54 protein-coding genes and 1 tRNA gene (2 of these 55 cut by a window edge) are annotated in these 55809 nt (G+C 62.5%); 19 read left to right on the top strand and 36 right to left on the bottom strand.

Features of this window, described 5'->3' with window-relative positions; genetic code table 11:
* On the top strand, positions 1-1255 hold the 3' portion of the coding sequence (locus tag CRD15_RS09465) for a glyceraldehyde-3-phosphate dehydrogenase (RefSeq protein ID WP_034976615.1). It extends 212 nt beyond the left edge of the window; only the last 1255 of its 1467 coding nucleotides appear in the window; its start codon lies off the left edge, out of view; it ends in the stop codon at positions 1253-1255.
* 10 nt (positions 1256-1265) lie between these two features.
* On the opposite strand, the gene CRD15_RS09460 is transcribed toward CRD15_RS09465, so the two are convergent.
* Positions 1266-2894 (bottom strand): aspartate:alanine exchanger family transporter, encoded by a 1629-nt coding sequence (locus CRD15_RS09460; protein WP_187402401.1) that lies wholly within the window; start codon positions 2892-2894, stop codon positions 1266-1268.
* A gap of 372 nt (positions 2895-3266) precedes the next feature.
* Here CRD15_RS09460 and CRD15_RS09455 point away from each other — a divergent pair, with 372 nt between their 5' ends.
* Complete coding sequence (locus CRD15_RS09455) at positions 3267-4973, top strand: ABC-ATPase domain-containing protein (RefSeq protein WP_187402400.1); 1707 nt, start codon at positions 3267-3269, stop codon at positions 4971-4973.
* On the opposite strand, the gene CRD15_RS09450 is transcribed toward CRD15_RS09455, so the two are convergent.
* From CRD15_RS09450 to CRD15_RS09430, 5 genes are all read right to left on the bottom strand, one after another.
* Positions 4970-6034, bottom strand: coding sequence for a glycerophosphodiester phosphodiesterase family protein (locus CRD15_RS09450; protein WP_187402399.1), 1065 nt, complete (start codon positions 6032-6034; stop codon positions 4970-4972). The genes CRD15_RS09455 and CRD15_RS09450 overlap by 4 nt on opposite strands.
* Positions 6035-6125: 91 nt before the next feature.
* Positions 6126-6728 carry a response regulator transcription factor gene (locus tag CRD15_RS09445; RefSeq protein ID WP_187402398.1) on the bottom strand — a complete coding sequence of 201 codons (603 nt, stop codon included), beginning with the start codon at positions 6726-6728 and terminating at the stop codon, positions 6126-6128.
* Positions 6725-7852 (bottom strand): sensor histidine kinase, encoded by a 1128-nt coding sequence (locus tag CRD15_RS09440; RefSeq protein WP_187402397.1) that lies wholly within the window; start codon positions 7850-7852, stop codon positions 6725-6727. Before CRD15_RS09440 ends, CRD15_RS09445 begins: the two co-directional genes overlap by 4 nt.
* Positions 7852-8616 carry an ABC transporter permease gene (locus tag CRD15_RS09435; RefSeq protein ID WP_187402396.1) on the bottom strand — a complete coding sequence of 255 codons (765 nt, stop codon included), beginning with the start codon at positions 8614-8616 and terminating at the stop codon, positions 7852-7854. The genes CRD15_RS09440 and CRD15_RS09435 overlap by 1 nt, the downstream gene beginning before the upstream one ends.
* Before the next feature lie 2 nt (positions 8617-8618).
* A complete protein-coding gene (locus CRD15_RS09430; RefSeq protein ID WP_187402395.1) occupies positions 8619-9536 on the bottom strand; it encodes an ABC transporter ATP-binding protein in 918 nt (305 codons plus the stop codon).
* 139 nt (positions 9537-9675) lie between these two features.
* On the opposite strand from CRD15_RS09430, the gene CRD15_RS09425 reads away from it, so the two are divergent.
* Positions 9676-10971 (top strand): glycosyltransferase family 87 protein, encoded by a 1296-nt coding sequence (locus tag CRD15_RS09425; protein WP_051879606.1) that lies wholly within the window; start codon positions 9676-9678, stop codon positions 10969-10971.
* On the opposite strand, the gene CRD15_RS09420 is transcribed toward CRD15_RS09425, so the two are convergent.
* Positions 10934-12532 (bottom strand): cation:proton antiporter family protein, encoded by a 1599-nt coding sequence (locus tag CRD15_RS09420; RefSeq protein WP_034967707.1) that lies wholly within the window; start codon positions 12530-12532, stop codon positions 10934-10936. The two genes, CRD15_RS09425 and CRD15_RS09420, sit on opposite strands and share 38 nt — an antisense overlap.
* Positions 12533-12652: 120 nt before the next feature.
* Here CRD15_RS09420 and CRD15_RS10060 point away from each other — a divergent pair, with 120 nt between their 5' ends.
* Positions 12653-12799 (top strand): hypothetical protein, encoded by a 147-nt coding sequence (locus tag CRD15_RS10060; RefSeq protein WP_202805474.1) that lies wholly within the window; start codon positions 12653-12655, stop codon positions 12797-12799.
* Between the two features lie 85 nt (positions 12800-12884).
* Here CRD15_RS10060 and CRD15_RS09410 read toward each other — a convergent pair whose 3' ends face one another.
* Positions 12885-13280 carry a hypothetical protein gene (locus CRD15_RS09410; RefSeq protein ID WP_034967709.1) on the bottom strand — a complete coding sequence of 132 codons (396 nt, stop codon included), beginning with the start codon at positions 13278-13280 and terminating at the stop codon, positions 12885-12887.
* A 519-nt stretch (positions 13281-13799) separates the two neighbouring features.
* Between CRD15_RS09410 and CRD15_RS09405 the strand changes: the two genes are divergently transcribed.
* Both CRD15_RS09405 and CRD15_RS09400 read left to right on the top strand, forming a co-directional pair.
* Positions 13800-14492 carry a type I restriction-modification system subunit M N-terminal domain-containing protein gene (locus tag CRD15_RS09405; RefSeq protein ID WP_034967712.1) on the top strand — a complete coding sequence of 231 codons (693 nt, stop codon included), beginning with the start codon at positions 13800-13802 and terminating at the stop codon, positions 14490-14492.
* Between the two features lie 218 nt (positions 14493-14710).
* Complete coding sequence (locus CRD15_RS09400; protein WP_034981901.1) at positions 14711-16342, top strand: ABC-F family ATP-binding cassette domain-containing protein; 1632 nt, start codon at positions 14711-14713, stop codon at positions 16340-16342.
* Positions 16343-16747: 405 nt separating this feature from the next.
* Here the strand turns inward: CRD15_RS09400 and CRD15_RS09395 are convergent.
* From CRD15_RS09395 to CRD15_RS09385, 3 genes are all read right to left on the bottom strand, one after another.
* Positions 16748-16824 (bottom strand) — tRNA-Pro (locus tag CRD15_RS09395).
* A gap of 69 nt (positions 16825-16893) precedes the next feature.
* Positions 16894-17397 carry a ribonuclease E activity regulator RraA gene (gene rraA, locus CRD15_RS09390; RefSeq protein ID WP_034967717.1) on the bottom strand — a complete coding sequence of 168 codons (504 nt, stop codon included), beginning with the start codon at positions 17395-17397 and terminating at the stop codon, positions 16894-16896.
* Positions 17398-17401: 4 nt separating this feature from the next.
* The gene (locus CRD15_RS09385) at positions 17402-18151 is read right to left on the bottom strand and encodes a S9 family peptidase (protein WP_034993907.1); all 750 of its coding nucleotides are present in this window, start codon (positions 18149-18151) and stop codon (positions 17402-17404) included.
* Between the two features lie 72 nt (positions 18152-18223).
* On the opposite strand from CRD15_RS09385, the gene secA2 reads away from it, so the two are divergent.
* The 5 genes from secA2 (at position 18224) to CRD15_RS09360 (ending at position 23014) form a co-directional block, all read left to right on the top strand.
* Positions 18224-20539, top strand: a complete 2316-nt coding sequence (secA2, locus tag CRD15_RS09380; protein ID WP_034976595.1) for an accessory Sec system translocase SecA2 — start codon at positions 18224-18226, stop codon at positions 20537-20539.
* A 71-nt stretch (positions 20540-20610) separates the two neighbouring features.
* The gene (gene odhI, locus CRD15_RS09375) at positions 20611-21045 is read left to right on the top strand and encodes an oxoglutarate dehydrogenase inhibitor Odhl (protein ID WP_005294594.1); all 435 of its coding nucleotides are present in this window, start codon (positions 20611-20613) and stop codon (positions 21043-21045) included.
* A gap of 6 nt (positions 21046-21051) precedes the next feature.
* Positions 21052-21789, top strand: a complete 738-nt coding sequence (locus CRD15_RS09370) for a MerR family transcriptional regulator (protein WP_034967726.1) — start codon at positions 21052-21054, stop codon at positions 21787-21789.
* Positions 21782-22375, top strand: a complete 594-nt coding sequence (locus CRD15_RS09365) for a hypothetical protein (protein WP_034967728.1) — start codon at positions 21782-21784, stop codon at positions 22373-22375. Before CRD15_RS09370 ends, CRD15_RS09365 begins: the two co-directional genes overlap by 8 nt.
* A 126-nt stretch (positions 22376-22501) precedes the next feature.
* Positions 22502-23014, top strand: a complete 513-nt coding sequence (locus tag CRD15_RS09360) for a MerR family transcriptional regulator (protein ID WP_034967731.1) — start codon at positions 22502-22504, stop codon at positions 23012-23014.
* Positions 23015-23016: 2 nt separating this feature from the next.
* On the opposite strand, the gene CRD15_RS09355 is transcribed toward CRD15_RS09360, so the two are convergent.
* Genes CRD15_RS09355 through gndA form a run of 6 tightly spaced genes read right to left on the bottom strand, consistent with a single transcriptional unit; the run spans position 23017 to position 29355 of the window.
* Positions 23017-23520, bottom strand: a complete 504-nt coding sequence (locus CRD15_RS09355) for a hypothetical protein (RefSeq protein ID WP_187402394.1) — start codon at positions 23518-23520, stop codon at positions 23017-23019.
* Positions 23521-23543: 23 nt separating this feature from the next.
* Complete coding sequence (locus CRD15_RS09350) at positions 23544-24383, bottom strand: 3-methyladenine DNA glycosylase (protein WP_187402393.1); 840 nt, start codon at positions 24381-24383, stop codon at positions 23544-23546.
* On the bottom strand, positions 24376-25419 hold the full coding sequence (locus CRD15_RS09345) for a hemolysin family protein (protein ID WP_187402392.1): 1044 nt from the start codon (positions 25417-25419) through the stop codon (positions 24376-24378). The genes CRD15_RS09350 and CRD15_RS09345 overlap by 8 nt, the downstream gene beginning before the upstream one ends.
* Positions 25419-26744 (bottom strand): hemolysin family protein, encoded by a 1326-nt coding sequence (locus CRD15_RS09340; protein ID WP_034993919.1) that lies wholly within the window; start codon positions 26742-26744, stop codon positions 25419-25421. The genes CRD15_RS09345 and CRD15_RS09340 overlap by 1 nt, the downstream gene beginning before the upstream one ends.
* A gap of 16 nt (positions 26745-26760) precedes the next feature.
* Positions 26761-27909, bottom strand: a complete 1149-nt coding sequence (locus tag CRD15_RS09335; RefSeq protein ID WP_187402391.1) for a DEAD/DEAH box helicase — start codon at positions 27907-27909, stop codon at positions 26761-26763.
* On the bottom strand, positions 27910-29355 hold the full coding sequence (gene gndA / locus CRD15_RS09330) for an NADP-dependent phosphogluconate dehydrogenase (RefSeq protein ID WP_034981915.1): 1446 nt from the start codon (positions 29353-29355) through the stop codon (positions 27910-27912).
* A gap of 44 nt (positions 29356-29399) precedes the next feature.
* Here gndA and CRD15_RS09325 point away from each other — a divergent pair, with 44 nt between their 5' ends.
* The gene (locus CRD15_RS09325; RefSeq protein WP_187402390.1) at positions 29400-29882 is read left to right on the top strand and encodes a PaaI family thioesterase; all 483 of its coding nucleotides are present in this window, start codon (positions 29400-29402) and stop codon (positions 29880-29882) included.
* A 3-nt stretch (positions 29883-29885) separates the two neighbouring features.
* Here the strand turns inward: CRD15_RS09325 and CRD15_RS09320 are convergent, their stop codons facing one another.
* On the bottom strand, positions 29886-31301 hold the full coding sequence (locus tag CRD15_RS09320) for an NAD(P)/FAD-dependent oxidoreductase (RefSeq protein ID WP_034967751.1): 1416 nt from the start codon (positions 31299-31301) through the stop codon (positions 29886-29888).
* Between the two features lie 181 nt (positions 31302-31482).
* On the opposite strand from CRD15_RS09320, the gene CRD15_RS09315 reads away from it, so the two are divergent.
* The 3 genes from CRD15_RS09315 (at position 31483) to CRD15_RS09305 (ending at position 35739) form a co-directional block, all read left to right on the top strand.
* A complete protein-coding gene (locus tag CRD15_RS09315) occupies positions 31483-32715 on the top strand; it encodes a class I SAM-dependent methyltransferase (RefSeq protein WP_187402389.1) in 1233 nt (410 codons plus the stop codon).
* A gap of 80 nt (positions 32716-32795) precedes the next feature.
* Positions 32796-34475 (top strand): FAD-binding dehydrogenase, encoded by a 1680-nt coding sequence (locus CRD15_RS09310; protein WP_187402388.1) that lies wholly within the window; start codon positions 32796-32798, stop codon positions 34473-34475.
* Positions 34462-35739 (top strand): amidase family protein, encoded by a 1278-nt coding sequence (locus tag CRD15_RS09305; protein ID WP_187402387.1) that lies wholly within the window; start codon positions 34462-34464, stop codon positions 35737-35739. The genes CRD15_RS09310 and CRD15_RS09305 overlap by 14 nt, the downstream gene beginning before the upstream one ends.
* Here CRD15_RS09305 and CRD15_RS09300 read toward each other — a convergent pair.
* Positions 35714-36508: an SDR family oxidoreductase gene (locus tag CRD15_RS09300; protein ID WP_034967761.1), complete on the bottom strand. Its 795-nt coding sequence runs from the start codon at positions 36506-36508 to the stop codon at positions 35714-35716. The genes CRD15_RS09305 and CRD15_RS09300 overlap by 26 nt on opposite strands.
* 157 nt (positions 36509-36665) lie before the next feature.
* On the opposite strand from CRD15_RS09300, the gene CRD15_RS09295 reads away from it, so the two are divergent.
* Positions 36666-37886 carry an HNH endonuclease signature motif containing protein gene (locus tag CRD15_RS09295; RefSeq protein ID WP_187402386.1) on the top strand — a complete coding sequence of 407 codons (1221 nt, stop codon included), beginning with the start codon at positions 36666-36668 and terminating at the stop codon, positions 37884-37886.
* Between the two features lie 3 nt (positions 37887-37889).
* On the opposite strand, the gene CRD15_RS09290 is transcribed toward CRD15_RS09295, so the two are convergent.
* Positions 37890-39101 carry an MFS transporter gene (locus CRD15_RS09290; protein ID WP_034974330.1) on the bottom strand — a complete coding sequence of 404 codons (1212 nt, stop codon included), beginning with the start codon at positions 39099-39101 and terminating at the stop codon, positions 37890-37892.
* Positions 39101-40327 (bottom strand): glycoside hydrolase family 1 protein, encoded by a 1227-nt coding sequence (locus CRD15_RS09285; RefSeq protein ID WP_187402385.1) that lies wholly within the window; start codon positions 40325-40327, stop codon positions 39101-39103. Before CRD15_RS09285 ends, CRD15_RS09290 begins: the two co-directional genes overlap by 1 nt.
* 89 nt (positions 40328-40416) lie before the next feature.
* Here CRD15_RS09285 and CRD15_RS09280 point away from each other — a divergent pair, with 89 nt between their 5' ends.
* Positions 40417-41676, top strand: coding sequence for an alpha/beta fold hydrolase (locus CRD15_RS09280; RefSeq protein ID WP_034981920.1), 1260 nt, complete (start codon positions 40417-40419; stop codon positions 41674-41676).
* A gap of 23 nt (positions 41677-41699) precedes the next feature.
* On the opposite strand, the gene CRD15_RS09275 is transcribed toward CRD15_RS09280, so the two are convergent.
* Genes CRD15_RS09275 through CRD15_RS09265 form a run of 3 tightly spaced genes read right to left on the bottom strand, consistent with a single transcriptional unit; the run spans position 41700 to position 42923 of the window.
* Positions 41700-41867 (bottom strand): hypothetical protein, encoded by a 168-nt coding sequence (locus CRD15_RS09275; protein ID WP_187402384.1) that lies wholly within the window; start codon positions 41865-41867, stop codon positions 41700-41702.
* A gap of 10 nt (positions 41868-41877) precedes the next feature.
* On the bottom strand, positions 41878-42561 hold the full coding sequence (locus tag CRD15_RS09270; RefSeq protein WP_187402383.1) for a YceI family protein: 684 nt from the start codon (positions 42559-42561) through the stop codon (positions 41878-41880).
* A 20-nt stretch (positions 42562-42581) separates the two neighbouring features.
* Positions 42582-42923 (bottom strand): hypothetical protein, encoded by a 342-nt coding sequence (locus tag CRD15_RS09265; RefSeq protein ID WP_187402382.1) that lies wholly within the window; start codon positions 42921-42923, stop codon positions 42582-42584.
* A 71-nt stretch (positions 42924-42994) separates the two neighbouring features.
* On the opposite strand from CRD15_RS09265, the gene CRD15_RS09260 reads away from it, so the two are divergent.
* Positions 42995-43369 carry an RNA polymerase-binding protein RbpA gene (locus CRD15_RS09260; protein WP_034967776.1) on the top strand — a complete coding sequence of 125 codons (375 nt, stop codon included), beginning with the start codon at positions 42995-42997 and terminating at the stop codon, positions 43367-43369.
* Here the strand turns inward: CRD15_RS09260 and CRD15_RS09255 are convergent.
* Genes CRD15_RS09255 through CRD15_RS09245 form a run of 3 tightly spaced genes read right to left on the bottom strand, consistent with a single transcriptional unit; the run spans position 43360 to position 46005 of the window.
* Positions 43360-44151, bottom strand: a complete 792-nt coding sequence (locus CRD15_RS09255) for a polyprenol monophosphomannose synthase (protein WP_034967779.1) — start codon at positions 44149-44151, stop codon at positions 43360-43362. The genes CRD15_RS09260 and CRD15_RS09255 overlap by 10 nt on opposite strands.
* A complete protein-coding gene (gene lnt, locus CRD15_RS09250) occupies positions 44144-45571 on the bottom strand; it encodes an apolipoprotein N-acyltransferase (protein ID WP_187402381.1) in 1428 nt (475 codons plus the stop codon). The genes CRD15_RS09255 and lnt overlap by 8 nt, the downstream gene beginning before the upstream one ends.
* Positions 45568-46005, bottom strand: coding sequence for an FxsA family protein (locus CRD15_RS09245; protein WP_034967784.1), 438 nt, complete (start codon positions 46003-46005; stop codon positions 45568-45570). Before CRD15_RS09245 ends, lnt begins: the two co-directional genes overlap by 4 nt.
* A gap of 150 nt (positions 46006-46155) precedes the next feature.
* Between CRD15_RS09245 and CRD15_RS09240 the strand changes: the two genes are divergently transcribed.
* Complete coding sequence (locus CRD15_RS09240; protein ID WP_187402380.1) at positions 46156-46428, top strand: hypothetical protein; 273 nt, start codon at positions 46156-46158, stop codon at positions 46426-46428.
* Here the strand turns inward: CRD15_RS09240 and CRD15_RS09235 are convergent.
* The 9 genes in view from CRD15_RS09235 to dop are tightly spaced (at most 38 nt apart) and all read right to left on the bottom strand, a layout consistent with a single transcriptional unit that may run on beyond the window.
* Complete coding sequence (locus CRD15_RS09235; protein WP_187402379.1) at positions 46425-47153, bottom strand: SDR family NAD(P)-dependent oxidoreductase; 729 nt, start codon at positions 47151-47153, stop codon at positions 46425-46427. The genes CRD15_RS09240 and CRD15_RS09235 overlap by 4 nt on opposite strands.
* Positions 47146-49815, bottom strand: coding sequence for an RNA helicase (locus tag CRD15_RS09230; RefSeq protein ID WP_187402378.1), 2670 nt, complete (start codon positions 49813-49815; stop codon positions 47146-47148). Before CRD15_RS09230 ends, CRD15_RS09235 begins: the two co-directional genes overlap by 8 nt.
* Positions 49802-50779 (bottom strand): twin-arginine translocase subunit TatC, encoded by a 978-nt coding sequence (tatC, locus tag CRD15_RS09225; RefSeq protein WP_034967798.1) that lies wholly within the window; start codon positions 50777-50779, stop codon positions 49802-49804. The genes CRD15_RS09230 and tatC overlap by 14 nt, the downstream gene beginning before the upstream one ends.
* The gene (gene tatA, locus CRD15_RS09220; protein ID WP_034967801.1) at positions 50780-51040 is read right to left on the bottom strand and encodes a Sec-independent protein translocase subunit TatA; all 261 of its coding nucleotides are present in this window, start codon (positions 51038-51040) and stop codon (positions 50780-50782) included.
* Between the two features lie 38 nt (positions 51041-51078).
* Complete coding sequence (locus tag CRD15_RS09215; protein ID WP_034967805.1) at positions 51079-52047, bottom strand: WYL domain-containing protein; 969 nt, start codon at positions 52045-52047, stop codon at positions 51079-51081.
* On the bottom strand, positions 52044-52979 hold the full coding sequence (locus CRD15_RS09210) for a YafY family protein (RefSeq protein ID WP_034967809.1): 936 nt from the start codon (positions 52977-52979) through the stop codon (positions 52044-52046). The genes CRD15_RS09215 and CRD15_RS09210 overlap by 4 nt, the downstream gene beginning before the upstream one ends.
* Positions 52976-54355: a Pup--protein ligase gene (pafA, locus tag CRD15_RS09205; RefSeq protein WP_034976654.1), complete on the bottom strand. Its 1380-nt coding sequence runs from the start codon at positions 54353-54355 to the stop codon at positions 52976-52978. The genes CRD15_RS09210 and pafA overlap by 4 nt, the downstream gene beginning before the upstream one ends.
* A gap of 26 nt (positions 54356-54381) precedes the next feature.
* Positions 54382-54576, bottom strand: coding sequence for a ubiquitin-like protein Pup (locus CRD15_RS09200; protein WP_034981926.1), 195 nt, complete (start codon positions 54574-54576; stop codon positions 54382-54384).
* A 3-nt stretch (positions 54577-54579) separates the two neighbouring features.
* A protein-coding gene (dop, locus tag CRD15_RS09195) for a depupylase/deamidase Dop (RefSeq protein ID WP_187402377.1) crosses the window boundary here: on the bottom strand, positions 54580-55809 show its 3' portion. 294 nt of this gene lie beyond the right edge of the window; only the last 1230 of its 1524 coding nucleotides appear in the window; the start codon falls outside the window, past its right edge; its stop codon occupies positions 54580-54582.

The raw sequence follows: 55809 nt of genomic DNA, 5'->3' as shown, positions 1-55809 counted from the left end.
GCTGGAGCAGACCCTGCCGGTTCTGCGCGAGCTGGTGGAAATGAACCTGGGCACCGCCTCCATCGACATCGGATCCCTGGCTAGCCGCTACAACAAGGACTCCGAGGGGCTGACCCTGCGCGAGTACCTGGAGCGCGAGCTGGCCGAGGTCATCGGTGGCCCGGAGCAGGTAGAGCTCCGCGACATCGTCCTCTACGGTTTTGGTCGCATCGGCCGTCTGCTGGCCCGCATCCTGGTTTCCCGCGAGGCTACTTACGGTGGTGCCCGCCTGCGCGCCGTCGTCGTCCGTTCCAAGGGCGAGGGCGACCTGGTTAAGCGTGCCTCCCTGCTGCGCCGCGACTCCGTCCACGGCGCCTTCGACGGCACCATCACCACGGATCACGAGAACAACACGATCTGGGCCAACGGCACCCCAATCAAGATCATCTACGCTAACAACCCGGCGGAGATCGACTACACCAGCTACGGCATCAACGACGCGATCGTGGTGGACAACACCGGCGTGTGGCGCGACCGCGACGGCCTGTCCCAGCACCTGCAGTCCAAGGGTGTGTCCAAGGTTCTGCTGACCGCACCGGGCAAGGGTGACATCAAGAACATCGTCTACGGCATCAACCACGGCGACATCACTGAGGATGACCGGATTCTGTCTGCGGCGTCCTGCACCACCAACGGCATCACCCCGGTGCTGAAGGTGATCAACGACCGTTACGGCGTGCAGCACGGCCACGTCGAGACCGTGCACTCCTTCACTAACGACCAGAACCTGATCGATAACTTCCACAAGGGCGACCGTCGTGGCCGCGCTGCTGGCCTGAACATGGTGCTGACTGCAACGGGCGCGGCGAAGGCAGTGGCCAAGGCTCTGCCGGAGTTCGCGGGCAAGCTGACCGGTAACGCTATCCGCGTTCCCACCCCGGATGTATCCATGGCAGTGCTGAACCTGACCCTGGATAAGGAAGTTGAAGCCGACGAGGTCAACAACTTCCTGCGCCGCGTTTCCCTGCACTCCACGCTGCGCCAGCAGATCGACTTCATTAAGTCCCCGGAGGTCGTGTCCACCGACTTTGTTGGCACCACTCACGCGGGCATCGTCGACGGCCTGGCCACCATCGCCAACGGTAACCATCTGGTGCTGTACGTCTGGTACGACAACGAGTTCGGCTACTCCAACCAGGTCGTGCGCATCGTCGAGGAAATTGCCGGTGTGCGCCCGCGCGTGCTGCCTCAGCGCGCCGGTGCACAGGATCTGTAAAGCTGCTGCTTTACAGCAGCATCAGTAGCAGTACCTGGCAGCCGACGATCTTGCCGATCATCGCTGCCGGGTACACCGTGGCATACCCACGCATGGGCAATTCAGTGCCCGACTGGTCGTTGAGGTAGCTGATCACCGCGGGGTTGGTAGATACACCCGCGGCCATGCCCATTGCCTCGTCCCATTTGAGGCGCAGTACCCACATTCCGGCCAGACCACAGACCAGGGCGGATACGACGGTAACGATCAGCCCCAGCGCGATGTATTTCAGGGACGAGATATCCGTCAAAGCGTCGCGGAATCCCGTGCCCGCGATAGTGCCCACGCCCGCCAGGAAGATCGCCAATCCAAGACTGCTTAGGGCCTTGTTGGCGTGGTAGGGGATTTGCCAGCCGATGGGGCCGGTGCGGGCGAGCGCGCCAAACACCAGACCCATGACAATCGGTCCGCCACCGAAGCCCAGGTTCAGTGTGGCGCCGCCCGGCAGGGGGATGGGGATGGCGCCGATCAGTAGACCGATGGCCAGTCCCAGCGTGAATGGCAGGAGGTTGACGTCCGCCAGGGAGCGCTCGGAATCACCCAGGAACTGGGAGACCTCGTCGATCCGGTGCTTCGGGGTGACCACACGCACGCGGTCGGAGTAGTGCAACACATCGTCGGGGCCGGGGACTAGGTCTTCGTCGCCGCGGCGCACGCGGGCGACAATGAAGCCGTGGCTGATCGGATCAATGTCCTTGATACTGCGCCCGGCGATGTTGGGGTTAGAAACTGTGATGCGGCGGTAGCCGATGTAGGACTTATCGATATCGATGTCCACCTCTTCGCCCAACGCGGCGGTGGCCCTATCTAGGGAATCTGGCGTGCCGGTAATAACCACGATCATCCCGGGGTAGACCTCCGCATCCGGGTAGGCCAGCTTGTGGTCTTTTTCCTGGACATCCTGTGTGGCGTGGTGCGGTCGGACCAATCGGGTGACGATGATCTTCGTGTCCGCGATCGTCCGCAGGTCGCGTACGCATCCATGAATGCCTTCGCGGAGACGGATTCCGCGGTGTTCCAGTGGGGCATGCAATACGCCCTCGTCGATCGCATCTTGGCGGTGGTTGACCTTGACGACCTTCGCGCCGATGGCGGCCACGGCGATTGCGCCGAGCACACCGCCGGGGTAGGCCAGGGAGTAACCGACCACTGGGTTGGCGGCGAGTTCCGGGTTGCTGCCTTCCAACATGTCAACGACGGCGGCCATGCCGGGCGTGGAGGTCAGTGCTGCGGCGAAGGAGCCAGTAGCAGTGGCTGCCTCCACTCCCAGCAGAGGCACGAGCAGCCATGTCATTCCCATCAGGCCGGCAAGTAGTACGACGACGAAGAGGATCATGCGCCACCCGCGCTCGCGGAAATCGGCGAAGAAGGCATGGCCTGCCGTCAGCCCAATGGCGTATACGAAGATGGCCAGGCCGAATTGGAACAGCAGCGGGGGAAGCTGGATGGCGGGTTCGAGGGTGGAGAAGATGATGGCGACGAAAAGAATTGCCGCCGTGCCCAGCGACATGCCACCAATTCGAAGTTTTCCAAATGCAAACCCGAGAGCAAGAATGAGGACGAGGGCGATCAGCGGATTTTCAGCGAGGAAGGCCAGCATGTCACCGATCCTATAAAGAAATCCCCGCCCACACGAGGTGGACGGGGATCAGTGAGAAACCTCAGAAGAAGGGGGATTCTTACTTGCCGGTGATCAGGCCAACCAGGCCAGCGATAGCGCCGCCGATTACCTGGACGAGGTTCTGGAAAAAGGTTGCAACGAGTTCAATCATGGGAGTGATCCTTTCGGTGTGTAGTGAGGCGCCTGTTGAGTGAGTGTGTGTTTTGTTAGCGCCTTCACCCATACAAACGTTCACTCATGAAAACTGTTACATCTCGTAAACAAATTTTCCTAAAAAATTCTTGAAGCTTACGTACCCGCAGGTCAGGTGCACACTAGAGCAGAACAAATTCTGTCCTTACTCTGGAAGCCATGGCACGCAACGAAACAGCAGCACGCAGCTTCAAAGATCTTTTCGACCATGCCCGCAAGTTAGACGGCGCGGGCTACGGGGCTTACAAGAAGCTCGCGGGGGCTTTCGGCGAGCCCGGGCTCACGCTGTCGATCGACCGCGTGCAGGCCGACCCTTACGCCAGCCCCTCGAAGATGCGCCTTATCCTTCCCATGCACGCCGCAGGGATTCCGCAGCATTTGATCGATGACCCTATCGGCAGGGTAGCGGTCGCGGACTTCCTAGCCCGCCGCATTCAAGCCGATGCCAACCGCCCGAAGAACGTTCACATCGGTGATATCGGCCAGCAGGTGTTGGAACGCACTCACGTCCTGGTCACTCCCGACCGCATCGAAGCCCGCCTGCTTGTTGGTCTGCCTGCCAAGGGCCGCCGCATCCTGGGCCGCCAGGCCGCCCACCTTCTGGCCGATGACCTGCCGCAACTCGCCGACGACTGCCTGTTTCACGACCGTTTTGACCCTGCTGACGCCCGTGCCCTCGAGGATCACGTGGCTCTGCTGCGCGATCAAGAGTTCTTGCGCGCCCAGCTAGCACCCCGCAAGCTCGTCGCTTTCGTCGGCAACGGCGCGATCCTCCCGCGCGCTGCAGGCGATAGCGACCGCCCGCTTGCCGCCTCGCAAGCCATGCCTTTCGAATCTCCAGAGTCTCTCACATACACCTTTAATCTCCCCAGCGGCCGCACCGTCACGGGCATGGGTATCCCGGAGGGGCTCACCGTCATCGTCGGCGGCGGATACCACGGCAAGTCCACGCTGCTGCGTGCCCTGGAACGCGGCATTTATCCCCACATCGCCGGCGATGGCCGCGAGTGGGTTATCTCCCGCGCCGACGTCGCCAGCGTCCGCGCCGAGGACTGCCGTCCCATCACCGGCGCCGACATCTCGCCGTTCATCACCAACCTGCCCACCGGCGCCGATACGCGCCGCTTCAGCACCACCAACGCCTCGGGTTCCACATCGCAGGCAGCCAATGTCGTCGAAGCACACGCCGCAGGCACGTCCGCGCTGCTCATCGACGAGGACACCTCGGCCACCAACTTCATGATCAGAGACCGCCTGATGCAGCGCCTCGTGCCGAACGACAAGGAGCCCATCACCCCGTTCGTGCAGCGCGTTCGCTCTTTGTATGACGCCACCTCGGTCTCCACCGTCCTTATCGCCGGCGGCTCGGGTGCCTATCTGCGACTGGCCGACACGGTCATTGCGATGGACGCCTACCGCCCCAGCGAGGTGACCGCACGTGCCCACGAAATTGCAGGGGACACAGGGGACACAGCGAGTACAGGGGAACCAGCTCAGAACCAGTTTCAGCACGGGGCCGCCGAGCGTGTCCTGGCTCGTGGAACCTTGAACTCACGCAAACCGCCGAAGCCCCGCGGGTTGTCCACGATCAGTGTGGACCGTTCCGACATTGACTTAAGCGCCGTCGGCCAGTTGGTTGCGCCCTCGCAGACGGCGGCCATCGCCGCGGCACTGGCGTGGCTGTCTAAAAACGCCGACGGCCAGACCCCGCTAGTGGATCTGGTCGCTCGCTTGGAACGCCACATCACCGAGAAGGGTCTGGCCGTGTTGGCGCCGGGGCGCGATCACCCCGGTCGCTTGAGTCGCCCGCGCGGGGCGGAAATCCTGGCGGCGGCGAACCGCTACCGGGAACTCAAGCTGGTTTAGAGAACCTGGAGCTTATTCTTCTTCACAACTTCCAGGCCTCGGGTCGGATAGTCGGTGATCAGGCCGTCGACCTTCGCGTCGACCATGGCCTGCATGTCGGATTTCTCGTTTACGGTCCACGGCAGAACCTGCAGCCCTGCGGCGTGGGCGGAAGCCACGTTCTCCGGGGTGACCAGCTTGTAGTCCGGGGACAGAATCTCCGCACCCATCTGGGTAGCGGCCTTGTTCACATCGCCACCCAGCTTGTCGTAGTCAACGTCACCGATCCACTGGGAGCCGGACTTCCACGTGGTGGCGTCATAAAGAAGAGCCAGAGAGATGTCCGGCTGGGCCTTGCGCACCAGCGGCAACGAGCGCCAATCGAAGGACTGGATGGTGGTGCGGGAGGTTGCCTTGTTGGCGCGCACGACTGGCAGGATCGCGTCGACGAATTCCTGCGGGGTGGCGGACTTCTGGCGGTCCTCGGCTTCGATCTTGGTTTCGATGTTGAAGCGCATCTGCGGATCGGTGGCCGCGATGTCGAAGACGTCTTGCAGCTGCAGGAGCTTGTTGGTCTTTTCCGCCTTGGCGTCTGGGTAGTCCTTGAGCACCTTGTTGCAGTTCAGGGTCTGCAGCTGCTTCCAATTCAGCTCGTGGACGAGCTTGCCGACGTAGGGGAACTCGGGGTCGTTCTCGGTGGCGGGCTTGGTGTCCGTGCACTTGTCGGCCTGGATCTCCGGGTCGTGCCAAACAACCGGAGTGCTGTCTTCAGCCAGGACGATGTCCAGTTCCAGGGTGGACACGTCCATTTTCACGGACTCTTCGAATGCCTTGCGGGATTCCTCGGTGTACTCGCCACGGCCACCGCGGTGCGACTGCAGGTCGAAGCCCTGCGGCTCCTTTGGCTGGGGCTTGGAGGAACCGGCAATGGAGGAGCCGATATTGAAGTTGAAAGAAGAGCCGGCAATGGAAGAACCGACAGTGGAGTTGGTTGCGGCAACTGCGGTGCCTGCGGAGCCGAGGGAAACGATGGCGGCCACTGCTGCGGCAGCGGTCTTGCGCCAGGTGAGGGGTGTTTTCATGATTTCCTAACTGCGATGTTTGAGTGCTGCGATTGAGCCGTGAAGTAACTCACACAAACCTAACAGTCGTTCAGCTAATCGGCAGCGCGAGCTAGATCCACCCATTCGTTTTCGCCAGGTGCGCCGCCTCGTAGCGATTTCCCGCACCCGTCTTCGACATAATGCTGGAAATGTGGTTGCGCACCGTGCCCGGCGACAGGTGCAGCGCCTTGGCGATGGAGGGGGAGCTCTTACCCTCGAAAAGCTGCTGACACACCTCGGTCTCACGTTCACTAAGGGGATTATCGGGCGTCAATAAGCTTTCCTGGGCAAGCGTCGGGTCGATAACGCGCAGGCCGGCATGGATCCGTCGGATAGCATCGGCGAGCTCCTCGGGAGGCGTGTCCTTAACGATGAATCCGTCCACGCCAACCTCCATGGCACGTTTCACGTACCCGGCCTTGCCGAATGTCGTCACGATCAGGCAGCGGCACCGATTCCCGGCCAGCTCCTTTGCGGCATCGATGCCGTTCAGCCCGGGCATTTCGATGTCCAGCAGAGCCACGTCGATGGGCTGCTCCTGCGCGAGAGCCACGGCCTCAGTCCCGGTCGCACATTCGGCAACGACTTCGATGTCCGGCTCCGCGTTGAGCAGCGCGATCAATGCTCCGCGCACCAGTGATTGGTCCTCGGCAAGTAATACACGAATGCTCATCGGGCGGCCTCCTCTGGCACTGCGCCGTCGTCGATTAGTTTGTCGTCGCCTTCCATAGCGATCAACACCGTACTCAGACCCCGTTCGCGGCGTACGATCAGCTGCCCGCCGGCTACCTCGACCCTCTCGCGCAGGCCGGCCAAACCGCCAGTACCCTGCGTGGCTTCACCGTTAAACCCGCAGCCGTCGTCGGTAACCTGCAGCTTGTGGGCATTGACGCTCACCCAGCACGCGCTCGCCCCGGAGTGCCGCACCACGTTCGTCGTAAGCTCACGCAGGCCCCAGGAAAACACTGTGTCGTGTGTGCCCGGTGCCTTTAGGAGTTCGGGGAGATGCGCGGTGACGCCCTTTGTTTCCAAAGCCCGGCGCGCCGCCTGCAGCTCTCCGGCGAAGGTTGGTGTGCGCATTCGGGTCACTGTCGAGCGCACTTCCGCTAAAGCTAAACGGGATAACTCGCTGATCTCTTTAAGCTCTTGCTTGGCCTGTTCGGGATTGTTCTCTATCGTCCGCCGAGCTACTTCGGATTTCAGGTTGATCACTGTCAGCGAGTGGCCCAAGAGGTCGTGCACGTCCGTGGCAATGTCCTCACGCTGCTGTGCAAGCTCCAGTTCGTGCCGCAGCTTGTGGCGGGATTCGTCGTATTGGCTGAAGATACCAAGTGCGACGAGTAGCAACGGCATGACGAAAAGCGTGAAAGCGGCCCAGTTGAGGTCCTCTGGTTCCCAGTACCACACTGCAGCCGTTCCGACTACTCCTGTGGCGATCACGATCGGAAGCGCCTTCTTCAACGTCATTGTAAAGCCCAGCATTGCTGCCAAGTAGGGAGCAAAGGTTGCTGCGCCAGCCTTGATTGCAGGTACGCTGACCAGCGCAATAGCAAGTAATATGCCCCATCGCAGCAGTGCCCGCGGTAGCTGCCCCCAGCCGCGCGGAAAGTATCCCAGCGAGCCGAACGCGTAGAAATAGGATGCGCCGAAAGCCAGCATGCATACCGTCATCCAGGCTTCGGCCCCGGTCCCGTATTCTTCCCCTGTGTAGACCTGTATTGCGACGGGAGCCAGGAATACCAACCATATCGAGGCGAAGATGGCGGCATTTAGCTGGAAGCCGTTGAAGGGGCGCATTAGCTTCGTCCTTTGTCCCGCTTTCCCATCAGCAGGCAGATTCCTACGAAGATCGCCGTCCATACCGCGATGCTAACCCAGGCGTACCACATAGGGTCGTAGAGCATGCCTCCACTATCCAGGGGCTGCGCGCCTTCGGCCAGCGGCCAGCGTACCAGCGTCATTGCACCGTACATCGGGGTAAATCGGCCAATGTCCAGCAGCGTTCCGCTCAGGGGCATAAACACGTTGCCGGCGAAAGCCAGGATCACAATGGATGCAGTGGCGATGGCCACCGTGTTCTCCTTCGGAATAGTCAGCGTCCAAGCTAGGCCGTAGAAGCCGAAGGGGATAGAGCACAGCACGCATGCGACAAAACTCAAAGCCCACTGATCGGCCTGCATGTGAGCCTTGGTTAGCCCGCCAACGACGAACACCGCCACGATCGGCAGCACCGCGCGCACGGCGATGCTTAGGGCGTTGGCGAAGACCAGCTGCCACGGACGTAGGGGAGTAAGGGCCAGCTGCCGCCCCCAGCCACTGCGGTTATCTGTAACGGAAGAACCCGCCGCACCCACCGCACCAACCACGCCGGCGTAGAAAGCCATGCCTAGCATGACGAATGCGGAGACGTTACCGCCGTTCATTTCCTGATCGCCGTATTCCTGCATTGCGCCGAAAAGCAGGTAGAAGAAGATCGGCATGCCGATGCTGAAGAACAGGGTGGTCATGTCCCGGCGCAGGCGTAGTAGCTCGTGGCCGGCGAATTTTAGGGTGGTGCTCATTGTTAGGCCTCCTGGTGTTCGTTCGTCAGCGCGAGGAACGTGTCCTCTAGGCTGTGACTGGTGATGTCGAGGTTGCGGGCGTCAGTTTCCGTCAACAGGTACCGGGCAAGCGCGTCAGAGTCGTTGGTCGTCATCCGCAGGCGGCGGCCGTTTACTTCGCTTTTTATGACGCCCCTAAGTCCCGACAACTCGGGGAATCCGCCCGGGAACTCGGCGCTGACCACACGGTTGGCGCTCAGGTTTCGCAGCTCGTCGGTGGTGCCATCGGCGATGATCTCGCCTTTATTCATCAGCACGATGCGTTGAGCGAAGTTGTCCGCTTCCTCTAGGTAGTGGGTGGCAAAGATGATCGTGCGGCCCAGCTGGGCCTGGTGCTTCATGGAGTCCCAGAAGCGGTGGCGTGCGCCGGCGTCCATACCAGCGGTGGGTTCATCGAGGATGAGGATGTCCGGGTTGCCGAGGATGGCCAGGGCGAAGCGAAGACGCTGCTGTTCGCCGCCGGAGCACTTGCCTACGCGGCGCTTGTAGATGGGTTCCAGGTTTGCCTGCTCGATGACCTCGTCGAGGGGCAGGTGCTCCGGGAACGCGGCGGCAATCATCTCCACCGTGTCTTTCACAGTCATGTCGTGGAGCAGGCCACCGGTCTGCATCAGTGCGCTGATGTTCTGGTTGTACACCGCCTGCTTGGGGGAGAGGCCCATGACCTCGACGGTGCCGGCGGTCGGGGAGGTAAGCCCCAGGATCAGGTCCACCAGGGTGGTCTTGCCCGCGCCGTTGGTGCCGAGCAGTGCGATGATCTCGCCCGGGCGAACGCTGAGGCTTACGTCCTTCAGCGCGTGCACTGGTTTGTTGGATCGTGGGTTGAAGGTCTTGCTGATTCCGCTTACTTCTATGGCGTGTGCCAGTTGTGTTGTGCTCATGGTTTTCACGTTATTTCGCCGACGAAGGGGGCGCGCATACCGTTCATCACGAATTGCACCATGACTTTTGTCATGCCTTTTTTGCAGACTCCCGCACCGCCTAAGCGGGTTTTTGCATCCTGCGTTTTAAGGTGGGGCTGTGAAAACCGAGTCCACCACCAAGAGGCTGCCGGGCGCTTTCGGCGCGTTCGTGGCTTTCGCCCTGCTCGCCGCGTATGCGGTCTACCGGCTCACTCTGCCGGAAACTCGCGCTTCCTGGTTCACAAATCTCTTTAAGTGGCCGACGGACTTTAAGGTCTATTACAACGCGGCGGTGGCTCTGAACAGCGGGCAGGAGCTGTACTCCCAGCCTTTCGTAGGGGGCCTTCCTTTTACGTATCCGCCCTTTTCCGGCGCGATCTTCAGGGTGCTGCCCTTGGCCCCGTTCGAGGTTGCGGCGAGTATCTGGTTGGCGCTCACCGCGTTGGTGCTTTTCGCGGTGATTGTCGGTGTTTTCCGCGAGCGTGGTTATGCCTGGTCCCCGGGGCTAATCCTCGTTTCCCTGGCGGCGCTAGTCGCTTCCATCCACCTGGCCCCGGTTTTCGGCACCTTCTTCTGGGGCCAGATCAACATCTTCCTCATGGGCTTGGTTGCCCTGGATTTCCTGCGCAGGCGCACCGGCAACAAGGGCGGCGGCGTATTCAGTGGTGTGGCCGCCGGCATTAAGCTCACCCCGGTCTTCTTCTACCTGCCGTTGTTGCTGGGCAGGCGCTGGCGCGCGATGGTCTACATGACCCTCACGATCCTCGCGACCGTCGTCATTGGCTTCCTGTTCGTCCCGGACGCCAAGTCTTTCTGGCAGACCAAGATCTTCGAAACCCAGCGCATCGGCGGCGAGGACAATCCCGGCGCGCAGTCCCTCGGCGCAGTCTTGCACCGCCTCGGTTACGACAACACGGTGCTGTGGCTCGTCGGCGTTGTCGCCATCGTGGTGCTGTACAGCATCGTGGTCCTGGGCTGCTACCGTCGCGGTAACTACTCGATGATTATGGCCCTCGGCGGCGTTGTCGCCTGCATCATCTCGCCGTTTAGCTGGTATCACCACTGGGTGTTCTTGGTACCGCTCTTTGTCGTTTTTCTGGACGCCGGGTTCCGGCTGGTACAGGCGGTCTCAGACAAGGTGAAGGGAGTGCTGGGCTGGGTTGTTGAGCAGCTCCTGAGCTTCGCAGTGGTGGCGGTATTGACGGTGGTGTTCCTGCCTTTCGTCAGCAACGCCACGTCCCGCAGGTTCGGCTTCTTCGGCCAGGGCGTGGCTCACGATAACCCGCTGTGGCAGGGCGCCTTCACCTTCCTGGGCGTGGCCTTCGTCGTGGTGGCTGCGGCGTACTATGCGGTGCGGTATTTCACGGACCGCCGTGCTACTGGGACCGAGCGCGACGCTGCTGATTCTCTGTAAAGGTGCGTTCGGCGAGGGATTCGCCGGCACCGTCCTGAAGGTGGACAACAACGTTGATCCCAAGTTCTTCGAGTTCCTCGACATCCTCGCGGTACATGGCCACTGAACTGATGGTGCATTCCTCCGGATTGATGTTGGAGGCAAAAATCTCCTTTACTGCGTCTACGTTGGCGTGCTGGGCGGGCATGGCAAGCATGATCATGTCGATCTGGTGGCTGTCCTTCACACGCTCCCAGAAGTCGATATCTGTGGCGTCGCCCTCCACAACGTTGTAACCGCGCTCCTGCAGGTGGCGCACTCGGGCGGGGTCGTGCTCCACGCCCAAGACCTTCGTGCCGTAGACCTCGGTGAGTTCGTTGTAGCAAGACACCCCCAGGCGGCCCACGCCGAGAACCAGGGCGTGGGCATCGCCGAGTTTGATGGGGCGATCCTCTGGGTGGATCTTGTGCGGCGGGCGCGTCGGGAGGCGCTTTGCCAGGCGTGTTGCCCGCGAGACACTCTGCGGGTTCAGAATTGCGGAAATGACGAAGCTGAGGGATACCGCGAGTACTAGGGAAAGCAGCCAGCGCTGGTTGAGCCAACCGTCACTTACTCCGAGAGCAGCGATAATGAGCGCGAACTCCGAGTAGTTCGCCAACAATAGTGAAGCGAGAACGGAGGTGCGATTGCGCAGTCCGAGGCCCCACAGGATCGCCCAGTAGGCGATGCCTTGGACGGGCAGCAGAATGAGCAACAGGGCAGCGTCGGCGAGGTTTTGCAGGTTTGGTAGACCCAGGAAGCCGATGTTGACGAAGAAGCCAACCAGCAGTAGCTCCTTGAGGGTAAACAGGGAGTGGCTGAGTTGTTCTGCGCCGGGGGAGCGGGAGAGAACCACGCCCATGATGAGGGCTCCGAGGCTACCGGAGAGCCCCACCCATTCGAAGAGTGCGTAACCCGGCAGCAATGCCATAACGATGCCGAACAGGGAGCCAAGCTCGCCGTGGCCGAGCTTGTACCAACGGCGGGTGGTCAATGCCAGCAGCGGGACAATGGCGACTAGCAGCAGGGAGGCCAGGCGTGGCGGTTCGCCCCGAAGGATGCTCATGAACGCGACGGCCAGAATGTCCTGCATGATCAGCACGCCGACGCAGATGTTGCCGTAGAGGGCTTGCTCGTCGCCTCGGTCCTGCAGGATCTTGATGACGACGATGGTGCTGGAGAAACTCAAGACCAGAGCGATATTTACGGCCACGGAGAAATCGGTGGGGCCGAAGGCACCGAGGGCGCCGAGGCCGGTGATGAAGCCAGCACCAATAAGCGTCATCACGAGAACATGAGCGCTCGCGGTGAGCCAGACTGCCTTATCCGTCAGCGCGCGAAGATCCAGGCGTAGGCCGATGGCGAAGAGCATGAGGGTCACACCGATATCGGCGAAAAGGTCCAGGGAATCAACGTGTTCCACACCGGCCGCGTGGAGCGCGAAACCGGCTGCGAGGAAGCCAATAAGGGGTGGGAGCCGCACGGCCCAAGCAATGAGGCCACAAACGAAGACCACACCGAGGTAAATCAGCAAGAGCTCCATGGATGTAGTCTACCTCACAGGGGCTGGTAACTCGCCAATGGAGGCGATTTCTACCCCGAGTGGGGCAGATAGTATTGAAGGCACACGACCTGCGGCGGTTTTCAGGACAGGAGGTGCGCTGTGAAGCCGATTAGCTATACCGAGTATGAATCACTGTGGGAAACTGCCTACCTTTTGCGCTCTCCCGAGAACGCTCGCCGCCTCCTCGGTTCCATCGAGAACCTGGAGCGGGGGCGCGGCGCCCACCACGCCCTCATTGAGGACTAATGATTCTCGTTTGAGATGAGTCTGCCTTGGGGGGACTATTTGTGGTGGCAGACGGCGGATCGCCGCTACCACTACGGGAGCTGACTTAGAACGGGTAGTCCGTGGCATCGGGCGTCAAGAAAAGAACGCCAACGACCGTGCCCTCTCTGCTGACGGCGATCCGAGACATCAGTTCGCCGGCTTCGTGGTTGAGCGTCGAGACGACGACAGAGGTGCCCGTGCTTTTTGCGGAGAGTGCTTCTGACTCCGGTGCCGCGTTGCGGTCTCCCTTGATGGGGACGATCGTCTGGTCGGTGATCTCCTGGAGCTCGCCGAAGTCGGTCAGGATTGATGTCCAAACGTCCACGATGACGGACCAGGGGAGGTCCTCGCGGACGTGCGGATCGAGCATTTCAATGGTTTCTGCTTCTTCGCCCTTGGCAATGTGGCGAATGAGCTTGTCGGAAATCTCTGGGAGCTTGTCGGTTGATACTGGGGCCATGGTTTCTCCTGTAAAGGGGTTTCGCACCGCACCGAATCGTTTAAAGGCTGCCTGGCGGGAAACATTGAGCGCTTGCCCAATGTCCGCCCATGAATGTCCTGCATCTCTTGCTTGCGAGACGGCATCCTCCAATTCGTGTTCGGCGAGGCTGACTGCTTGCAGTGTGTGTCGGATATTCGTCAATGGATCCATGACAGTTAGTCAACCATAGGTTGACAGGTGTGTCAACCAGTAGTTGACGTTGGGGAGGAAGGTCGTTCTTAAGTCTTGAAGCAGTGAAGTGGGGTAGGTGTAGCGCGTTAGAGAGTGGGAGGGGTGGCTAAGGGTGGTTTATAAGGCAAGACAGCAAAGCTTGAAGGATTGAAGCTGTTCGATACTTCGTTCGAACATAGCAGCACGGTGTCTATCGGGGGTGATGCACTAGAAGGCGAGACAGCACGTGCGTGTCTCGAGAACGATTTTGGACAGTGCGTTTACCGTAGGGGCACTGAGACTTTCGGCCCAAGGAGGCATGCCCGGATGAGTACAGCGGAACTCAATCAGTCCGCCGTTTGGAACACAGCGGACAAGTTTCTGCGCTCCATCGTCGAGCCTGAAGATTACGGAGACTATATTCTGCCGATGACGGTGCTGCGACGTCTTGAGTGCATTCTCGCCCCGACCAAAGATGAAGTTCTCGACCTGGTATGGAGTCTTCAGGAGGAGGGCTTCAGCGACGAGATGATCGACTGGGAGGTGCAGGCTCGCTTTGGTCTTTCCTTCTATAACTCTTCTCGCCTGGACTTGCCGCGGATCGCGCAGCTCGACGACCATGTATATGAGGCGCTGATGGATTATGTCGGTGCGTTCTCGGCCTCTGTCCGCGACGTGTGGGATGCTTTCGATTTCGCGGTGAAGATGAAGACTCTCGACAGTGCCTCACGCCTGTGGCCGGTGGTCAAACACTTCGCCACCATCGACATGAGTATGGAGGCGCTGCCGGATGCCCAGATGGGTGACCTCTTCGAGCACGTCATGTACAAGGCATTCGACACCAAGGGCAAAGCCGCGGGTGCGTTCTACACTCCGCGTGACGCGATCCGGCTCATGGTGGATATTCTTTTCGCTTCCGACGACATCGGACTGGCCTCGGACGGTGCTTCACGCACCGTGTACGAAACTTTCTTGCCACGACGGATACAAATGCGTGCGAACTGCGTTTTGGTCGTCTGATTGGTTCAAAACGGAGGCAGCTGGTCAATTCAGCGTTTCGCCCCTATTACGGAGCCGCTTGAGTCTCAGCGAATCGCGTATAATCGCGTATAATTAGACTGGATTCGTCGACTGACGACCTACCCGAACCGAGGAGCGTGTAATTCCGGTGAACATGTGATCTCCACTCAGCTCTGCTGAGACGTGACTGAAGTTACTTCTTCCTATTGGAGATTACTATGCCCGAAATTTTGCTCGATTCTATTTCTTTTTCATTCGGCTCCCGCCTCATTCTCGACCGTGTGAGTTTGCATGTGCCAAACGGTGAACGCGCCTTTTTGATTGGCCCGAACGGGGTCGGCAAATCCACCCTGTTAAGGGTCCTCACTGGTGAGTTGACGCCTGATTCGGGCCGAATTGTTTCTGGGCCTGTTCCTCAGCACGTTCCCGATCCAGAGTCTTTCGACGGCAGCGTTGCGCAATTCCTTGACTCGGCGCTTAAACCGTTTAATGAGCTACTCACGCGCTTCGACCAAGCCACAGAAGCCATGGCAGCGGGAGACACTCATCTAGCAATGGAGTTTGACCAACTTCTTGCCCGGTTGAACGCCCTTGATGTGTGGTCGTTGGATGCACGAGTGAATGAAACACTCGCAGGACTGGGACTCGTAGATTTCATGGGGTCGGGAAGCAATCGAATGATGCAGACCCTTTCGCCAGGTCAGCGTGCACGCCTGAAACTGGCTACCCTGCTGATGATGCGACCTGAGGTGTTGATCCTAGACGAGCCGACCAATCATCTCGATCATGAAGCAGCCGATTTCCTCACTGGTGTTGTCAAGAACTGGAACGGCCCTGTGCTCGCTACGAGCCACGACAGATCTTTCATCAACGACACCGCCACTGCCATCTACGACATGGACATCACCGTTTGGCAAGAACTCGCCAAAGCGGACGGACAGAAGGTCGTGGGCTTGTACCGCAACGCAGGGGACTACACGCACTACCTGCTGGCGAAGAAGACTGCCCGTGCAAAACACCGACAGATCCACGCCGCACAGCAAGCTGAGAAACGCGAGCTACACGAGCATCGGCGCGAAAGCATGAAGATCGCCCGTGGTGGGGTTCGGGTTGAAACCGCAACTCGCAAAGAGAAGAAGTTCTTCACCGATCGCGCAGCAGCCACATCGGCAAAAAGAACCCGAAGTGACGACGTCCGCCTGGAACGCATTTCAGAGCGAGAGATACGGAAACCCCGCCACTACAACCTGGCGTTCCCCTCCCTCAAGATTGACCCCGGAACTGGTTTGGCCGTCTCGCTCAGAGATGCGACAGTGGCAGGTCGGCTTTTGCCGGTTACGTTCGATTTAGGGCGAGGCGAGCACCTCCTCGTGACAGGAGAAAACGGGGCGGGTAAATCAACCCTGCTTAACTGGATCGCCACAGGAAACGCACCCGAGGGGACTATGAACAGTGGCACCCTCACCCGTGATGATCCCGTCGGCGTGGTGCCGCAGACGCTTCCTGATGGTTCAATTGCAGGATTTGACTCGGAGAGGTGGCAAGATGGCGTCGGCGAGGCTGGAAAAGGAATTCTGCATCCTTCAATGTGGAGCACTCCCATCGTGAACTTGTCTGCAGGGAATCAACGCCGGGCTCAATTTGCAGTCGCCCTAGCGAAACAACCAGCTTTGTTGATCATTGATGAGCCAACTAACTACCTTGATTTGGAATCGATGGATGCACTCGAGAACGCGCTACGGGACTGGCGAGGAACTCTCATCATCGCCAGTCATGACCGTTGGCTGATTGAACATTGGCACGGACGTCATCTCCACCTCACTTCTGTTCACCAGTCAGCATCGACATGAGACTTGGGAGTCCTCCCTAAATGTGAAGGTCAGAGTTCCTTTCTTGTCGACCTTGGCGTACTCGCCTCGGATTACCGCGTCGGCGAGGGCGTCGATATAGACGGAGGGCTTGGGTGAGGGCGGTGTGGGCTTTGCCGGTGGCGTCGGGGGAGCACCCTTGGAAGTGCCGAGGAGCTGCTTGCCGGAATCAAAGTCAACAACCTCGTGGACCGAGCGTCACAACGGGTTGCCTTAGATGCGGTCGCTCAGTCATTTTTGATAACGACGAAGTGATCGAAGGCCTGCCATATGTAAAGAAGCCTTAGTTATTCTTTGTAGGTCAGTGCCAGCCCAATACCTGCACCAAGGAGAGTTATTCTTTTTCTGTGGTGATGGTGAGGTCATGCCCCCCCAGAATAATGAAATTGGTCGGACTGACAGGATTTGAACCTGCGACCCCTACACCCCCAGTGTAGTGCGCTACCAAGCTGCGCCACAGTCCGCCGAAGCCCTGTAAAAAAGGCAACGGCGATAGGTTACCCCACTCCCATCGCCGTTATGAAATCCCCTGCTTATACCGGCTGCACAGCCTTGTCGGTAACGATAATGCCGTCCGAATCGCAGTAAATGTATTCGCCTGGGACAAAGTCCACGCTGCCGAAGCTCACCGTCACGTCGCGCTCGCCCTCACCGGTCTTGGTGGACTTACGCGGGTTGGTGCCCAGCGCCTTGCAGCCGAACTCCATCTGGCCGATCACCTTGGAATCGCGGATCGGCCCATTAACCACCACTCCGGCCCAGCCGTGATCCTTGCCCATGCCTGCAATGATGTCGCCCACCAGTGCGGTGTGCATCGACGCATCGCCGTCGATCACTAGCACGCCACCCGGGTTATCCTCCTGCAGCACCTTCTTCAGCAGCGCGTTGTCCTGGAAGCACTTCACCGTGGTGATCTTGCCGCAGAACTCCACCACACCGCCCAGGTCGCGGAACTGCGTATCGCAGCTGCGCACGTCGCTACCAATGATGTCCACCAGGTCGGCGGTCGGAATAAAAGTCAGTTTTTCTTCAGCCATGCCCCTACTGTAGGCGCAAGCTCTCCCATGCTGCGATGAATTCGCCCACTCGCTGCCCGGATCCTCTTTGCAAAAGCAGGTGATCCATGCCCTCCAACGCCACCCAATCCGGTTTCGGCAAAGCCTCCCGCATCGCATGCGCCTCTGCCACTGGAACTACCAGATCATCGGGGGAGTGCAGCACCAGAGACGTGGCGTCACTAGAAGAAACAGCGGCAACGGTATCGGCAAAATCGGCCGTGGCGAGCTCATCCAGCAGCGCCTGCCCCAAAGAAAGCTCCCGTTGGCGCTCGAACATGTGCATGATCTCCGGCGCGCGCTTCGCGGTATCCCGCAGCTCAAAAGGGGTGCCGATGGTTACGATGCTTTCAGCCGAAGGAATCGCCGCCGCCGCCCGTTGCACCGCGGTGCCTCCCAGCGAATGTCCCACCAACAACTCCGCCCCGCCGAACCACTCGGCGGCAGCCTGCACGTCGGACACATTCGTCGCCAGCGTCGTCTCCTCGAACCGCCCCTCCGAATCACCCAACCCCGCAAAATCGAATCGCAGGCTCGCATACCCCGCCCGCGCCAGCGCCTTGGAAATGCGCGCCACCCCAATCGCGCTGCGCGTGCACGTAAAGCAGTGCGCGACGACCGCCCGCCGGGGTGCCTCCTCCATCGTCACATCTCGCGGCATATCCACCGTTCCTGCCAACTGCCAGCCATTTTCGGTGGGAATTGTCACGTGAACGGAGCGAATCGTGCGGGTCATGGATCGCCTCTTGCCATTAGTCGGTTAACGTGGTCAGTACATTTTTACATCTCTCACTCGAAGGGCACATTCATGGCATTTGACTGGTTCTGGAAGGCAATGGGATCTTCCCCGAAGAAGAATCAGAAGAAAAGCCGGGCCGTGGTCGCTCAGGCCGACTCGTCGCGCTACTCGGGGCTAAGCGATGAGGAGCTTCGCGACGCCGCCTCGGACGTCGTCACCAAACAATCCACTAGCGAGGATGGCCACCATTTCGGCGGGCAGGTAGACGACGCTCCAGCGTTGCTCGGCATTCTCCGCGAGGTAGCCAGCCGCACCCTGAACATGGAGCCCTTCGACGTGCAGATGCAGGGCACCTACCGCCTGCTGCACGGCGACGTGGTGGAGATGGCCACCGGTGAGGGCAAGACCCTGGCCGGCGCGATGGCCGCCGTGGGCTTCGCACTGCAGGGCAAGCGCGTACACGTCATCACGGTGAACAGCTACCTGGCCGGTCGCGATAACGACTGGATGGGCCCGATGTTCGACTTCTTCGGCCTGTCCCACGGCGCGATCAACGAGGACCTGACCGCGGACCAGCGGCGCGAGGTCTACTCCCGCGACGTAATCTTCGGCGCCATCAACGAGCTTGGCTTTGATGTGCTGCGCGACCAGCTGATTACCCGCCGCTCCGACCAGGTGCGCACCCCGGCAGACGTGGCCGTGATCGACGAGGCAGACTCGGTGATGGTCGACGAGGCCCTGGTGCCGCTGGTCTTGGCCGGTTCCGAACCAGGCCCCGCGCCCGCAGGCCGCATTACCGACCTGGTCAAGCGGATGGAGGAAGACAAGCACTTCCACATCTCCGAGGATCACCGCAACGTCTTCCTGACCGACGAAGGCTCGGCCTTCGTGGAAAAGCAGTTGGGCGTGGATTCCCTCTACGAGGACGAAGGCGATCTGCTGGTGCAGGTCAACGTTGCCCTGCACGCCGAGCACCTACTGATCCGCGACGTGCACTACATCGTGCGTGAGGGCAAGGTTGCTCTTATTGACGGCTCCCGTGGACGCGTCGCCGAACTGCAGCGCTGGCCCGACGGCCTGCAGGCCGCAGTGGAGGCCAAGGAGGGCCTGGACGTCACCGACGGCGGTCGCATCCTCGACCAGGTCACGATCCAGGCACTGGTCGGCATGTACCCCGAGGTGTGCGGCATGACCGGCACCGCGCTGGCCGCGGGCGACCAGCTGCGCCAGTTCTACAACTTGCAGGTCTCCGTGATCGAGCCGAACGTGCCGAACGTCCGCTTCGACGAGGCCGACCGGGTGTACGTCTCCGCCGCCGAGCGCAACGACGCAGTGGTCAAGCACATCATCGAAATCCAGAAGACCGGCCAGCCGCAGCTGGTGGGAACTCAGGATGTCGCGGAATCCGAAGAACTGGCCGAGGCTTTGCAATCCGCTGGCGTGGAATGCTCCGTGCTGAACGCGAAGAACCACGAGGCCGAAGCGGCCGTCGTCGCCGAAGCCGGTCGTCCGGGGCGCGTAACCGTCTCCACGCAGATGGCCGGACGCGGCACGGACATCAAGCTGGGTGGCACCGACGAAGCAGAGCGCGACGAGGTCGTGGAGACCGGCGGCCTGCATGTCGTCGGCGTGGGGCGCTTCCGTTCCCAGCGCCTGGATAACCAGCTCCGCGGCCGCGCAGGCCGCCAGGGCGATCCGGGCAGCTCTGTGTTCTTTGTCTCCTTGGAAGACGACGTGGTCGCTATCGGCGGAGCAGGGGAGGAGCTGCAGGCTCAGCCTGAGGACGACGGCCTGCTGCCGCAGAAGAAGGTTCTGCAGTTCGTGGACCATTGCCAGCGCGTGACCGAGGGCCAGATGCTGGACATCCATGCCACCACGTGGAAGTACAACAAGCTCATCAAGGATCAGCGCGACATCGTAAACGACCGTCGCGACACCTTGCTGGATACCGCCGCAGCCTGGGATGACTTGAGCTACCACAATGTCGACCGCGCTGCGGAGCTCAAGAAGCAGGGCATCAGCGAGGAAGTACTAGAGCAGGCCGCCCGCGAGATCATGCTTTTCCACCTGGATAACGAGTGGTCGGAGCACCTGGCCTACCTGGACGATGTGCGCGAGTCGATCCACCTGCGCGCCATCGCCCGCGAATCGCCGATCGACGAGTTCCACCGCATGTCTATCGCCGCTTTCGGCGAGTTGGCCGAGCGCGCGGTGGAAAAGGCCCGCCAGACTTTTGACGAGGTCGAGATTACCGCCGAGGGTGCCCAACTGGGCGACCTGGGTCTGCATAAGCCCAGCGCAACGTGGACTTACATGGTGAACGACAACCCGCTGTCCTCCTCCGGGGGGTCTGTGATGGGATCTATCGTTCAGATGTTCCGCTAACTGCTTTAGGGTATTGTTAGACGTATTGTTAAAGCCGAACCGATTAGTTCGAATGAGAGGACTTTAAAGCCATGAGCGATAACACCGGAGTGCCGGAGGCATCTGTCGAGACCACGTCGGTCTTCCGCGCAGACCTTCTAAAGGAGATGGAGTCTGGTTCTCAGCACGATGCCTCTCCCGCCGGTGTGGAGGGTCTTCCCGAGGGCTCCGCGCTGCTGGTCGTGAAGCGTGGCCCGAACGCTGGCTCCCGCTTCCTGCTGGATCAGGAGACCACCGCGGCTGGCCGCCACCCCGATAGCGACATCTTCCTGGATGATGTCACCGTTTCCCGCCGTCACGCAGAGTTCCGCCGCAATGGCGACCAGTACGAGGTCGTCGACGTCGGATCCCTGAACGGCACCTACGTTAACCGGGAGCCGAAGAACTCCTCCGTTCTGTCTAACGGCGACGAGATCCAGATCGGTAAGTTCCGCCTGGTGTTCCTGAACGGTTCGAAGGAAGCCTAAAGAAAAGTGAGCGCACAGAGAAGCCACGCTAGCGCTCCCGCCCCTTCCTCCGCCCCAGCCGGTGCGGTTCTTCCCACCTCGTCCATCGGCGATGTGCTGAAGCAGTTGAAGCCGGACTTCCCGGACGTCACCGTCTCGAAGATCCGCTTCCTGGAATCCGAAGGGCTGGTTAGCCCACGCCGTTCGCAGAGCGGCTACCGGCGCTTTTCGCCAGAGGATATTTCGCGGCTGCGTTACATCCTTACCCTGCAGCGGGACGAGTACCTGCCGCTGAAGGTTATCCGCCAGCGCCTGGAGGCAATGGATTCCGGCAAGGTCACCCCGGTGACCGCCGCCCGCAAGTCCGCCCCCGGCGCCATTTCCGCCGAACAGATGCGCGCTGCCCAGTCCCGCCGACTGACCCGCGCGGACGTCACGGCGCGTGCCAACGTGCAGGATTCCTTCACCGGCGCACTCATCCGCATGGGGCTGATCACTGCTGACCCGGCCGGTTTCTACTCGGTCGACGACGTGGAGATCGTACAGATCGCGCAGAACCTGACCGACCACGGGCTGGATAATCGCCACCTGAAGTCGCTGCTGACCATCGCGAACCGCCAGCTGGACATGGTGTCCCGCATCGCCGACCCGCTGGCCCACGGTCGCGACGAGAACGCAAAGCAGCGCTCCGCCGAAACCGCCCGCGAGATGTCCGCGCTGATCATTTCCCTCAACACCGCTCTGGTGAAGGGCAACCTTGGATAACGGCAAAGGCACCGAGGTCGTCTTTCTCGGCCGCGCGGTCGCCAGCGCCCTTGGTTGCGGCAGTCCGGTGGCTGACTGCCTTATCTTTATGACGCCCCAACGCACCCACATCCTGCCGATCTGGGTAGAACCCACGGTGGATTTGGGCGGGCGCCCCACGGATGCCGAGGTACTGGCGAATATCCTCAAAAACGACGAGGCGCGCGACCCCTGGTTTGCCCGCATCGCCACCAACTCCCGCGGTCAGATGACCGCCGGCCTGGTGCTGGAGGAGGGGGAGTCCGAACGCTACATCGACCTCCGTCCTTCCACCCTGGAACCTCTGTGGCACGCGGGTGTGCTTTTCGACGTGCGGGTGGCTCCAGGAGTGGAAAGCGCACTGATCCGCGTGAACCCCGCCTGGGTGGAAGAGCTGGAAGCGAAGCTCAAGCAGGTGGACGAGGATGGCGACCAGGTGGACTTCCTCCTCGACTGGGATCCGGCGGAGATGGGCTTCAGCGCCAGCGACAACGCAGACTCCGATTTCCAACAGATGTGGGAGGGCCTGGGTCTATCTAGCGACCTCGACGACTGGTTGAAAGAATGACACGCGTGTTGTTACACGTGTGATTTTTGTGACTCGTGTTAAAGTAATTCTCGGCTAGCGGTTGACTATGTCGCGAACCGGTCTAATCTTTAGAAGAGAATTGAAATTACACCAGGAGTCTTTCCCATGCAGGATGCCCTTTTCGACGTCCATGGCCCCGATGACGAGGTCGGCTACCGAGTGCCGATCGCCTGCCAGGTAGCTGGCATCACTTACCGCCAGCTGGATTACTGGGCACGCACCAAGCTGGTGCAGCCGAGCATCCGCAACGCCGCGGGCTCCGGCTCCCAGCGCCTGTACTCCTTCCGCGACATTCTGGTGCTGAAGATCGTCAAGGGCCTGCTGGATACGGGCATCTCCCTGCAGAACATCCGCAAGGCGGTAGAAAAGCTGGAGAACCTGGGCGTCGACGACCTCGCCGGCATCACCCTTGTCTCCGACGGCCACACCGTCTACGAGTGCCGCTCCTCGGAGGAAGTCATCGACCTCCTCAACGGTGGCCAGGGCGTATTCGGCATCGCTGTCCCGGGGCTGATGAAGGAACTCACCGGCACGATTACTTCCTTCCCCTCTGAGAAGGTCGTCCAGGACGCGGCTATCGACGAGCTCGCCGAGCGCCGCCGTCGCCGCATGGCTTAGACCTAGAACTGCCTTAAGAAAGCTCCCCGCGCCCGCTGATCCAACTCGGGCAGTGCCTTGTCCCGCAACTGTGGGGCCAACACACCATTTTTCTCTTCTCCGATCTCCACCTTGGAGACCGCCAAGGCCTCGTCGGCCTTCTGCCGATCCGCCGGCTGCCACAGCGCGGCGCCCGGATGACCGCCCTCACCCCATGCCTTGTACGCGGCAATGGCCTCCGCATCCGGCTTCTCTACCGCCTCCGCCTTCAGACAGTGGTCCAACTGGACCTCGTTGGCCTCGTTAAACTCGTCGACCTTCGGCTGCAATCCAGCGGTATCCGCAGCCCACACCTGCACCACGAAATCCCCCTGCGGGCATTCCGGCGCCGCCAGCTGATCCTGGTTGTTGCGCGCCAGCACGATCCACCCGACCACCATCACTGCGATCACAATCACTGCCGCCAACGCAGCCCAGATCCATCCGGCGATCCGATAGTTCTGCTTCCCGCTTGCGTGACGTGCCACGATTGAATCCTCCCGGTAGTTTTCTATCCAGTGTAGGCCAGCAGTTGCTTGCGCAGGCGCTGCCCGCGATCCATCAGCCCCTTTTGTCGCTGCACGTACTCCGCCCGTCCCGCGGCCGTTTCGATCCGCACGGGCTCGAACCCCCATTCGCGCAGGTCATACGGCGATGCCTCCATGTCTAGCCGCCGTACGTCGCATGCCAGCTCGAAGCTATCCAGCCATACCTCGCCGGGCACCAGCGGCCCCAGCTTTGTCGCCCATTTGTACAGATCCATGGTGGCGTGCAGGCAGCCCGGCTGTTCCAACTGGGGCTGCGCGTCGCGCGTTGGGGTGTGGGCGTTGCGGGGCGCGGCGGCGTCCGTAAAAAAGCGATAAGCGTCGAAGTGCGTGCACTTCAACTGCGAAGCCTCAACAACCTCGTCGGTACCGGCCGCACCCAGCCGCAAAGGCTCGGGGTGGCGTGGCGTGTCCTTGTAGACCATCGCCCACTCGTGCAGCCCGAAACAGCCGAGCACGGGCGGGTGCCGGTACGTTGCCTCCAGCAGACGCGCGATATAGCGCACCGTCTTGCCCCGCGCTGCCAGGTGCCGCTCCACGTCGAGGGTCCACACATCGCCGCGGCGCACGTAGTGGTCCTTGTAGTGCGGCAGGTCGTCGTTGCCGTCCCACACCACACCCTTATTGACGCCCGGATGCCAGCGGCTCAACTTCCCAGGAGTAATGGGGTAGTAGGTGAACATGAAATCCCATACCGGGTGCCGTTCACCCTCCGCGCGGCGCTGGCGGTGACCCTCAGTTAGGCGCTGTACGCGTTCCCGGTGGGCGGCCTGTCTATCGCGCCAGTCGTGCAGTACCTCAGTCATGGGTCCAGTCGCGGACGGTGCCGACGAGCTCCTCGATGATGTCCTCCAGCGTGATCATGCCAATGATCTGGCCATTGGTACCTTCCACCGCGGCGATGTGGCTAGAGGTGCGCCGCATGTTTCGCATGGCAACGTCGAAGCTGGAGCCGGACTTTACCCGCAGCAGCGGGCGAATGTCTGTGGTGTCCAGCTGCCCGTTGGGTTCCACCAGATTGTCCAGCACGTCCTTGACGTGGACATAGCCGATCCACTTGCCCCTCTTGTCGGTGACGGGGAAGCGGGAGTACCCGGTTTCCTGCACCGCCTTCTCCACGGCCGCGACCTGCATGCGCGGGCCTTCCTGCAGGATGCAATGCACGTCGGCGAGGGGAATCAGCACCTCGTCCAGCGTGCGGCGGGAAGATCCCAGCGCCTTGTTCAACCGGGTGGCTTCCTCGGGGGCGATGAGCCCCTCGGAGCGGGAATCCTGGATCATGCTGGCCAGCTCGGACGGGGAGACGGTGGAGTCCAGCTCGTCCTTCTGTTCCACGCCCATCAGCTTCAGCGTCTGGCGAGCGATCCAGTTCAGCAGCTGCATGATCGGGTTCGTGACCTTCACGAACAGCAGGTGCAGGGGCACCACGAACGTCGCCACGGTCTCCGGCCCGGCCAGAGCAATGTTCTTCGGCACCATCTCGCCCAGGATGATGTGCAGCATGGTCACCAGCAGCAGGGAGATCGTGAAGCCGACCGGGTGCAACAACTCCGGCGGCATTCCCAGTGCCTCGAAGGGCGCCTCAATCAGGTGCGCGATCGCGGGTTCGCCGACCTTACCCAGCAGCAGGGAAGCGATGGTGATGCCGAACTGCGCGCCCGCCAGCATGATCGACAGGTGCTCCGCGGCGTACTGCACCCGCTCGGCGCGCTTGTTGCCCGCGGCGATCATGGAATCCAGGCGATCCTTGCGCGAGGAAATCAGTGCGAACTCCACCGCCACGAAGTACCCGTTGAGTGCCAGCAGGAAGACGGCGAGAACTATGGCCCAAATGTCACTCATTAGTTTGCCTCCTCCTCGGTCAGCGGTCGCAGCAGGACTCTATCCACACGGCGGTTATCCATCTCCTTGACCGTGGCGCGCCAGCCGTCGGGCAGCAGCACTTCGTCACCCTCGGTGGGGATGCGACCCAGCGTGGCCATGATCAACCCGCCGAGCGTGTCATAATCGCCATCCGGCGCGGTGTATCCCACCGCATCCGGCAGTTCGTCGGTGCGCACCAGCCCGGAAACCTCCCAGCTGGTGCCCGCCTTGCGGACCTCCTTGTCCTCTTCCGCGTCGTCGTGCTCGTCCCACACCTCGCCGAGGATCTCCTCGACCACGTCCTCAATGGTCACGATCCCGGCGGTGCCGCCGTATTCGTCTACAACCATCACCAGCTGCGAGCCCGCGGCCCGCACCCGGTTCAGCACGTCATCGCCACTCAAGGAATCCGGCACCGAGGGCACGGCCTTCATCAATTTATCCAGTGTGGTGGTGGGGCGTGCCTCGTGGGAAATGGTCAGTGCGTCCTTCACGTGCACCACGCCCGCGGTATCGTCCAGATCCCCGCGCGTCACGGGGAAGCGCGAGTGGCCGGTCTCTAACGCCAGCTCGATCAGATCCTGTGCGGTGTCCTCGACAGTCAGAGATTCGACGGTCGAACGGGGTGTCATCACATCCTCCGCTGAGGCGTCACTAAACCGCAGCGACAGGTCCAGAATCCGCGCCTTCGACTCGGTGAATCCACCGTTGCCCGTTGAGTTACGCACCAGCGCCGATAGTTCTTCGGCCGATCGTGCGGACGCCAACTCGTCCGCCGGCTCAATCCCCAGCCTCCGCACAATCGCGTTGGCCATCGCGTTCATCCCGTTGATGAACCACTTCAGCGCCACGTTGAAGGCCCACACCGGCCGGATTGTCGTCCGAGCGGTATCCAGCGGATTGGTGATCGCCAGGTTCTTCGGTACCAGCTCGCCGAAGACCATCGACAGCACCGTCGCCACGATCAGTGACAGCACCAGCGCGATAGGCATTGCGACGGCTTCGCTCAGCCCTATTAGCTCCAGCAGCGGGTTGAAGAATTTCGCCAGGATCGGCTCCGCCAGATAGCCGGTGGCCAAGGTAGTGATCGTGATGCCCAGCTGCGCCCCGGACAGCAGGAAGGACAGCTGCCCGTGCGCCCTTTGCACCAGCTTCGCAGTGCCGTCGCCCTTGGTGCGGGCGTGCTCGTCGATGGTGGAGCGCTCCAGCCCCGTCATCGCGAACTCCACGGCCACGAACAGGCCCGTAGCGCCCGTCAGCAGCACAAATAGCACTAGCCCGATTATGGAAAGCAGTATTTCCACTTGAGTAATTCGACTCCTAAATCTTCTTCAACTCGGCGATCAACTGTGAACCCGGCAGCACGGTGGGGTGCACGCCCGCCTTGGCCATCATTTTCTCGGTGGCTTGCTGTGTATCGGCGAAGGTTAGCGTGACCACCGTGCCACTGGCCCCGGCGCGCGCCGTGCGCCCGGCCCGGTGGACGTACGCCTTGTGTTCCGCGGGCGGATCGATGTGTACGACCAGCTCCACGCCCTTCACGTCGATCCCGCGGGCGGCAATGTCGGTTGCCACCAGCACGGAGTTCTTGCCTTCCGTGAAGCCATCCAGCGCCGACTGGCGCGTATTCTGCCCCTTGTTTCCGTGGATTCCCACGGCGGGCACGCCCGCGCGCACCAGCTTCTTTACCTGCCGGTCCACTGCGTACTTGGTGCGCATGAACATTACAGTCCGCTTACGCAGTTTTCCAATCTTCACGATCAGCTCGTTGCGTTCCTCGCGGCTGCTCACCACACCCAGCAGGTGGTTCATCGTGTCCACGCTAGCGGTGGCTTCACCCGTAGAGTGCGTCACCGGATCGCGCATGTACTTGTCCACCAGCACCTGCACATCGCCGTCGAGTGTGGCGGAAAACAGTAGGTGCTGAGCCTGCTTCGGCATGCGATCCAGCAGCTTCGTCACCTGCGGCAGAAAGCCCATGTCGGCCATCTGGTCGGCCTCGTCGATGGCCACGACCTTCACGTCGGAAAAGTCCAGCATCCCCTGACCCAGCAGGTCCAGCGCGCGCCCCGGCGTGGCCACCAGAATGTCGACCGGCCGCGCCAGCGCCGTAACGTTGCGCTGAATCTTCACCCCGCCGACGACCTCCAGCAGTCGCTGACCTGCTGCGTTAGCGATCGGATCCAGCCGCGAGCGCACCTGCGTCGCCAGCTCTCTGGTCGGCACCAGCACCACGCCACGCGGCTTCTTTGGTTTGGACGCCCCCCGCCTCAACAACTGAATCATCGGCAGCCCGAACGTGAATGTCTTGCCGGAACCTGTCGGTCCTCGGCCCAGAACGTCGCGCCCCTCGACGGCCGCGGGGATGGCGGCCGCCTGAATCGGGAAGGGCTTGGTTATCCCCTCGGCGGAAAGCTCCTTGGTGATGCAGTCATCCAGCCCAAGCTTTCCGAACTCTGATCGGGACAATTACGCCTCGACCTCGCTGCGATCCCCGGACCACAGAGTGTGGAAGGAGCCCTCGCGGTCGGTGCGGCGGTAGGTGTGGGCGCCGAAGTAGTCGCGCTGCCCCTGGATCAGGGCTGCCGGCAAACGCTCTGCACGCAGCGAGTCGTAGTAGGACAGGGAAGAGGCGAACACCGGAACCGGCTGGCCCAGCTGGGTAGCCAGGATAACCACGCGGCGCCAGGAGTCGATCAAACTGCCCAGCTCGCCCTTGAAGTACGGGTCCAGCAGCAGGGAGGGCAGCTCCGCGTTGGCGTCATAGGCCTCGCGGATTCGGTTCAGGAACTTCGCGCGGATGATGCATCCGCCGCGCCAAATGGTGGCCAGGTCGCGGGGATCGACGTCCCACTTGTGCTCGTCGGAACCCGCCTTGATCTCGTCAAAGCCCTGCGCGTAGGCCACCAACTTGGAGGCGTACAGCGCACGGCGGACGTCCTCGATGAACTCCTCCTTCGGCACGTCCAGGGTGGATAGCTCGCCGCTAGGCAGGTTGCCGATGGTGGCGTCGCGCTGCTCGCGGGCGCCGGACAGCGCACGGGCGAACACGGCCTCACCGATACCGGTGGTGGGGATGCCTAGGTCCAGCGCCGCCTTCACAGTCCAGCGACCGGTGCCCTTCTGGCCTGCGGAGTCAACGATCACGTCGACAAGCGGCTTGCCGGTCTTCTCATCCACCTGGGAGAGCACCTCGGCGGTGATCTCGATCAGGTAGGAATCCAGGTCGCCCTCGTTCCAGGTCTTAAAGACCTCGGCGATCTCCGCTGGCTCCATGCCCGCGCCGTAGCGCAGCAGCTGGTAGGCCTCGCCGATGACCTGCATGTCTGCGTACTCGATGCCGTTGTGCACCATCTTCACAAAGTGCCCCGCTCCGTCGGGGCCAATGTGGGTCACGCACGGGGTGCCATCGACCTTCGCGGCCACGGACTCCAGCAGCGGGCCCAGAGCCTCCCAGGATTCCGCCGGTCCACCGGGCATAATCGCCGGGCCATTCAGCGCGCCCTCTTCGCCACCGGAGATGCCGGCGCCGACAAAGTTCAGGCCACGCTCGGACATCTCAGCTTCACGGCGAATCGTGTCGGTGTACAGCGCATTACCGCCGTCGATGATGATGTCGCCCTCGTCCATTTCCTCGGCGAGCTGGGAGATGACGGCGTCCGTACCAGCACCTGCCTGCACCATAATGAGCGCGCGACGTGGCCGCTCCAGCGACTTAACGAAATCGGCGATCGTCTCCGAGGGAACGAAGTTGCCGGTCTCGCCGAAGTCCTCCATGAACTTCTCGGTCTTCGCGGTGGTGCGGTTGTAGACGGCCACGGTGTGACCGTTGTTGGCAAAGTTCCGGGCGATGTTGGAGCCCATGACGGCCAGGCCAACAACACCGATTTGGGCGGTTCCTTCAGCAGTAGTCATGGTTTTACATCTTACAGGGCGACGTCTTGGTTAGGCTTAGGCGCATGTCCAATATTTTCATTGAACTAAGCCGTGTTGCCGCAGAGCGCGAACTCACTACTGAGGAGATCTCCACCCTCAACGAGCTGCTGGCTCGGCACCCCACCCTCGACCGCACCCTGGGCGTGCAGTACCGCGCCGTCGGGCCGAACAAGCTGGAGCTTGCCCTCGAGATCACAGAAGATCATCTGCAGCCCTGGGGTGTGACCAACGGCGGCGTGTACGCCAGCCTGGGGGAGACCGCCGGCTCCATGGCCAGCTTCGTTGCTGCAGGCGCCGGCCCGGCCGTAGTCGGCACCTCGAACCAGACGCACTTCCTGCGCCCATCGGTCAAGGGGGACACCATCATCGCCACCGCCGAGGCCGAGCACATCGGGCGCACCACCCACCTGTTTCGCATCGAGCACAAGAATGAAAAAACCGGCAAACGCTGCGCCCTGACTTTCCTCAAGACGCAGGTTGTGCCGGATATGCAGCCCAATAAGTAGGGGCTAGTCGGATACCGCGCGGGTGTCGCGACCCTCGCCGAAGCGCAGGTTATCGCGCACCTCGATGGAGCGGATCTCTTCCTTATCCTCCAGTTCGCGGAGCTTACGCAGCGCGTTGCGGGCGTGCAGCTGCTGGCGGGTGGCCACCAGCTGCCAGCGGCGACGGGATACGGAGTTCAGGCCCCAGCTGAACGCAGCCACAGCGCGGTTGCGGAAGCCAACCATGTACAGCAGGTGCAGCACCAACCACATGACCCAGCCCAGGAAGCCGGAGACCTCGGCCTTGTTCATCTTCACCACCGCGTTGAAGCGGGAGACGATGGCCATGGAGCCCTTGTCGAAGTAGCTGAACGGCACGCGGCCCTCGTGGGAGGTGCCGTTGTTGATCTCGTCCAGAATGGTCTTGGCGGCGTACTGGCCACCCTGCATAGCGACCTGGGCCACGCCGGGCAGGCCGTCCTTACTCATCATGTCGCCGACGATGAAGATGTTGTGGTGATCGCCCAGGGTCAGGTCGGCGTTCACTGGCACGCGGCCCGCGCGGTCGACCTCGATGCCAGCCTGCTCCGCTACGTGCTTGCCCAGCGGGGAGGCGGCCACACCCGCAGACCAGATCTTGGCGTAGGAAGGAACGAAGAACTCTTCGTCGGTCTTCATGTCCTTGTAGCGCACGCCCTCCTTGGAAACGTCGGTCACCAGGGAGTTCAGGATGATGTCCACGCCCAGGTCCTCTAGGCGGCGGGCGGCCTTGCGGCCCAGGCGCTTGCCGAACGGAGCCAGGACCTGCGAGCCGCCGTCGATCAGCAGGATGCGCGTGTCCTCGGTGTCGATCTCACGGAACTCGTCGCGCAGGGTGCGGTGGGACATCTCGGCCAGCTGACCCGCCAGCTCCACACCGGTGGGGCCCGCGCCCACGACGACGAAGGTCAGCAGACGCTCGCGCTCTACCGGATCGTTGGTGATCTCGGCGCGTTCGAAGGCGCCGGTCACGCGGGCACGGATCTCCAGCGCGTCGTCGACGGACTTCATGCCCGGCGCGAACTCTGCGAACTGCTCGTTGCCGAAGTAGGACTGGCCGGCACCAGCTGCCAGGATCAGCGAGTCATACTTCAGAACGGCATCCTTGCCGCCTAGGTCGGCGGTCACGGTCTGCTCGGCGATGTCCACGTTGCGTACTTCGCCCTTCACCACGCGGACGTTGTCCTGGTCCGCGAGGATCTGGCGGATGGACGGGGCGATTTCTCCCTCCGAGAGGATGCCGGTCGCAACCTGGTACAGCAGCGGCTGGAACAGGTGGTGGTTCGTCCGGTCGACGATGGTGACCTGGACGTTCTCGTTCTTGAACTTCTTCGCCGCAAAGAGGCCGCCGAAGCCCGCGCCGATGATGACGACGTGGTGGCGGTTGGTTTTGCTGGTCATGTAGTTGCTTCTCTCCTCAATGATGGTTGTTATCCGGCACTATCCTAATTGTTTCCTGCGTAGCGTTCACACCGAGAGCCCCCGGATCTGAAATTTTCCTTATCTTTCGGTTGTGCCTCGGAAGTTTGGTGTGGTTTTCCTAGTAACTTCGGGGGGAGTCACAGCGCATAAGGAGGGCAGGATGACGTCGCCGTACATCGACGAGGAGCGCTGGCCGCACCTCGTTGCCACCCCGCACGCCCGCTTCATGAGTCGCCGCGCTGAAGGTGTTACCTCGCGACTCGAGTCGTTGCTGTCTTCTCGCGGTATTGGTCTGGACGCCGGCTCGGTGCCGCACATGGTCGTTCGGGATGGCCAGGTGATCGATCGGGTGGTCGCCGAGGGGTGGTTGGGCCTTGCGGAGGGTTACATGGCCGGCGAATGGAACGCCGAGCCCCTCCCGGAGATCCTGGGAATTCTGCTTGCCCAGCCTTTCGAAGGCAAGGTGGGGGAGTTTTTCGCGCGCCGCTCGCCGAAGCGCCGCGGTCCACTGCCGGGGGAGCTACCGGAGGCCCTTGTCGAGCTCTACGCGGGTGCGTCGCGTGCCACTGGCGCAGCCCAGTTCAGTAGCGCCTCTCGCACCAGTGCCCACGATCAGGGGATCGACTTTACCTGGTTCGGTGACCCGGACCCGGTGGAGCGCTTGGACCTCGACGATGCACAGCGTCGCCGCATCAACACGATGCTTGACGAGGCGGAGGTTGGCCCCGGCGACCGCGTATTGGAGATGCCCTCCTCGGGCGGGCAGCTGGCTGTGCAGGCCGCCCGCCGCGGGGCTCGGGTGGACGTGTTGACCAGCGATGAGGAGCACGCCGAGGCCGTCCGCGCCCGTGTCCATTCCGCCGGAGTCGGGGGAGCGGTCAATGTGGAACTCATACCCGGCCCCGTGCCCTCGCCCCGGCAGTGGTCCGGCCGTTATGAGGCTATCTTTTCCGTCGAACGCATGGAGACCCTGGGTCTGGGTGGGCTGAGCCACTACCTCAAAGCCGTCGACCGCATGCTGTCTGACGACGGCCTGGCCGTCATTCAGTCGATCGTGGCCACCGAGGAGATGCGAGAGACTGCCCGGGAATCCCTCGACGTGATGCGCGCCTACGTCTGGCCCGCCCTGGAATACCCAACCGTCGGCCAGGTTCGTGAAGCCGCCGCCGAGCACACCCAACTGCGCGTGGTCGCCGAGAACAACCTCAGCACCCACCTGCGCGCGACGCTGCCCCTGTGGCGCGCCAACTTCCTGTCCCGCGAACGCCAGGCCGCAGCTGCCGGATTCGACCCGGTTTTCCGCCGACTCTGGGACTATCAGCTAGCTCTCCACGAGGCCCTGGCCACCGCCGATGACATCGGGTGTGTCCAATTCGTACTCGCCCCTAAATAGTTTTGCGATTTCCCCGCGGGGGTCGCCAGATAGTTTTAGCGTAATAAGAACTACTGGCGATTAACCGAGAGGAAACACCCGTGACAACTCCCACCAACCCCGATGTCATCATCGTCGGTGCCGGCCTGGCTGGCCTCGTCGCCGCCTACGAGGCGCAGAAGTCGGGTTTGAAAGTCCTGATCCTGGACCAGGAAAACCGCAACAACCTGGGCGGACAGGCGTTTTGGTCGCTGGGAGGCTTGTTCTACGTGAATAGCCCCGAGCAGAAGCTGATGGGAGTCAAGGATTCCGAAGAACTCGCTTGGCGCGACTGGGAGAACTCCGCGCAGTTCGACGACACCCAAAACGACTACTGGCCCCGCCGCTGGGGGCGCGAATACGTTCGCTTCGCCGCCACCGAGAAGCGCGACTACCTGAAGTCCCTGGGCCTCAACGTGCTGCCCACCGTCGGCTGGGCAGAGCGCGGCTCCGGCGACGCCAGCGGCCACGGCAACTCCGTTCCCCGCTTCCACCTGACCTGGGGCACAGGCCCCGAGGTTGTGCGCGTCTTCCGCGAGCCCATCGAAGCCGCCGAGGCAGAAGGCAAGGTCGAGTTCCGCTTCCGCCACCAGGTCGACGAACTGATCGTAGAAAATGACGCCGTCGTCGGCGTTCGCGGCAGCGTGCTGGAACCTAGCGATCTGGACCGCGGCGTGGCGTCCTCAAGAAAGGTCGTGGGGGAGTTCGAACAGCGCGCGTCCGCCGTCGTAGTGACCTCCGGCGGCATCGGCGGCAACCTGGACCTGGTGCGCCGCGCGTGGCCGACCGACCAGTGGGGGCCGGTCCCGAACGACATGGTCACCGGCGTGCCGGCCCACGTGGATGGCCGCATGATCAAGACTTGCGAAACCGCCGGCGCGAACCTCGTCAACACCGACCGCATGTGGGCTTACACCGAGGGGATGAAGAACTGGAACTCCATCTGGCCTGGCCATGGAATCCGCATCATCCCTGGCCCGTCCTCTCTGTGGTTGGACGCGACCGGTAAGCGCTTCCCGTCCAACATCATCCCGGGCGGCGACACGATCACCACCATGAAGCACCTCGGTACCACTGGCCACAGTTACTCGTGGTTCGTCCTCAACAAGGCGATCGCCGACAAGGAGTTCATCTTCTCCGGCTCCGAGCAGAACCCGGATCTGACCATCAAGAAGGTCAAGAACCTGCTCTCGAAGGTCGGCCCCGGCACGCACCCAGCCGTCAAGGCGTTCATGGATCATGGCGAGGACTGGGTAGTCGCCGACGACCTCGGCTCCCTGGTCGAGGGCATGAACGCCATCGCCGACGACGATGCGCCCGAACTCGACGTGCACGAGATCCGCCGCATCATCGAGGACCGCGATTCCCAGATCGACAACAAGTTCAGCAAGGACTCGCAGATCAACTACATCCGCACCGCCCGCGGCTACCTGGGCGACAAGATCGTTCGCTGCGCCGCTCCGCACCGACTGCTGGACGAGACGAAGGGGCCGCTCATCGCCGTCAAGCTGCACGTGCTGACCCGCAAGACCCTCGGCGGTATTGAAACTGATCTGTCCGGCCGTTGCCTGCGCACCGACGGCTCCGTGCTGCCGGGCCTCTACGCCGCTGGCGAGGTTGCCGGTTTCGGCGGTGGCGGTATGCACGGCAAGAACGCCCTGGAAGGTACCTTCCTCGGCGGCTGCATCCACTCCGGCAAGCGCGTCGGCGAGAACCTGAAGGCGACCATTGCTCAGCGCTAGCGAATGGCGCGCCGCGGCCTTGGATCGGGGCGCCGTACCCCTGATCGAACGCGCCCTCCGCCGGATCCGCGCCCAGGACCGGAACTTCAATGCGATCTCGGTGCTGCTCGACGACGAGGCTCTGGCCACCGCCGCCGAACTCGATTCCTCCACTGACCCCGGCCCGCTGCACGGCGTGCCGGTGCTCATTAAGGAGGAAGTCCACGTCCGCGGCGTGCCCACCACCTACGGCACCAACGCCAACCCCACGCCCGCGGCCGCTGACGACGAGATTGTTCGTCGCCTACGCAACGCCGGCGCCATCATCCTGGGCAAAACCACCATGCCCGCCTTCGGCGCCTTCCCGTTCACCGAGTCCGAGGCCCGCGGCATCACCCGCAACCCGCACAACCCGCGCTTCACCCCGGGCGGTTCCTCCGGAGGCTCTGCCGTCGCCGTTGCTGCTGGTTGGGTGCCCTTTGCCGTCGGCGGGGACGGCGGCGGGTCCATCCGCATCCCCTCCGCGCATTGCGGCCTGTACGGCCTCAAGCCCGCCCGCGGCACACTGCCAGGGGAGGATCTGTGGTGTCGCCTCGGCACCGCCGGCCCGATTGCTCGTTCCGCACGCGACTGCGCCCTTCTTTTTGACGCCCTGTCTGATTCCGTCGCGACCGAATCCGAGGGGGCGTCACTAAGAATCGGCGTAAGCCTGCGCCCCACAACGCCGCTGACTCCACCGCACCGCGACCACGTCCGTGCCGTGCGCGCGATGGCCGAGCGGCTGCGCGAAATGGGCCACGACGTGCGCGATTACACGCTGCGCCACAAGGATCCGACGGCGGCGTTTGTGACTCAGTTCTTCGCGGGGATCCGCAAGGAGATCGCTGACCTTGAGCACCCCGAGCGCATCGAGGGGCGCCACAAAGTCACGCGCGCGGCGGGCGTGTGGGCGCAGGGGCCGGTGCTGCGCTGGGCCGAGAGCTTTTCCGACCGGCTGGGGGAGCAGCTGGATCGGGTGTTCGACGAGGTCGATGTGCTGCTGACCCCGACCGTCGCTGCGCGCCCGGCGCGGGCCGGTGTGCTGACGGGCAAGGGGATGCTGGCAGCGCAGATCGCCAGCCTTCCGTCGGTGGCCTACACCGCCCTGTGGAACGTGTCCGGCCATCCCGCGATGAACATTCCCGCAGGTAAGGGGCGCGATGGCCTGCCGGTTGGTGTGCAGTTGGTGGCGCGCGATGAGCGGCTTTTGCTGAACCTGGCTAGCGCTTCATCAGCCGGCCCATAACCTCCGTCATCACGCGCCGTGGCATGCGCTGCGACACACTCGTCAGCAGCTTGTTGCGCGCACCCGCGACCACCGATGGCGGCGGCGACTTGCGCAGCAGCGCTTCGATGCCCGCTGCGACCACGTCGTGGCTGCTCATGCGCTTGAGACCGCCGTCGGCGCGGTCGCTGCCCGCCACCCGGAAGAACTCCGTCTCCGTCGGTCCGGGGCACAGCGCCATGATCCGCACCCCCGAGCCCTTCCGCTCCGCGTACAGCCCTTCCGTGAATGACAGCACGAAAGCCTTCGTCGCACCGTAGACCACCATGCCGGGGGAGGGCTGGAACCCCGCGATCGACGACACATTCAGGATGAAGCCATTTCCGCGCTCTTCGAACCGCGGCAGGAACATGTGCGTCAGCTCTACTAGCGCGTGGACGTTCACCGCGATCTCTGCGCGCAGGCTGTCGGTCGGCACGTCGCTGAAGGATTCGTAGTTAGCGAAGCCCGCGTTGTTGATCAGTGAGGTTACCGTGATTCCGCGCGTCGATAGCTCCCACGAAATCTCGCCTGCCACGCCGTGTTCCGATAGGTCTTTGGCTATTACTTCGACCTTTACTTTGTGACGCCTCTTAATCTCCGCCGCAATCCTATTCAGCCGATCCTGACGACGTGCGACCAGAACGAGGTTCGCACCCTTGGCTGCCAGCTGGAGGGCGAATTCCTTGCCGAGACCCGAGCTGGCGCCTGTAATAAGGACGGTTTCTTGGGAGAGATCCAAAGTGCTCATGCCTCTATTTCTACATGATTCGGGGGAGTTCGGCAGTCTGATTAGATTCGAACGAACATTCTAGTTATACTGCAGAGTTAGCTTTTAATGCGGCAAAAGTGTTGACTCAGTTGGAACATGTGTTCTAGTATGGTGTTAGTTCACACAAGGGGATCGCATGAACACCACTGCACACGCCACCACACCCGCCGAACCACCACCAGAAACCACTGAGCCCTACTACCGTCTCGCGCGTTCCGACGATCCGCTGACGGTCACGTCCCGCACCTTAAACCTGACGCATCTTGCTATGGTCGAGCAGTCTACTCCGGCCCCGGACGACCTCGTTCCCGATCATGTATCGAAGATCGCGGTGCGCTTCGGTATTAGCAAGGTAGTGGCGGCCAATTACGCCGACGCGGGCTTGATGCTTGCCGCATTCCCGCGGATCCACGAACTCTTCCGTAGCGGTGCGTTTACCATCCGCCACATCCAGCAGATCACTGAAGCAGTCCAGGCTGTGGCCCCCGAGAAGCGCGCCCATGTTGAGGAAGGGATTCTCAAAGCCCTCAGCCCTACCCGTCCCAACCAGCATGTTCCCACTCCGCGGGCTGCCTATAACAAGGTGAAGACGGTCGTGGGCAATCGGGACGTGTTGGCGACTCCGCACGATAAAGCCCCGCCAAAGGATACGAACGCTCCCGAGCTCTTTTTCGACCGCGGTCAGAACGAGACCACGGCGATCACCCTCATCGTTCCGCGTCTGCGTGGTGTGGAACTGCACAAAGCCGTGAAGTCGGCTGCAACCAAGCGTGGCTGCTCCATGGGCGAGGCCTTCCTGGCAATGCTCGACCAAAGCATCACTACCGAAGTCACCCTGAACCTGTACAAGGCAGTCACCCCGCAACCTCGCGGAATATTCGCCGAGGATCACTGGTTGTCAGAGGCCGCCAGCTGCGAGTGGCTCAAGAAAGTCACCCACCTGGCGGCCCCCGGGTACACCACGACGGAGGGCTACCAGGCGACGGAGCTGCTGCGGGCGTCAGTAACAGGGCGCGATGGGCACTGCCGTTTCCCGGGATGCGACGTGCCGGGGTACGCGTGCGACGTCGACCATGTACACCGACATGCCGATGGCGGTCCGACGAGCACCGCGAACATGCACCTGCTGTGTCGTACCCATCACCGGCTCAAAACGGCTGGTACCTGGGACGTTGCGCTGCATGCAGACGGCACGGAGGTGTGGACCTCCCACGGTGACGGCCACCAGGTTGTGACCACGCCCGACGGTCCTCTCGCTCGCGAGAACTTCGCAGAACGCGGGGTTCGGAAGGCACGGGTTGTGCGCCAGTTGAACGCGGAAATAATGCAACGCAACGAAGGGGAACCGCCGTACTAGCCACTACTTCGAAGAGGTGACGGGCAGCACCATCAGCGCGCCGACGATGCAGATGATGCTGCACATGAGGAACATGCCGGGGTAGTCAAAATGCCTCAGCGCGAGTGCGGCTAGGCCGCCACAGAACATGTTGCTGACCCCCTGGGTGAGCGACATCAGCGACACGTCGCGCGCGCGGTTCTTCTTGCTGGGCAACGACTCGTTGACCATGGCCTGATCCACGCTGCTGAAAACACCCCAACTGATACCCAACAGAATCGCCGCGGCACAGACCAACCCCATGCCGGTGGCGATCGTCATCATGCCCGTAGCCGCCGCCACCCCGAACGCCGACACGACAACCAGGATCTTCCGCCGGCCAATCCGATCCGACACATTGCCGCTGACAATCGCGGTGATGATGGTGAACACTGCATACAGCACGGTCAGCATCAGCACGCCGGCGTCTGGATCCGGCACGCCGATGTGATCCCGCAGGTAGTACAGCAAGTAGAACAGGCTGGTGTAATTGGCCAGATGAATCACGAAGCGACTGGCGAAAACCAGCCAATAGTTGCGGTAGGACCCTTCGTCGCCGACCGTGACAGACAGCGAATTATGCGGGCGAACGTGCGAATCAACGTGGCCGCGCCCGACGGCGAATTGGAAGATGAATACAAGGGAAATGACGCCCACAGCCCAGTAAGCCTGCGTAATCGGCAAAGCTGTTGCGACAGCAGTCCCGCCGACAATTCCGAAGGTGTATGTGGCGCCGACAATGCCAGAGACGAGCCCAAACTTTTCCTGCGGCACGACGTCGGCGGTGACTGTCATGAGGTTGTTCGTCACAAACGCAACGAAGACCTGCACTAGGCACCACAGTCCGGTGAGGACCCAGAAGCTGGGTGTGAAGGACATCAGAAACAAGCCGACCGTGACCAGGGGAGCGGCCAGCAACACCCAGGGCAGTCGTTTGCCCCAGCGGTTCACCCAGAACCAACTGCGGTCGGCGGCATAACCGGTGATCAGGCTGGATACCACGGCGGTCGCGCCGCCGAGCATCATGAGTAGGGCGAGGGATTCCTCTTTGCTATCCGGGCGCAGTTCGATCATCTGCAGTCCCAGCAACAGCTGAGTCGGTCCGGCCCAGGCGATGACGGAGCCAAAGAAGGCTATGCCGAACTTCCAGAAGAACAGTTTCGGCTCGCGCTCGGCGGCGGTGAGGGTGTGCAGCATCAGTGGCCGTCCTCTCTGAATTGAGCGCTGATCTCCGGGGTAATGGCGCCTTCGCGGATCAGCGCCTGCAATAGGCGGGCGGCGGGCTTGGCCTGCCGATCAACGTCGACCACGCCGAACTTCTGCGCCATGCCTTCGGACCATTCCCAGTTGTCCACGAAGCACCAGTGGTAGTAGCGCTCCACGGCAGGAACGCGGGAGAGTTCCGCCAGGTGGTCCAGGATGAATGCGCAGCGGAAACGCTCATCCGCGTCGGCGGTGCCGTTCTCCGTGATCCACACCGGCAGTTGGTAGCGCTCCGCGAGCTCGGCGGAGACCTCAGCAATCCCCGGCGGGTAGATTTCCCAGCCGAGGTCGTTGGTGGGGGTATTGGGGAAGGTGGCGTCAGAGAAACCGCGAACCGCAGTGCGCGAGTAGTAGTTAATGGCGACAGCATCGGCGAAGACCCCGCCGCTGGGGAGGTCGACGCCGGGGTGGCCGAAGAGTGGGTGGAAGCGGCCTTCGAAGAAGGCGGGCTCGATTGCCCCTTGGAAAAGCCATTCGACCAGGGGAGTTAATGCGCGGTGGATGGGGTTGCGCGGGTTCATGGGGGCGAAAACGCGGCGGTGGTGGGCGAAGGTCACGCGCGGATTGTCAAGGCGCGAGTGGATGCGCTGGTAGGCCAGCAGGTGTGCGGCTGCCATGTTCCGCAGGCACGGGCGGACCTTGGCGAGGCCACCGCGGCCGGGTGGGGTGGAGCCGAAGAGGTACGCTTCGGTGGCGAAGACGTTTGGCTCGTTGATGGTGATCCAGTCGGTGACCACGTCGCCCAGGTGGTCAAGCACGACGTCGACGTAGCGCAGGAAGATCTCGACGTTCGATTCGCGGGTGAAGGCGCCGGTGGCTTCGAACCAGGCGGGATGGCCGAAGTGGTGCAGAGTGACCAGCGGTTCAATGCCGCGTTCGCGCAGGTCGAGGAACTCTTCTCGATAGCGCTTTAGCGCGTCGTGGTCGTAGCGGCCGGGTTCGGGCTCTACGCGCGACCACTCCACGCCGACGCGGGCGATCTGCAGGCCGAGTTCGCTCATGAGTTGGTTGTCCTCGCGCCAACGGCGCCAGTGGTCGGTGGTGGGGTGCGGGGTGGTGCCGTCTTTGGCGACCCACTCGCTCCAGTTGTTGGGGCGCGGCGATCCTTCGATCTGGAGGCCGGCCGATGCGGTGCCGATGCGGATGTTGCTGAGGTCCATGCACCTAACTTATTGACGCCCTTAGTTTCCTTTGGCAAAGTTTTTCATTTTTACCCCATTGGGGGTATTTGGTTTGTTAAAACAAAACAATGATCAAAAAGACAGCAGCGCTCGCATGCGCAACAGCTATTGCATTTGCCGGTTTCATCTCGCCAGCCCAGGCGGCGGAGGTGACGAAGAGGGAGAAGGTCGCATACTCCAATGTATTCGGTGACCTGCACATGAGGATGCCGAAGACGGTGGACCGGATCGAATACACGACGACCACCTCGGATGGGAAGAAAACCCAGGTTAGCGGCTATATCGTGGAGCCAGTCGTGGAGTGGAAGGGTAAGGGGCCACGCCCAACGGTGGTGATCGGCCGTGGAACGGTCGGGCAGGGCGACCAGTGCGCGCCGAGTAAAAACTGGCCGCTGGATGGGCAGCCGGGTCCGATCAAGTCGAAGCGTTTGGTGAACCTGGAGGGCATCTACGACTGGGTGTTCGCCTCCAAGGGGGTGCGCGTGGTGGTGACGGACTACATCGGCATGGGAACGCCGGAAATGCACACGTACATGAACCGCGACGACCAGGCGCACGCGATGCTGGATGCGGCACGCGCGGCAGGCGTGGGTGACGGGCCGGTGGCGTTCTACGGGCACTCGCAGGGCGGTGGCGCGTCGGCAGCGGCGGTCGAAGCGGCGGCGGAATACGCTCCGGAGCTGAATGTGGTCGGCGCTTACGCATCCGCGCCGCCGGCGGACCTGGAGGCGGTGCAGCGCAACATTGATGGATCTGACCTGGTGGGTGCGATCGGCTTTACGATCAACGGGCTGTTGGAGCGTTATCCGCACCTGCAGCCGTTGCTGGACGAGCATCTGAACGACAAGGGAAAGCAGGCGCTCAAGGACCTGTCGACGATGTGTACCAACGAGATTACGGACAAGTACGGCCACCAGAAGACTAGCGAGTGGACCAAGTCAGGCAAGTCGCTCGATGAGCTGTTGGATGACATGCCCGAGGCGCGGGAGGCTATGGAGCGTCAGCGCATTGGCACTAAACGTCCGGTGGCGCCGGTGATGGTGATATCTGGGCGTCATGACAAAAACGTCGAATACAACCAGGCGAAGGAACTAGCGCGTAAGTGGTGCGAAAAGGGCGCGCAGGTCGAATACCGCGACGACATCATGCCGCCGGTGGGTGAATACAATCACTTCATTCAGGCGGTGACGGGCGGCGCGTTTGGTATCGACTTCATTCTGAAGCGTTTCCGCGGCGAACCGCTGGGGCGTACATGCGAGGGGCCGGTGGGGCAGGCGCAGGGCTCTGTGGAAGGTAGTGCGGCGCTGTCCAGCGTGATGGGAAGTTAAAGTGTCATAATGTATATTATCGGCTAATTCCTGGCCTGCCACAGCTGGTAACACGTGGCGGCCAGGAACAGCACACAGAACGCGGCGAAGAAATACGTCAGCCCCGTGCCCTTCCACAGCAGATAGCCGATAAAGAACAACAGCACGACGATGCGCATGATGCGCGAGTACTTGAGCATCTCCGGAGACATGCGACCGAGCCTACTTAACCTGCTCTAGCACCAGCAACAGATCGATGGTGCCTTCATCGGCAATCGTTGCGGCAACGAACTGCGGCGTGTGAATGTCGTAGTCGCCACGCTTAAAAGGAATGTTGCCCTGCAGGATCACGTGCTCGCCGGTGCGCAGAACCTTCAGCTCGGCGGTCACCTTGTTCTTCTTGCCGTGCAGCTCCAGGTCGCCGGTGATGCTCACCGTGTCAGTCGTGCCATTGTCCGGCAGTTTGGACACGTCCGCGGGCTCCGTCAGCGTGAACGAGGCCTTCGGGAACTTATCGGTATGCAGAATGTTGTTGCGCACGTTGATGTCGCGCTTCTCTACGTCACTGCTAATGCTGGCAACATCCACCGTGACCTGGCCTTCTGTCACCTTCTTGTTGACGACCTTGAGCTCGCCCTCAACCTCTTCGGTGCGGCCCGAGGTGGTCTTGGTACCCGCCGGCAGCTTCTCGTCGAAGGTGTACCCGGCCTGTGAGGTGTTGTCTCCGGCGCCGCTCACCACCTGCCACGTGCCGTCTACACCCACGCTGGCAGGCTCGCCACCTGCGGTTATGTCGGCCGTGCGGAGCCCGCGATCGTTGAAGAAATTCACAACCAGCGGTCCGAACGCCATCAGCACGCCAACGACCATGCCAATTACGGCGAGAGTGATGATTCCCTTACGCATGCTCTACAGCATAGCCCTTCCTACCTGCGACCCCGAAGTTGCTCGATGCGGGTGGCTAGCCCTTCTAGTTCGGACGCCAACTCCTCCAACACCTCGGCGGACTCCCCTTCCCGCGCCGCGGTGCACAGGTCTTCGGCGGCACAGCGGAGCTCGAAGAGGTCATCGTGAAACTTCTGGGCCGCGCTGGCTGACAGGATGACGGAGTCGGCTGGGATGGACGTGCCCGCGAGCTGGGCACGCTGTTCATAGGCCCGTTGGCGGCACGACTGATTGCAAAACTTGCGGGGACGATTCGTCGGACCGGGTTCGACTACCCTGCCGCACCAGGCGCAGTGCTTGGGTCGGGGCTTTGGTCGGGGCATGGAACAATTCTTCGTAGGGTTTCGTTGTTATGATGAGTTAGTTCAAAACACTATGAGGAGTGATGATTCTTATGGCCGATCGCGTGCTGCGCGGAAGTCGCATGGGTGCCGTTTCTTATGAGACGGATCGCGATCACGATCTGGCTCCCCGCCAGATGGTGAAGTACCGTACCGAGGACGGGGAGATCTACGAGGTCCCCTTCGCCGACGATGCGGAGATTCCACAGGAGTGGATGTGCAAGAACGGCCAGCTAGGCACGCTTGTAGAAGGCGAAGGCCAGGAATCCAAGCCGGTGAAGCCCCCGCGCACTCATTGGGACATGCTGCGTGAGCGCCGCAGCCTGGAGGAGCTCGACGAGCTGCTCGAGGAGCGCATCGAGCTTCTTCGCAAGCGCCGTCGCACCGCGGTGAAGCTCATGAAGGAGCAGGAAGCCGCTCAGAAGTAGCGGCTAACGGTGCCGGCGCCGATACGCCAGGACTCCTGCGCCAGGTACTTCACCTGGTTAAAGCGGTGCGCCGCACCCCACTTCGTCACCTGAACCAGAGCCTCGGAGACGATGTTGCCGCTCATCTTCGAATCGCCGATCTCGCGCTCGGTGAAGGTGATCGGAACCTCGCGCACGTCGAAGCCGGCCTCGACAGCGCGCCACGCCAGATCCACCTGGAAGACATAGCCGGCGGAATCAACGGCATCCAGGTCGATGCCCTCCAGAACATCGCGGCGGTAAGCGCGGTAGCCACCGGTGATATCGGACAGGCCAGCGCCCAGAGCCATGGAGGCGTACACGTTGCCGCCCCGGGAAAGCACCTGGCGGCTCAGCGGCCAGTTCACGGTCTTGCCGCCCTTCACGTAGCGGGAGCCCAGCACCATCTCCGCGCCGGAATCGATGCGATCCAGCAGCAGGTACAGCTGCTCGGGAGCGTGAGAACCATCGGCATCCATCTCACACAGAATCTCGTAGTCGCGCTCCAGGCCCCAGTGGAAGCCTGCGATGTAAGCGCCACCCAGGCCCCCCTTGCCGCCGCGGTGCATCACGTGGATCTTCGGGTTCTCAGCGGCCATCTCGTCGGCCAGCTCACCGGTGCCGTCCGGGCTGGAATCATCGACAACGAGCACGTCCACACGCTCGGGCTCGGCCTTCAGTAGCCGACCGATGATCAGGGGAAGGTTCTCCCTTTCGTTGTAGGTCGGGATGATGACCAGCGTTTTATCGCTCAGCTTATTCATGAAAAGCTTTCTTACCTTTCCTAAAAGTGAAAATCACAGACAGCAGACCCAGGATAGCTAGGATCCTTTCCACCCATGGGCCGACGAGAGCTGACAGGGTCATTGTATCGTTTAGAGGCAACTCGGCCTCGAGGGCGTCAGAAGTAAAGATATCGCTGCGCTGCTGAACCTTCCCATCCGGCGAGACAATCGCCGAGACACCCGAGGTAGCGGCAACCACCACCGCACGATCGTACTCCTGTGCGCGCATTCGCGACATTGCAAGCTGCTGGTAGGTCATGTCCGTGAACCCGAAGGTCGCGTTATTCGTCGGACTCGTCAGGATCTGCGCGCCACCCTGTACAGCCATGCGGAAAGCCCCGTCGAAGCTGACCTCGTAGCAGGTAGCCACGCCAACGGGGATGCCGTTCATGTGCACCACGCCATTATCGTCCCCGGGCTGGAAGTTACCGGCGCGGTCGACGTACTCGCTGAAGTTGCGCAGGAAACTGCGGAAGGGCATGTATTCGCCGAAGGGCTGTAGGAAGCGCTTGACGTGGCTCTCCCCCGGCCCGTTGCCGTCCCACACCACCATCGTGTTGTGCTGCGGGCTGACGGTACCGACCAGGATCGGGGCACCGATGGAACTCTGCGCACGCTCGATTTCCTGGCGGGCGGCGCGGTCGGTGAAAGGATTGACGTCCGCGGAATTCTCCGGCCAGATGACGATGTCCGGGTGCGAGTCCAGCTTCTCGGTGTGGCGCACGTGATTATCCAGCACAGCGCGGCGCTGAGCGTTGAAATCCAAGCCCAGGCGCGGCACGTTGCCCTGCACGGCGACGACATCGACGCTGCGCTCTGCGTTGGTTCCGGGAATCAGCAGCACATAGGCGCCCACCACGGCCACTACCCCAGCCAGGGTGAATGCCGGCATCCGTTGCTTGCGGACAGTCAAGGCCAGCAGCACGCCGATCAGCACCACGGCGAAGGTGACCACCGCCGGGCCGCCGAGGCGGATAAGCCAACTCAGCGGGCCGCTGGCCTGGCCCCACGCGATGCGTCCCCACGGAAAACCCCCGAAGGGGAAGGAAGAACGCAGCCACTCGACCGCGACGAACCAGGCTGGGATGCCGAGGATCTGGGCTGGGAGGGGGCGTCGTACTAAATGCTTCAGACCCCACCCGAACAGCAGGCTATACAGGGACTGGACAAGAGCGAGGGCGATCCACGCAGCCGCGCCGACGAACTCCCCCACCCAGGGCAGCAACAGGGCATAGATCGTGGCTCCCTGCGCCCATGCCATTAGCATCGCGCGCCGGTGGTCGACGAAGTAGAACAGCAGCGCAAACCCCAGCGGCGCTGCCCACCACAGACCAGTCGGCTCGAAGGAAGCGAAGATCATCACGCCGCTGAATACAGCGACGAGGAGCCTGAGGATCATTCGTTTTCGCCCGCACGGTGGTCGATGACGTCGCCCCACCCATTCGAATCCTGGATCCGGTTAACTCGCGAATACGTCGTGACGCCGAAGCTTTCCAGTGAACGGCGCGCCGCCTGGCCGAGCATCTTGCGGATCACGGTGCGCGTCGGGGGGATCAGGAAAAGCAGGCCCAGGAAGCTCGAGACGATACCGGGAACGGCGACGCCCACCGCGCCAACCATGGAGAGCGCCATATCGGCCGACAGCTTCCCCGGTTGGTCGTTATGCTGCAGAGCGCGGACGGTGAGCTCACGCATCTGCCATGTGGCAACAGCAATGCCCAGGACAAACAGGCCTAGGAGCAGCAGCAATGCCCAGAGCCAGCCGATCCACTGGCCAAGCAGGATGAAGGCGATGACCTCCACTACGAGGTATACGGCGGGGAGAAATTGCATAAGACTTGGAAGCTCCTATAGTCTCTGTCTGAAAATTTGTTATGAAATCGCGATCTTCGTAACGGAATCGTGCTTACATAACGATAACGAAGGTGTGGGAAGAATCGTTCCTGCGCAACTCGAAAAACGATACTTTTAGGGAGAACCTCGATGCGTCTACGTCGCTCTATCATCGCCGCTGTACTGGCCCCCACCATGGCTCTGGCCACCGTCACTCCGGCGGTTGCGGAAACGACTACTCAGAGTTCCGGTGCCGAGGGCTCCAGCACTACCACCGAGGGCTCCAGCACCAAGGAATCCGATGAGTGGTGGGAAAACCTGAACCCCTTCGCCAAGGTAGCTATCGGTATCGCCGCTGCCACCGGCATTTCCGTCGCTTTCGGCGTGCTGCGGACGATCTTCTACAACATCTTCCACGTCTAGCGTGGCGCACGCCGCCACAGCCAGCGCGGGACCACCTGCATGGCGGCGGCAAGTAGCTTAAGGGAGCGCGGGATCCACACGGATTCCGCGCTGTCGTCGTTTATGGCGCGAACCGTAGCCTCAGCGACCACGTCCGGCGTGGTGGACAACGGCGCCGGATCCATGCCGCGGGTCATACGGCCAATGACAAACCCCGGGCGCACGATCACCAGGCGCACGCCGGTGCCCTGCAAAGCGTCCTGCATGCCCTGGCAGAAGCCATCCAGGCCGGCCTTCGCGGAACCATACACATAGTTCGGCCGGCGCACGCGAGCGCCGGCGATGGAGGAATAGGCCACCAGCACTCCCCTGCCGCGGGACTTCATCACCTGGGACAGCTCCGTCAGCAGGACCGCCTGGGCGGTGAAGTCCGTGTGCAGGATGCGGTAGACCTCGGCAGAATCGCGCTCCGCGAGTTCCTGGTCGCCCAGCACGCCGAACATCGCCAGTGCGACGTCCAGCGGGCCGGTGGCCTCAATCTCCGCGATGAGATCGGCGTGGGAATCCACGTCGGTGGCGTCAAAAAAGAAGGAATCGACCTGCGTGGCGCCGAGGCGGGTCAGCTCCTCGGCGAGATCCGTCGTGCGTCGGCCCGCGAGCACCAGATGATTGCCAGGGGCGAGGCGCCGGGCGATCTCGCCGCCGATCTCGCTGGTCGCGCCGAAGATTGCGATTTTCCTAGCCATCGAGGGCTACAACTCCTCGTCTCATAGCGGCGACTGCCTTGCGGGAGGCCGCCTTCACTTCATTGGAATAACCGGTCAGCTTGATCTGATCCAGCAGGTCGATCACGCGGCGGCACCAGCGCACGAAATCGCCGGGGGTCAGGGTGGCGCCGCTCGCCTCGGCCGCGCGCAGGCAGTATTCCAGCGGGGCACCGGCGGTCCACTGGTGCACTGCGGTGGCGAAGCCCAGCTCCGGTTCGCGCGTGACGGTGAGGTTGTGGCGCTGCTCGTCGGTGGAAAGCTCCTGGTAGATCCGCCAGGTCTGGCTGATGGCGGTGGCCAGGGGCTCGGTCGGCACGCCATCGTCCTTGGCACCGGAATCGCGACGGTTCTCGAAGACACAGGTGCTGGCCACGGCCGCGAGCTCCGCCGGATCCAGGTCGTCCCAGATTCCGCGGCGCAGGCACTGGGCGACCAGCAGGTCGGATTCGTGGTGGATCCTGGACAGGCGCTCGCCCTCCAGGGTGATGCGGGCGGTGTTGTCGCCGAGCTCCACATAGTCCAGCTCCGCCAGCAGCGCGAGGATACGGTTGAACTGGGCGGACAGGGAATCGGACTCCTGTGGATGCTCCTTCTGTTCGAACTCCAGGCGGCGGCCGGCCTTGAGGTACTGCTCGGCGGCGCGGCACAGTTCCTCGCGGCCTTCCCAGGCGTGCACCGGGTGGGCGTGGACCCGTTCGCGCAGCTCGAGTGCGTGCAGGGAACGGCGGCGCGCCCGGGGCTTGAGCTTCTTTGGCTTATCCAGCTGCAGGCGCCGCAGGTTGGCGGCCACTCCCCTGGCCTGGCGCTTCGGGTTGCGCGCCACGCCCTTGTGCAGGCGCATGTGGCCGATGTGCACCGGGGTGTTGCCGAACATGTCGGGGTTCACCCGCTCCACCCAGCCGTCATCGGTGATGATCGTCGGGCGGCCGCGGTGGTCGGAGCGGACGATGACAGCCGTCGTGGGATTCTTGCCGGTGGGCAGGGCGATCACGTCGCCGGCCTGCAGAGACTGCAACAGTGAGGTGGTCTCCGTCGCCGCCTCGTCGACGACCATGCGTTTGGCACGGCGCTCCTCCTGTGACAATTCGCGGCGCAGCTGGCCGTACTCGGTGACCAGCTGGAAGTCCTCGTTCAGGCTGTTTGACGGGCGGCGCACGCTGCGGATCGCGGCTTTGAGCTGCTTTTCCTGCTGGGCAAGTTCGCGGCGGCGCTTCTCTATCTGCTCGGCGCTCTCCACCACTGCGCCATTGGTCTGATACTGGGCAAAGGAGCGCAGCAGCAGGCGGTGTGCCTCATCCAGCCCCATCGTGCCGATGAGGTTCACGGCCATGTTGTACCCCGGACGGAAGGTGGAATCTAGAGGGTAGGTTCTTGTCGACGCCAGGTCTGCGACTCCATAAGGATCCAGCCCATGGCTCCACAGCACCACCGCATTGCCCTTCGTGTCGATGCCGCGGCGGCCCGCGCGACCCGTGAGCTGGGTGTATTGGCCGGGGGTCAGGTCGGCGTGGGTCTCGCCGTTGAACTTCACCAGCTTCTCCAGCACCACCGAGCGGGCGGGCATGTTGATGCCCAGCGCCAGGGTCTCCGTGGCGAAGCAGACCTTCAGAAGGCCGCGGGCGAAAAGGTCCTCTACGATGTGGCGGAAGGCCGGCAGCATGCCGGCGTGGTGGGCGGCGAAGCCACGGGAGACTGCGCGGCGCCACTGGCGGAAGCCGAGGACGTTCAGGTCCTCCTCCGTCAGGCCGGCCACTCCTGCGTCGATGGTGCGCAGGATCTCTTCCTTCTCCGCTGGGGATGAGTAGTCCACGCGATCGACCAGGAGGGCGCGAACGGCGGCGTCACAACCAACACGCGAAAAGATAAAGTAAATCGCAGGCAACATGCCGGCGGTGGCCATGTGCTGGATCACGTCCCCGCGCTTCGGGCCGCGCCGCTTGCCGGTTTCCTCGGCCTTAGCGGCGGCGACGACCTTGCGGTTGATGGCGCCGAGGTGCTGCTCCGAGCCTTCGAAAAGGGGCAGAATCTGGCGGCCGACCATCATGAACTGGGTCAGCGGCACGGGGCGCTTCTCGGTGACGATGATCTCGGTATCGCCGCGGACGGCGGAAAGCCAGCCGCCGAACTCCTCGACGTTGGAGACGGTGGCGGACAGGGACACGAGGATCACGCGCGGGTCGAGGTTGAGGATGGCCTCCTCCCAGACCGGGCCGCGGGAGCGATCGGCCAGGAAGTGCACCTCATCCATGACGACGTGCGTGAGAGTCTCCAGCCGCTCGGAATCGGCGTAGATCATGTTGCGCAGGACCTCGGTGGTCATCACAACGATGGGTGCGTCGCCGTTGATGGTGACGTCGCCGGTGAGCAGACCGACGTTGGCCTCGCCGTAGCGCTCCACCAGGTCGTGGAACTTCTGGTTGCTCAAGGCCTTGATCGGCGTGGTGTAAAAGCAGGTGCCGTCGCCGTGGAAGGCGGCGAAGACGGCGAACTCGCCGACGATCGTTTTGCCCGCGCCCGTAGGGGCGGCCACCAGGACCCCCTGCTCCCTGTCGATGGCTTCGGCCGCCTGGACCTGGAAATCGTCCAGCGGGAAGTCGTACTGGGCGCAGAAGCGCTCTACCTGGGGGCTAAAGGATGTCATCGAAATCGCTGTGAGTGAAGTCTTGAGCCTTGGGGTCTTGACGTTTCGGCGTGGCTATCGGGCGAGCCGCGCTAGTGGACTGCGGGGCGGGCGTGGCGGTGGCAGGCTGGATGGGCTGCGGTGCGGCGATGTCGGAACTGTCATCGTCGTCGAGTTCCAGCCAGTCCTCCTGGTTGTTCTTGCGGCGCTTGTCGTTGAGGCGAGCGATCTGCGTGGCGATCTCCATCATCGCGCACAGGGAGGTCGCCAGGATGACCATAGAGATCGGATCCTGACCCGGCGTGACGAACGCAGCGAAGAGGAACAGGAAGGCCCAGATAAAGCGGCGCTTTTCCTTCAGCTGCTGGTAACTCACCACGTGCGCCAGATTCAGCAGCACGGTGATCAGCGGCACCTCGAAGCTCACGCCGAAAATCAGCAGCAGCGCCATGGCGAAGCTGAAGTACTTCTCGCCGTTCAGCGCGGCGATCTGTGCCTCGTCACCGATCGTCAGCAGGAACTCCAGGCCGAAGGCCAGCACGAAGTAAGCCAGCACTGCACCAACGGCGAACAGCACGCCGGCGGAAATGCCCACGCCGAGGGTCCAGCGCTTCTCATTCTTGTGCAGACCCGGGGTGATATAAGCCCAGATCTGACCCAGCCAGATGGGTGAGGAAAACACCATGCCGGCCAGCGCACCGACCTTCAGGCGCAGCATAAACATCTCGAACGGGCTGGTCGCCAGCAGGCGACACTCCCCCGCCTCAGAGCCGAAACGTGCCTCGGGCGGCAGGTTGCAATACGGTCCGCGCAGTACCTCGCCCAGCGAAGCGATCGGGCCGACCTCGACGTTGTACCAGATGTAGCCGATGATCGTGCCGATGAAAATGGCAACCAGGGAAATGAATACGCGCTTGCGCAGCTCATTGATGTGCTCGACGATGGTCATCGAACCATCGGCGGGCTTCTTTAGCTTCTTAGCCACTTACTCGTTCGGCTGCTGCTCGGTCTTCGGCTGAGCCTGCGGCTGGGCCAGGTTCTGTGCCTGCTGCTGCTCGGCGGTCGGAGCCTTCTTCTCGGCCAGCTCTTTCTTGTCGCCGTCGGTCTTCATCTCGTCCATCTCGGATTTGAAGATGCGCATGGAACGGCCCAGGGAACGTGCCGCGTTGGGCAGGCGGGTCGCTCCGAACAGCAGGAAGATGACCAGAGCGATGATAATTAGTTCAGGAACGCCAAGGTTCGGCATTGTTTTCCACGAGCTTTCTGTTGTTGGAATCGGTCTTTCTATCCTAGCCCGCGAGCCTCGTATGCTTCGAGGCCGCGCCGCGCTAGGGCTTTTAAGTTCTCGGACAATGGTAGCGGTTCAAGCACGCGAATTCCGTGCGAAAACCCGAGTAAAAACCTAAGAAGCCACGGGCCGGTTTCGGGCACGTCGACGACCAGGCGTGACTCGTCCTCCACCACCCACATAGGGAAGTACTCCAGCATCCACCGCAGCGACTCGTCGAGCTCTATGCGAGCCCATCGGTCGCTACCCGCAAACCCGAAGGGATCCTGCGGGTCGATCTCGGGTACGTCGAGCGGGCTGGCTGTGCCTTCTTCGCCCAGGTCAAGCCCGTCGATGCGGGACAGCGCAAAGGTTTTTCTAGTGACGCCACCTTCCCGCGCCCACAGGTAATACTCCCCGTCGACCAGGCCCACGTGGTCGGGGTCTACGGTGCGGGGGCTGAACGTGTCGCTGGAGACGGATTGGTAGTTGAAGCTGACTTGGCGGCGGGTGCGGATGGCCTCAGCCAGGCTGTGGCGCAGATCCAGGAAGGACGCCTCCGAGGGGGCCAACTCGGGGGTAAAAGTTTCGGTATGGGCGCGTCGCGCGCGCAGGAGCGTCTGGATCTTCTCGCTGGCCGTGTCGATCGTCTGCTGTGTCTCCGCCGGCGCCGTGGAGCGCAACGCCTCCAGGTTCAGCAACAGTACACCGGCCTCCATCGGCGTGAGCGCCACTGGGCGATCCAACCCGGCGGAGAACTCCACGGTGGCGCGCATGCGGTCGACCGTGACCTCCACCAGGGATCCCGGGAAATAGCCGGGAAGGCCGCACATGCTGACCTGACCGAGCTCGCGGGTGATCTGCGCGGTCGACAGGTTAAGGGCGCGCCCAGCCTCCATCAGGCTGCTGTCCGGGTGATTGCGGAACCAGGCGACCACCGACAGTGTGCGCTGGAACTGCTCGGCGTTGGAACGAAGGGGCGTCATTTAACAGCCTCCTTGAGAACGGCAACAACATCGGCGACGAGATCCGGCGGCGAGGTAACGATGACATGGGGTGCATAGGCGGCCGCGGTGCGGACAAACCACGTGCGCTCCACGGGGCCGATCTGGCCGTTGTCATCGGTGAGGCGGCGCAGCTCCCAGGCGCCGTCATCCGGGAACTCCACGGTCGCCGTGACCATCTGGCGGCTGCGCGCCAACCCCTGGGCGATGAGCTGCTGCGGGGTGCTTTCCGGGCGGGGGTGCTGGGAAAACTCCGGGAGGGCTACGACGGAATCGATGCGCGCCAGGCGGAAGGTGCGCTGGGCCGCGCGGTCGGGGTCGAAACCCGTGACATAGGTCAGGCCGTCCTGGGCGCCGAACGCCCACGGCTCCAGGCGGCGCTCCTGGGGTGTATCGACCAGCGAGGGATAGTAGTTGAAGCTCAAGACCAGGCCGTTATCGAGGGCACGGAAGATAGCGTCGAAGGAATCGCCATCCAGGTCAGTGTGATCCGGGATGGCGGGAATGGCAACCTCGCCGGTGGAGATGCGGTGCTGCATCCCGGCGGCGGCCAGCTTGGCATACGCGGACTGGGCGGCGTGATGCATGCCGCTGGACTGGGCCCAGTGGCTGGCGGCTGCGATGACGGCAGCCTCGGCATCGGTGAACTCGATGTCGGGAAGGAAAGTCTGGGCGGGGTCGAGGCTCAGTTCGTCCGTGCCGCCGATATGCACGCCCAACGCGGCGAGGTCCCGGCGGTCGCGGCTGAGCTGGCGGCGGGCGGAATCGTCGTTGTCGTGCTGATAGCCATCAACATTGGCCAGCACCCATTCGACGGAGCGCGGACCGTCGGAGTTGAGAAGTGCGATCACCAAGTTAAACAGCCGGGTGGCGCCGGGCATCCAGTGGGTTTCGACGGGGCGATTGCGGTTCATCGGGCTTCCAGGGAGGAGATAATGCGGTCGACATCCTCGTTGGAGTTGGCGAAAGGATCGGCCAGCAGAGCCTCTGCCCCATTCTCGCCGTTGACCTTCACCCGCATCCAATCCACCGTGTAGGAGAGCTCGGGATGCGCACGCACCGCGGAGATGAAGCGGCCGCGCACCGCCGCGCGGGTGGTCGGCGGGGCCTGACGGACGGCCTCCTCGATCACCTCCGGCGCCAGCAGAGTCTTGGCCAGCCCGCGCCGGGCCAGCACGTTGAACAGACCACGTTCCGGGTGGATGTCGTGATACATCAGGTCGATCTGTGCCAAACGCGGATCGATGGGATCCAGGCCGCGGGCGGCGGCCATGCGATCCAGGAGGGACTTCTTGATCACCCAGTCGATCTCCGTGGAGACCGGAGCGAAGTCGCCCGTGTCGAAGCAGTCCAACACGCGGCCCCACAGATCCACCACGGGGGCTAACTCCGCGTTGGAGGTGCCTTGCTCCGTGTCTTCACGCGAGGCGAGGTAGGCGCGGGCGGCGTCGTAAAAAGCGCGCTGCACCTCCAACGGCGTGGCAGTCGACCCGCTGCGCAGAGCGATGTCCACCTGGCCGGTGAAGTCGCGGGAGATTTCGCGGATAGAGCGAATCTCGTTGGCCATCTCGAAGTCGGGCAGGGAAACGCCGGCCTCGATCATCTCCAGCACCAGTAGAGTGGAGCCGACCTTCAGGGCTGTGGTGACCTCCGACATGTTCGAATCGCCCACGATGACGTGCAGGCGGCGGTACAGGGAGGAATCGGCGTGTGGCTCGTCGCGGGTGTTGATGATGGGGCGCGAACGGGTCGTGGCGCTGGAGACGCCCTCCCAGACGTGGTCGGCGCGCTGGCTCATGGTGTAGCCGGGGCCGAAGTTCTCGTTCGGCGCGCCGGGGTACGGGATGGCGAGCTTGCCCGCGCCGCAGATCAGCTGGCGGGTGACCAAGAAAGGCAGTAACTGCTTGCTGAGGCCCTTCAAAGGAATATCGCGGCTGACCAGGTAGTTTTCGTGGCAACCATAGGAATTGCCGAGGGAGTCCGTGTTGTTCTTGAGCAGATAGACCTTGCCGCCGACGGCCTTCTCGGCGCGGTCGGCCAGGTCGTGGAACATCAGGTCGCCGGAGCGATCATAGGCGATCAGCTGGTGTAGGCTATCGCATTCCGCGGTGGCGAACTCCGGGTGGGCGCCGACGTCCAAGTAGAGGCGCGAGGCGTTCTCGGTGTAGATGTTCGAACTGCGGTGCTCCTCCACGACGGGGGCGAAGAGCTTGCGGGCGATCTCGTCGGGTCCCAGGCGACGGGAGGAATCCTGCATGTTGGCGATGCCATACTCCGTCTCCAGCCCCATGATGCGGCGGCGGATAGCTGGGGAGGTCACTGCCCGCCCTTTTGCACGTAGGAGCGGACGAACTCCTCGGCGTTGTTTTCTAACAGCCCGTCAATCTCGTCCAGCAGATCGTCGGTGCCGGTGACGTTCAGCTGCTGGGTGCCGGCGCCGGTCGTCTTATCCAGCGGTTGGTCGTCGTCGCGCCGACCGCCGCCGGCGCTGATCTGTCCGCCCTGAGTCATTGGTTAATCTTCCTTTCTGCCAATCCCGGAGACCTTGTCCGGGTGGATGTCCTTCAAGCCTGCCACGAGCTCGGCAATGGTGGGCCGAGACCCCGATTCCAATAGCGCGCGCAGCTCCAGTTGGTTGAACGCGCGGGGGTCGTCCATGGTGATCCGCACGGCACCGTCGGGGGTATCGACGATGACGTTATCCCAGTTCGCCGAGAGGATGTCGGCGGAGTAGTTCGCCACCAAGTGCCCGCGCAGCCAGGCGCGCGTGGCCCGTGGTGGGGCGTCCACCGCTGCCGCTACCTCCGCCGGGTCGACCAAGGTGCGCATCCGGCCCTTGTTCACCAGAGCGTGGTACAGCCCGCGACGCGGGTCGATGTCCGAGTACTGCAGATCCACCAACGCCAGGCGCGGGTCGGTCCATTCCAGCCCGCGGGCGCGGTAGGCGTTGATCAGCTGCAACTTGGCCGTCCAGTCCAGCCGATCGGCGGTGGACAGCGGGTCGGCTTCTAGGTCGTCCAAGATCTCGCCCCAGAGCTCGTAGACCTCCAGGTCGTCGCCGCGCAGATCGAGGATCTCCCAGACCCTCTTGCGGATCTCCCGCTGCGTCTCGATCGCCGTGCGCGCGACCTGACCGTAGAAGCGCAGGCGGTAGGTGCAGTCCAGGTCGCGGGAGACGCGCTGGACGTCCGCTACCGGTTCCAGCAGGCGCAGGTCGCCGAAATAGGCGCCCGCGGCGACAGCCGCCAGCACCAGCGCGGTGGTGCCGAACTTCAGGTAGTTGGAGAACTCGCTGAGGTTTGCATCGCCGATGATGACGTGCAGGCGGCGCCACCTATCGGCCTCCGCGTGGGGTTCGTCGCGGGTGTTGATGATGCCGCGGTTCAGGGTGGTCTCCAGCGAGATATCGGTCTCGATGTAGTCGGCGCGCTGGGTAATCTGGAATCCTGGTTGCTCGCCTGCTGGACCCAACCCGATGCGGCCAGCGCCGCAGAAAACCTGGCGGGTGACGAAGTGCGGAATTAGGGCGGCCTGCACGTCCTCAACGTTCAAGTCCCGGGGGTACAGGTAGTTCTCGTGCGCGCCGTAGCTGGCGCCCTTGCCGTCGACGTTGTTCTTGTAGATCTTCAGCTCCGGCTCGGCGGCCTCGGCTGCGCGGTGCATGATGATGTCCCCCGCCCGATCCCACACCACCGCATCGCGGGCGGTCGTGGTCTCCGGGGCGGAGTACTCCGGGTGCGCGTG

The organism is Corynebacterium sp. LK28 (genome assembly GCF_014335105.1).
GTDB classification, from domain to species: Bacteria; Actinomycetota; Actinomycetes; order Mycobacteriales; family Mycobacteriaceae; genus Corynebacterium; species Corynebacterium macclintockiae.
The sequence above is the reverse complement of the archived record's forward strand: the minus strand, read 5'-3'. Positions and strand labels throughout refer to the sequence as shown.

Bases quoted from the DNA above. Each gene is read 5' to 3' on its own strand.
- CRD15_RS09460 (WP_187402401.1), bottom strand. From the start codon at position 2,894: ATGCTGGCCTTCCTCGCTGAAAATCCGCTGATCGCCCTCGTCCTCATT.
- CRD15_RS09455 (WP_187402400.1), top strand. From the start codon at position 3,267: ATGGCACGCAACGAAACAGCAGCACGCAGCTTCAAAGATCTTTTCGAC.
- CRD15_RS09450 (WP_187402399.1), bottom strand. From the start codon at position 6,034: ATGAAAACACCCCTCACCTGGCGCAAGACCGCTGCCGCAGCAGTGGCC.
- CRD15_RS09445 (WP_187402398.1), bottom strand. From the start codon at position 6,728: ATGAGCATTCGTGTATTACTTGCCGAGGACCAATCACTGGTGCGCGGA.
- CRD15_RS09440 (WP_187402397.1), bottom strand. From the start codon at position 7,852: ATGCGCCCCTTCAACGGCTTCCAGCTAAATGCCGCCATCTTCGCCTCG.
- CRD15_RS09435 (WP_187402396.1), bottom strand. From the start codon at position 8,616: ATGAGCACCACCCTAAAATTCGCCGGCCACGAGCTACTACGCCTGCGC.
- CRD15_RS09430 (WP_187402395.1), bottom strand. From the start codon at position 9,536: ATGAGCACAACACAACTGGCACACGCCATAGAAGTAAGCGGAATCAGC.
- CRD15_RS09420 (WP_034967707.1), bottom strand. From the start codon at position 12,532: ATGGAGCTCTTGCTGATTTACCTCGGTGTGGTCTTCGTTTGTGGCCTC.
- CRD15_RS09410 (WP_034967709.1), bottom strand. From the start codon at position 13,280: ATGGCCCCAGTATCAACCGACAAGCTCCCAGAGATTTCCGACAAGCTC.
- CRD15_RS09405 (WP_034967712.1), top strand. From the start codon at position 13,800: ATGAGTACAGCGGAACTCAATCAGTCCGCCGTTTGGAACACAGCGGAC.
- CRD15_RS09400 (WP_034981901.1), top strand. From the start codon at position 14,711: ATGCCCGAAATTTTGCTCGATTCTATTTCTTTTTCATTCGGCTCCCGC.
- rraA (WP_034967717.1), bottom strand. From the start codon at position 17,397: ATGGCTGAAGAAAAACTGACTTTTATTCCGACCGCCGACCTGGTGGAC.
- CRD15_RS09385 (WP_034993907.1), bottom strand. From the start codon at position 18,151: ATGACCCGCACGATTCGCTCCGTTCACGTGACAATTCCCACCGAAAAT.
- secA2 (WP_034976595.1), top strand. From the start codon at position 18,224: ATGGCATTTGACTGGTTCTGGAAGGCAATGGGATCTTCCCCGAAGAAG.
- odhI (WP_005294594.1), top strand. From the start codon at position 20,611: ATGAGCGATAACACCGGAGTGCCGGAGGCATCTGTCGAGACCACGTCG.
- CRD15_RS09360 (WP_034967731.1), top strand. From the start codon at position 22,502: ATGCAGGATGCCCTTTTCGACGTCCATGGCCCCGATGACGAGGTCGGC.
- CRD15_RS09350 (WP_187402393.1), bottom strand. From the start codon at position 24,383: ATGACTGAGGTACTGCACGACTGGCGCGATAGACAGGCCGCCCACCGG.
- CRD15_RS09345 (WP_187402392.1), bottom strand. From the start codon at position 25,419: ATGAGTGACATTTGGGCCATAGTTCTCGCCGTCTTCCTGCTGGCACTC.
- gndA (WP_034981915.1), bottom strand. From the start codon at position 29,355: ATGACTACTGCTGAAGGAACCGCCCAAATCGGTGTTGTTGGCCTGGCC.
- CRD15_RS09325 (WP_187402390.1), top strand. From the start codon at position 29,400: ATGTCCAATATTTTCATTGAACTAAGCCGTGTTGCCGCAGAGCGCGAA.
- CRD15_RS09320 (WP_034967751.1), bottom strand. From the start codon at position 31,301: ATGACCAGCAAAACCAACCGCCACCACGTCGTCATCATCGGCGCGGGC.
- CRD15_RS09315 (WP_187402389.1), top strand. From the start codon at position 31,483: ATGACGTCGCCGTACATCGACGAGGAGCGCTGGCCGCACCTCGTTGCC.
- CRD15_RS09300 (WP_034967761.1), bottom strand. From the start codon at position 36,508: ATGAGCACTTTGGATCTCTCCCAAGAAACCGTCCTTATTACAGGCGCC.
- CRD15_RS09295 (WP_187402386.1), top strand. From the start codon at position 36,666: ATGAACACCACTGCACACGCCACCACACCCGCCGAACCACCACCAGAA.
- CRD15_RS09290 (WP_034974330.1), bottom strand. From the start codon at position 39,101: ATGCTGCACACCCTCACCGCCGCCGAGCGCGAGCCGAAACTGTTCTTC.
- CRD15_RS09285 (WP_187402385.1), bottom strand. From the start codon at position 40,327: ATGGACCTCAGCAACATCCGCATCGGCACCGCATCGGCCGGCCTCCAG.
- CRD15_RS09280 (WP_034981920.1), top strand. From the start codon at position 40,417: ATGATCAAAAAGACAGCAGCGCTCGCATGCGCAACAGCTATTGCATTT.
- CRD15_RS09275 (WP_187402384.1), bottom strand. From the start codon at position 41,867: ATGTCTCCGGAGATGCTCAAGTACTCGCGCATCATGCGCATCGTCGTG.
- CRD15_RS09270 (WP_187402383.1), bottom strand. From the start codon at position 42,561: ATGCGTAAGGGAATCATCACTCTCGCCGTAATTGGCATGGTCGTTGGC.
- CRD15_RS09265 (WP_187402382.1), bottom strand. From the start codon at position 42,923: ATGCCCCGACCAAAGCCCCGACCCAAGCACTGCGCCTGGTGCGGCAGG.
- CRD15_RS09260 (WP_034967776.1), top strand. From the start codon at position 42,995: ATGGCCGATCGCGTGCTGCGCGGAAGTCGCATGGGTGCCGTTTCTTAT.
- CRD15_RS09255 (WP_034967779.1), bottom strand. From the start codon at position 44,151: ATGAATAAGCTGAGCGATAAAACGCTGGTCATCATCCCGACCTACAAC.
- lnt (WP_187402381.1), bottom strand. From the start codon at position 45,571: ATGATCCTCAGGCTCCTCGTCGCTGTATTCAGCGGCGTGATGATCTTC.
- CRD15_RS09245 (WP_034967784.1), bottom strand. From the start codon at position 46,005: ATGCAATTTCTCCCCGCCGTATACCTCGTAGTGGAGGTCATCGCCTTC.
- CRD15_RS09240 (WP_187402380.1), top strand. From the start codon at position 46,156: ATGCGTCTACGTCGCTCTATCATCGCCGCTGTACTGGCCCCCACCATG.
- CRD15_RS09235 (WP_187402379.1), bottom strand. From the start codon at position 47,153: ATGGCTAGGAAAATCGCAATCTTCGGCGCGACCAGCGAGATCGGCGGC.
- CRD15_RS09230 (WP_187402378.1), bottom strand. From the start codon at position 49,815: ATGACATCCTTTAGCCCCCAGGTAGAGCGCTTCTGCGCCCAGTACGAC.
- tatA (WP_034967801.1), bottom strand. From the start codon at position 51,040: ATGCCGAACCTTGGCGTTCCTGAACTAATTATCATCGCTCTGGTCATC.
- CRD15_RS09215 (WP_034967805.1), bottom strand. From the start codon at position 52,047: ATGACGCCCCTTCGTTCCAACGCCGAGCAGTTCCAGCGCACACTGTCG.
- CRD15_RS09210 (WP_034967809.1), bottom strand. From the start codon at position 52,979: ATGAACCGCAATCGCCCCGTCGAAACCCACTGGATGCCCGGCGCCACC.
- pafA (WP_034976654.1), bottom strand. From the start codon at position 54,355: ATGGGGCTGGAGACGGAGTATGGCATCGCCAACATGCAGGATTCCTCC.
- CRD15_RS09200 (WP_034981926.1), bottom strand. From the start codon at position 54,576: ATGACTCAGGGCGGACAGATCAGCGCCGGCGGCGGTCGGCGCGACGAC.